This window comes from Micromonospora sp. LZ34 (assembly GCF_052981855.1).
The window spans coordinates 1-57,330 of sequence record NZ_JBRIQN010000030.1 but is presented as its reverse complement, the minus strand read 5'-3'; the positions used below and the strand labels follow the sequence as shown (position 1 = coordinate 57,330).

Here is a 57,330-nt window from a genome sequence, read left to right as displayed (position 1 = left end):
CAGGGCGTCGAGGGCGGCGGGGTAGGCGTGCGCGGGCGGGGTGGCGTAGCCGACGACCAGGCCGGGCGGGTGGGCCCCCGGGCGGTGCCGGTGACCGGCCAGGCCGCCCAGGGCCAGCCCGCGCCGCTCGGCTTCGGCGAGCAGTTCGGCCTCGCCCGGCCCGTCCGGCGGCAGGTGCAGCAGCGCGTGCAGGCCGGCGGAGATGCCGCCGAGGACGTACCGCCGGCCGGTCCCGTCGAGGCGTTCGAGCAGCAGGTCCCGGCGCCGGCGGTAGTGCCGGCGGACCGCCCGGATCTGCCGGTCGTAGCCGTGGCTGGTGATCAGGTCGGCGAGCGCCAGCTGCCCGATCGTCTCCGAGTGCAGGTCCAGGTGCCGCTTCGCCTCCACCACCGGCTCGACCAGCCGGGCCGGCAGCACCAGCCAGGCCAGCCGCAGCGCCGGGCCGAGGGTCTTGGCGGCGGTGCCGACGTACGCCACCTGCTCCGGCGCCGTGCCCTGCACCGCGCCGACCGGCTGCCGGTCGTAGCGGAACTCCCCGTCGTAGTCGTCCTCCACCACCAGCGCGTCCCGCTCCCGCGCCCAGCGGGTCAGCGCGTGCCGGCGCTCGGGCGCCAGGGTCACCCCGGTCGGGTACTGGTGGGCCGGGGTCACCACGGCGGCGGCCACGTCGGCCAGCTCACCGACGCCGAGCAGGTCGATCCGGGCGCCCCGGTCGTCCACCGGCAGCGGCAGCACGCTGCCGCCGTGCCGGCGGGCCACCTCCCGGTGGAAGGCGAGCCCGGGGTCCTCCATCGCCAGCACCGGTCGGCCCGCGTCGCGGAGCACGCCCACCAGCAGCGCCAGCGCCTGCACGTACCCGGTGGTGACGACGATCCGGTCGGGGTCGGCCAGCACGCCCCGGGCCCGGCCCAGGTAGCCGGCCAGCGCGGTGCGCAGCTCGATCCGCCCGCGCGGATCGCCGTAGCCGTAGGCGCTCGCCGGGGCGGCGGCCAGCGCCCGCCGGGTGGCGCGCAGCCAGGCGGTGACCGGGAAGGCGGCCACGTCGGGGCTGCCCGGGCGCAGGTCGTACCGGGGCGCGGCCGGGCCGGGCGGGGCGGCGGCCGGCGGGGGCGCGGCGCGCAGCAGCGGACTCACCTCGGTGCCGGCGCCCACCCGGGCCACCAGCCACCCCTCGGCGACCAGCTGGTCGTACGCCGCGCTGACCGTGCCCCGGGACAGGCCCAGCTCCGCGGCGAGCGTCCGGGTGGCGGGCAGCCGGGTCGACGGGGCCAGCCGACCGTCCCGGATCGCCTCGCGGAGCGCGCGTTCCAGCCCGGCCCGGCGGCCGGCCGTCGCGTCCAGCTCCAGGTGCAGGTCGACCCCGAAAGCGGCCCAGTCCATCGGCACGGAATTGGAGCTTAGGGCGGGCCGCCGGGAGGCCGACAATCGGCGGATGACCGCCACCCTGACGGGTCGGGCCGCGGCGCTGCGCGCGCTGCACCGGCCCGGTCACCCGCTGATCCTGCCCAACGCCTGGGACGCCGGCTCGGCCCGGGCCGTCGCCGCCGCCGGCTTCCCGGCCGTGGCCACCAGCAGCGCCGCCGTCGCCGAGTCGCTCGGCCACGCGGACGGCGAGACCACCCCGGTCGGCGAGATGGTCGACGCGGTCGCCCGGATCGCCCGCGCGGTCGACGTGCCGGTCACCGCCGACCTCGAGCGGGGGTACGGGCTGCGCCCCGCCGAACTGGTCGAGCGGCTGCTCGCCGCCGGGGCGGTCGGGCTCAACCTGGAGGACTCCGACCCGCGGACCGGCGCGCTGGTCGATCCCGGGGAGCAGGCCGACCTGCTGGCCGAGGTGCGGGCGGCGGCCGACACGGCGGGGGTGCCGGTGGTGCTCAACGCCCGGGTGGACGTCTTCCTGCGGCCCGGCGGGGACCCGGCCGCCTGGCTCGACGAGGCGGTCCGCCGGGGCCGGCGCTACCTCGCCGCCGGCGCGGACTGCGTCTACCCGATCCTGCTGGCCGACCCGGGGGAGCTGCGGAGCTTCGTCGACGGGGTGGCCGGGCCGGTGAACGTGCTCGCCCGTCCGGGCGGCCCCGCGCCGGCCGGGCTGGCCGCGCTCGGGGTGGCCCGGGTCAGCTACGGCTCCGGCCTGTACGCCGCCGCGCGCGCCTACACCGCCCGGTTGCTCGACGCGGTCGCGACCGGCGCACCGGCGCCCTGACGCGGGACCTGGCCGGCGGTCGCCGGTCGTGTCCGGTTGACCGCCGGGCCCCGGGCCGGGAAGGTGATCGGATGAGCGGGGCTGACGAGACGCGGGACGGGGTGGCGCTGACCAACCTGGACCAGGCGCTGTTCGACGGGGCCGACGCGACCAAGCGGGATCTGGTCGACTACCTCGACGCGGTCCGCGACCGGATCGTGCCGCAGCTGCGGGACCGGCCGCTGTCGGTGATCCGGGTGCGTCCCGGGCAGCCGCCATTCATGCAGAAGAACCTGCCGAAGTACACCCCGGAGTGGGTGCGCCGGGTGCCGGTCTGGGCCGAGGCGTCGCACCGCGAGGTGTCGTACGGGCTCTGCGACGACCGCCGCACCCTGCTCTGGTTCGCCAACCAGCGGGCGGTGGAGTACCACCCGACCCTGGCCACCGTCGCCGACCTGCACCGCCCGACCCACCTGGTGCTCGACCTCGACCCGCCCCAGGGGGACTCGTTCGCCCTCGCCGTGGCCGCCGCCCGGCTGGTCCGGCAGGCGCTGGCGGACGCCGGGCTCGCCGGCGCGGTCAAGACCAGCGGGGCCAAGGGCGTGCACGTCTTCGTACCGGTGGCGGCGGGGGCCACCGCGGTGGACATGGCCGCCGCGACCCGGGCGATCGCGGCCCGCGCCGAACGGCTCGATCCCGCGCTGGCCACCACCGCGTTCATCCGGGAGGACCGGGGCGGCAGGGTCTTCGTGGACTCCACCCGGGCCGGCGGGGCGACCGTGGTGGCCGCGTACAGCCCGCGGCTGCGGCCGGGGGTGCCGGTGTCGTTCCCGGTCGACTGGGCCGACCTGGGCGACGTCACCCCGGCCGACTTCACCATCCGTACCGCGCCCGGCCTGGTCGCCGACCGGGACCCGTGGGTCGAGCAGCTGCCCGCGCCGCAGCCGCTCCCGGCGGACCTGGTCGCCGAGGGGCACACCATCCCGGTCGCCCGGGTGCAGGCCATGCACGAGGGCAAGCGCCGGGCCCGCGCCCGCCGCGCCGCCGGCTGACGTACGCCCTATCCGCACACGAAGAAGCCCGGACCAGCTGGCCCGGGCTCTCGTGGTGTCTGGTGCCCCCGGCAGGATTCGAACCTGCGCCCCCGCCTCCGGAGGGCGGTGCTCTATCCCCTGAGCTACGGGGGCTCAGCGACTGGAGAAGACTAGCAAACGTCCCCACCGAACGCCGAATCGGTATCCGGGGTCGACCCCGTGTCGCGGCGCCCGGCCGTCGGCTCCGGACGCCACCGTCGGCGACGGCGCGCCGGTGGGCGGTGCGCCGCGGGTCAGGCGGCGACGGCGCGGCCGCAGCTGGGCAGCGGGTGCAGCACGATGCGCCGGGGCAGTCGGCGGGGCCACTCGTTGCGGGGCCACGAGCCGTCCACGATGAGGTGCACGGTGCGCTGCTCCTCGCCGCTGAGCCGGAGCACGAACTCGCGGGGGAGCGGCGGGTCGACCGTCGGTGTCGTGATCATGAAGCGGACCCGGCCGCGGGACGAGACGGCGGAGATCACGTCGGCCGCCGGCATGGTGCCGCGCAGCCGGACCCGGCCGATCCAGTAGACCTCGGCCAGGTGCTCCTGGGCCGCCCGGGTGATGGCCGGGTACTCGCTGCGGACCCAGCGCTCGACCGCGCCCACACAGAGCCCGCAGGCCCGCTCCCGGGGCTCCCGCGGACCCAACCCCCAGGCCCGCAGGTACGCCCCGACGGCGCCGGCGTCCAGCGACAGGTCGAACCGGCGCTGGATGAGCGTCTGGAGGCTCTGCCGCGTCCACAGCTCCTCGTCCAGGCCGAACTCGTCGGGGTGGACGCCCCGCAGCACGTCGATCAGTTCGAGTTCCTGTTCGCGGCTGAGCGATCCCGACTCGCTCTGCCGCTGTCCGCGACGGACGGCTGCCACCGCCCCGTCACCGCCGATGGTGTGGCGCCGGCACCAGCTGGTGACCGAACGCCGCGCGTCTCTGAGTGCAACCCCCACGTCCTGCGCAACGAGCCCGAATCGCAACTGGTCACGATATGTGCGGAGAAAACTCTCTTAGCAAAGCAACCGCCCACACAACTCAAACCTCAGAAATGGGATAAACACCCCAAAGATGCCTGGCTTCCCCGGTCTGTCGGCCCGGAAAAATGATCAAGAGGTCTGCGTCAGCCGGTAGGACCGGGTGGTGACGCAGACCTCTCGATCGACGCGGAGTGGAGCGGATCAGCCGCCGAGGCGCTTGAGGACGTTCTGGAGGTTGGTGAGGTCGGTCTGCTGGGTGTTCTTCATGGTCTGCGCGGTGCGGACGACGTCCGGCTCGTCGCTGGCGTCGAGCACCGCGTCGATCATGTGGATCCCGCCCAGGTGATGCTTGATCATCATTTGCAGGAAACGGACGTCCAGGTCCCGGCCCTGGGCGGCGCGCAAGGCCGCCATCTCCTCGGGCGTGGCCATTCCCGGCATCAGCCCGTTCTTCACCGACATCGCGCCGTCCGGCATCCAGGACATCGGCGGCTGCGAGCCGGTCGGGTCCAGCCCCCACGACCGCAGCCAGGCCTGCATCGCGCCGAGTTCGCCCTGCTGGCCGAGCGCGATGTCGCCACCGATGCTCCGGACCTCGGGATCGGTGCCGCGCTGGAAGGCGATCAGGCCCATCTCCACCGCCTGCGTGTGGTGGGTGCTCATGTCCCGGGCGAAGCCCGCCTCCACCGAGGCGTCCCCGGGCCGGGTCAGCCGGGGGGTCAGCAGGCCGCCGGCGTACCCGAGGAGCAGCCCGACCACGACGGCCAGGGCCAGCGCGACCGTGCCCCAGCGGCGCGCGGTGGACCGGCGCTCCGGCGGGGTCGGGTCGCCGAGGTCGACGCTCGTCGTGGTCGGTGCGCTCATCGTCTGCTCAGCCCTGCGTCCCCGCGTCGTCGCGCGGGGTGGTGCCGGTCGCGGTGATCCCCTGGTTGCACAGCGCCGTCGGCCCCTCGATCGAGGCGTTCACCCGCAGCGTCTTGATGAACTCGTCGATCCGCTTGTCGTCGGCGTTGTCGACCTTGAGCTGGTAGCCCCAGGCCTGCAGCGAGATCGGCTTGTCCAGCCCCTCGAACGGGCTGAGCATGGTCTTCTCCACGCCCTCGACCTTGCCGCGCAGCGTGGCCACCTGGTCGGCGGGCAGGTCCGGCCGGTAGGTGATCCAGACCGCGCCGTGCTCTAGGCTGTGCACCGCGTGCTCGCTGGCGATCGGGGCGTCGTAGACGTCGCCCATGCAGTTCTGCCAGGCCGCGTTGTGCGGGCCGGCCACCGGCGGGGAGATCTCGTACTTGATCGGGCCGGGCTGGTGGTTGCTCCCCTTGACGAGCTCCTTGTCCAGCTCGCGGTAGTTCACGATGCCGGAGATGTCGGCCGCCCGCTCTTCCCACGGCTTCGAGCCCTGGAACGCCGCCCAGGCGCCGTAGCCGATGATCGAGGCGGCGAGCACGCCCACGGCGACGAAGAGCGCGATCGGGCCCCAGGAGCGGCCCTGGCTGACCTTGACCGGGGTGACCGGCTTGCGGCCCTTGCCCCCGGCGCCCGGGCGGGGACCGGTCGACTTGCCGGACCCGGCCTTGCCGCCGGCCGGCTTGCCGGCAGCGGCCGGCCGGGCCGCCGGCTTCTTGCCGGTGCTGACCACGGTCGGACGGCGCTGCTCGCCGCCCGGGGTGCTGATGCTCATCGTGCCTCGTCAGGTCGGTCGGTCAGGGGAGCCGGCGGGTCGAATACACATGCTGGGTCGCCGCCGCGGGTGCCGAGTCTACCCCCGATAACATGGTTCGGTGACTCCCGCAGAACTCGCCGAGGTCGTCCTCTCCGCAGCCCACGCCGTCTTCACCGAGCGGGGCCTGGATCGCTCCGCCCTGCCGGAGCGGACGGCGGTGGAGCGACCCCGCAACCCCGAGCACGGCGACTACGCCTCGACGCTGGCGCTCCAGCTCAGCAAGAAGGTGGGCGTGCCGCCGCGGGAGCTCGCCACCGCGCTGGCCGAGCAGCTCGGCCGGTCCGCCGGGATCAAGTCGGTGGAGATCGCCGGCCCCGGCTTCCTCAACATCCGGCTCGACGCGGCCGCCGCCGGCCAGCTCGCCCGGGTGATCGTCGAGGCCGGCCGGGAGTACGGCCGCAGCGACCGGCTCGCCGGGCAGCGGATCAACCTCGAGTTCGTCTCGGCCAACCCGACCGGTCCGGTGCACATCGGCGGGGTCCGCTGGGCCGCGGTCGGCGACGCGCTGGGCCGGCTGCTGCGCGCCACCGGCGCCGAGGTGGGCACCGAGTACTACTTCAACGACGCCGGCTCGCAGATCGACCGGTTCGCCCGCTCGCTGGTCGCCGCCGCCCGGGGCGAGCCGACTCCGGAGGACGGTTACGCCGGGGCGTACCTCGGCGAGATCGCCGCGGAGGTGCAGGCCCGCCGGCCGGACGTGCTGACGCTGGACGACGCGGCGGCCCAGGAGGTCTTCCGGGTCGAGGGCGTGGCGCTGATGTTCGACGAGATCCGCTCGTCGCTGCGCGACTTCGGCGTCGAGTTCGACACCTACTTCAACGAGAAGGACCTGCACGACCGGGGCGAGCTGGATCTGGCGCTGAGCCGGCTGCGGCAGCAGGGCCACGTCTTCGAGGCCGAGGGCGCCACCTGGCTGCGCACCACCGAGTTCGGCGACGACAAGGACCGGGTGCTGCGCAAGTCCAACGGCGAGTGGACCTACTTCGCCGCCGACTGCGCCTACTACCTCGACAAGCGCGAGCGCGGCTTCGAGCGGGTGGTCATCATGCTCGGCGCCGACCACCACGGCTACATCGGCCGGATGAAGGCGATGGCCGCCTGCTTCGGCGACGACCCGGAGCGCAACCTGGAGATCCTCATCGGCCAGCTGGTCAACCTGGTCCGCGACGGCGCCCCGATGCGGATGAGCAAGCGGGCCGGCACCGTGGTCACCCTGGAGGACCTGGTCGACGCGATCGGGGTGGACGCCGCCCGGTACGCGCTGGCCCGCTACTCCAGCGACTCGCCGATCGACATCGACGTCGAGCTGTGGACCCGGGCCACCCGCGACAACCCGGTCTACTACGTGCAGTACGTGGCGGCCCGGACGGCCAGCGTCGGGCGCAACGCCGCCGAGGTCGGGCTCACCCGGGGCGACGCCGCCGCGTTCCGCCCCGACCTGCTCGACCACGAGAAGGAGAACGAGCTGCTCAAGGCGCTCGCCGAGTTCCCGGCCGTGGTGTCCACCGCGGCCGAGCTGCGCGAGCCGCACCGGGTGGCCCGCTACCTGGAGGACCTGGCCGGGGCCTACCACCGGTTCTACGACAACTGCCGGATCCTGCCGCGCGGCGACGAGGAGGTCGCCGACCTGCACCGGGCCCGGCTCTGGCTGAACGACGCCACCCGCGTGGTGATCGCCAACGGGCTGCTCCTGCTCGGCGTCTCCGCCCCTGAGAGGATGTGACATGCGCGCTCACGAAGCCGGTGCGCTGCACGGTGACATCGGCAGCCGGGGGCCGGCCTGGCTGCGTACCCCGGTCGACGTCAACGCCCTGGTGCCGCAGCTCTGGCCGCGCACCGTGGCGCGCGGCGCCGACGGCCAACTCACCGTCGCGGGCCTGCGCGTGCGCGACCTCGCCGCCGAGTTCGGCACCCCGGCGTACGTGCTCGACGAGGACGACCTGCGCTCGCGCTGCCGCGACTTCCGGGCCGCGTTTCCGGACGTCGACGTCTACTACGCCGGCAAGGCGTTCCTCTGCCGCGCCGTGGTGCGGATGATCGACGAGGAGGGCCTGCACCTGGACGTGTGCAGTGGTGGCGAGCTGGCCACCGCGCTGGCCGCCGGGATGGAGCCTGCGCGGATCGGCTTCCACGGCAACAACAAGTCGGTCGCCGAGCTGACCCGGGCGGTGGACGCAGGGGTGGGCCGGATCATCGTCGACTCGTTCACCGAGATCGACCGGCTCACCGCGCTGGCCCGCGAGCGCGGCGTCCGGCCGAAGGTGCTGGTCCGGGTCACCGTCGGCGTCGAGGCGCACACCCACGAGTTCATCGCCACCGCGCACGAGGACCAGAAGTTCGGCTTCTCGCTGGCCGGCGGGGCGGCCGCGGCCGCCGCCTTCAAGATCCTCGACGAGGACGTCCTGGAGCTGCGCGGCCTGCACTCGCACATCGGGTCGCAGATCTTCGACGCCAGCGGGTTCGAGGTCTCCGCCCGCCGGGTGCTCGCCCTGCAGGCGCAGATCCGCGACGCGCGCGGGGTGGAGCTGCCCGAGCTGGACCTCGGCGGCGGCTTCGGCATCGCGTACACCACCCAGGACGACCCGGCCGCCCCGCACGACCTGGCCAAGCGGCTGCGCAAGATCGTCGACGCGGAGTGCGCGGCCGAGCAGCTCGCCGTGCCCCGGCTCTCCATCGAGCCGGGCCGGGCCATCGTCGGGCCGGCCGTGTTCACCCTCTACGAGGTCGGCACGGTCAAGTCCGTGCCGGTAGGCACTGGTGGCGACGCAGCCGATGGGCGTCGTGCCTATGTCAGCGTCGACGGTGGGATGAGCGACAACATCCGTACCGCGCTCTACGACGCGTCCTACTCCGCCACCCTGGCCTCCCGGGCGTCGGCCGCCGAGCCGATGCTCGCCCGCGTGGTGGGAAAGCATTGTGAGTCCGGGGACATCGTGGTGAAGGATGAATTCCTGCCCGCCGACGTGCGGCCCGGAGATCTTGTCGCGGTGCCCGGCACCGGTGCCTACTGCCGGAGCATGGCCAGCAACTACAACCACGTGCCCCGCCCCCCGGTGGTCGCGGTGCGGGGCGGCCAGGCGCGCGTGATCGTCCGGCGGGAGACCGAAGAGGACCTGCTCGCATTGGATGTTGGATGACGTCACCTGTGCGCCTGGCGCTGCTCGGCTGCGGCACCGTCGGTAGCGAGGTGGTCCGGCTGCTGCACGAGCAGTCGGCCGACCTCGCCGCCCGGATCGGTGCCCCGATCGAGATCGCCGGTATCGCCGTCCGGCGGCTCGGCCGCGACCGCGGCGACCTGCCGGTCGATCCGGCGCTGTTCACCACCGACCCGCTCGGCCTGATCAAGCGGGACGACGTCGACGTGGTGGTCGAGGTGGTCGGCGGCATCGAGCCGGCCCGGGGCTGGCTGGTGGAGGCGCTGCGCGCCGGCAAGAGCGTGGTCACCGCCAACAAGGCGCTGCTCGCCGAGGACGGCGCGGCGCTGCACGACGCGGCCGCCGAGGGCGGCGGCGACCTCTACTACGAGGCGTCCGTGGCCGGGGCGATCCCGCTGCTGCGCCCGCTGCGCGAGTCGCTGCACGGCGACCGGATCAACCGGGTCACCGGCATCGTCAACGGCACCACCAACTTCATCCTCTCCGCCATGGACGCCACCGGCGCCGGCTTCGCCGAGGCGCTGGAGGAGGCGACCGAGCTGGGGTACGCCGAGGCCGACCCGACCGCCGACGTGGAGGGCTTCGACGCGGCGGCGAAGGCGGCCATCCTGGCCTCGCTGGCCTTCCACACCCGGGTGGGCGCCGCCGACGTGCACCGGGAGGGCATCACCGAGGTCACCGCCGCCGACGTGGCCAGCGCCAAGGCGATGGGCTGCACGATCAAGCTGCTCTGCATCGCGGCCCGGGGCGCGGACGCCGCCGGCCGGGAGACGGTCAGCGTGCGGGTGCACCCGGCGATGATCCCGCGGACCCACCCGCTGGCCGGCGTCGGCGACGCGTTCAACGCGGTCTTCGTCGAGGCCGAGGCGGCCGGGCAGCTGATGTTCTACGGCCGGGGCGCCGGCGGCGCGCCGACCGCCAGCGCGGTGCTCGGCGACGTGGTCGCGGTCGCCCGCAACCGGCTCGCCGGGGTCCGCGCGGCCAGCGAGAGCGCGTACGCCGACCTGTCGGTGCGGCCGATGGGGGAGGCGCTGACCCGCTACCACATCAGCCTGGACGTGGCCGACCGTCCCGGTGTGCTGGCCGCGGTGGCCGGGGTGTTCGCCCGGCACGACGTCTCGATCGCGACCGTCCGGCAGGGCTCGGCGGAGGCCGGCAGCTCCGGCGCCGCCGGCCGGGGCGACGACGCGGAACTGGTCATCGTGACCCACGTGGCGCCGGACGCCGCGCTCGCCGCCACCGTACGCGAGCTGCGCGGACTGGACATCGTCCGCACGGTGACCAGCGTGCTGCGGGTCGAGGGCGGGCTGTAACCGGTCCGGTCGGCGTGTGGGCTGGCGCTCTCGTCTCGCCAGGTGGTTAATGGCGGGTGTGCCGCGGCCGGCCCGGCGAGGCTGGTCCAGGCTGGAGGCGCCCCCGGCTGGGCGGGGCGGTAGAGGCGAGGAGAGCGACATGTGGCGGGGCCTGATCGACGCCTTCCGGGACCGGCTGCCGGTCACCGACGCCACCCCCGTCGTCACGCTGCACGAGGGGAACACCCCGCTGCTGCCCGCGCCGGTGCTCTCCGCCCGCCTCGGCTGCGACGTCCACCTCAAGGTGGAGGGGGCCAACCCGACCGGCTCCTTCAAGGACCGGGGCATGACGCTCGCGGTCTCCAAGGCGGTCGAGGCCGGCAACAAGGCGATCATCTGCGCCTCCACCGGCAACACCAGCGCCTCCGCCGCGGCGTACGCGGCCCGGGCCGGGCTGACCTGCGCGGTGCTGGTGCCGCAGGGCAAGATCGCGCTGGGCAAGCTGGCCCAGGCGCTGGTGCACGGCGCGAAGCTGCTCCAGGTCAACGGCAACTTCGACGACTGTCTGTCGCTGGCCGCCAAGCTCGCCCAGGACTACCCGGTCGCCCTGGTCAACTCGGTCAACATCGACCGGCTGCACGGCCAGAAGACCGCCGCGTTCGAGATCGTCGGGGCGCTCGGCGACGCCCCCGACATCCACTGCCTGCCGGTCGGCAACGCCGGCAACATCTCGGCCTACTGGATGGGCTACGCCGAGGAGCTCGCCGACGGCAACGCCACCCGCACCCCGAAGATGTACGGCTTCCAGGCCGCCGGGGCGGCGCCGATCGTGACCGGCGAGGTGGTCCGGGAGCCGTCCACCATCGCCACCGCCATCCGGATCGGCAACCCGGCCAGCTGGACCCGGGCCCTGGACGCCCGGGACTCCTCCGGCGGGTTGATCGAGGCGGTCACCGACCGGGAGATCCTGGCCGCGTACCGGCTGCTGGCCCGCGAGGTCGGGGTCTTCGTGGAGCTGGGCAGCGCGGCCAGCGTGGCCGGCCTGCTCCAGCAGGCCGCCGCCGGCCGGGTCCCGGCCGGCTCCACCGTGGTCTGCACGGTCACCGGGCACGGCCTGAAGGACCCGGAGTGGGCCATCTCCACCGCCCCGGCCCCGGTCACCATCGCCAACGACCCCCTCGCCGCCGCCCGCTCCCTCGACCTCGCCTGACCGCCCCGGCACCCGCTCCCGCGCCCCACGCGCTCCCGCGCCCCACGCGCGCTCCCGCGCCCCACGCGCGCTCCCGCGCCCCACGCGCGCTCCCGCGCCCCACGCGCGCTCCCGCGCCCCACGCGCGCTCCCGCGCCCCACGCGCGCTCCCGCGCCCCACGCGCGCTCCCGCGCCCCACGCGCGCTCCCGCGCCCCACCGTGCTGTGGGGCCCCAACACGCTCCGGCGTCGCACCACGCTCCCGCGCTTCCACTCCCGTGATCATGAAGTTCGCGTCGGGAATCCGCGTCGGGCTGACGTAAACCTCATGATCACCAAAGCGCCCGGCGGCCGGAGCGCCCGGCGGCCGGAGCGCCCGGCGGCCGGAGCGCGCGGCGGGCGCGGCGCTCCGGGGCCGGGGCGGCTCGCGGGCCGGGAGCGCTCGGGGCCTGGCGGGGCTGGTCGCGGGGGCGGGACGGGGTGGGTCCTGTGGGTGGGACGCGGAACGGGGGCGGGCGGGGCGGCGTCGACCGGGTCGGGCACACTCTGCGTACCTCATACGCTTTCTTCAGGAGTGAGCCGAGCCGATGTCGCTGCTCGCCAGATTCAGCCTCGCCAACCGAGGGCTGGTCGCCCTCATCGCGGTGGTGGCCACGGCGTTCGGAGCGTTCGCCGTACCGTCGCTCAAGCAGCAACTGCTGCCGTCGCTGGAGTTCCCGGCCGCGTTCGTCGTGGCCGCCTACCCCGGTGCCGGCCCGGAAGTCGTCGAGTCGCAGGTCACCGAGCCGATCGAGAACAGTCTCCAGGGCATCCCGGGGCTGGAGAAGGTCACCTCGACCTCCCGCGAGGGCTCCGCGACCATCCAGGTGCAGTACGAGTTCGGCACCGACCTGGACGACGTGGTCAACAAGATGCAGACCGCGCTGAGCCGGATCGACGCCCAGTTGCCGGAGAGCGTCGACCCGCAGGTCATCGCGGGCAGCACCGACGACCTGCCGGCCGTGGTGCTGGCCGCGTCGGGCGGCGACGACCAGCGTGTCCTGGTCGAGCGGCTGCGCGGCACGGTGGTGTCGGAGCTGGAGGCGATCGACGGGGTCCGGTCGGTCGACGTCACCGGCACCCGGGACGACGTCGTGGTGGTCACCCCCGACCCGGCGAAGCTGGCGGCGAGGAAGCTCCCGCCGACCGCGATCGGCGCCGCGCTGCAGACCAACGGCGTGACGGTCCCGGCCGGCACGGTGGTCGACGGCAGCAAGGCGCTGCCGGTCCAGGTCGGCACCCCGCTCGGCACGCTGGACGGCCTGCGCGGCATCGTGGTCGCCCCGGCCGCCGGCAGGGCGGCCCCGGTGCGGCTGGGCGACGTGGCCACCGTCTCCGAGCAGCTCGCCCCCGCCACCGCGATCACCCGGACCAACGGCAAGGACAGCCTCGGCATCGCGGTCACCGCGTCCCCGGACGGCAACGCCGTGGAAATCTCGCGCGAGATCCGAGACCGGCTCGCCGAGCTGCGGGACGACTCCGGCGCCGAGCTGACCATCGTCTTCGACCAGGCGCCGTTCGTCGAGAAGTCCATCGAGAGCCTGACCACCGAAGGCCTGCTCGGCCTGGTGATGGCGGTCGTGGTGATCCTGGTCTTCCTGCTGTCGGTGCGCTCCACCCTGGTCACCGCGGTCTCCATCCCGCTCTCCGTGGTGGTCGCGCTGATCGCCCTCTGGATCGGCGACTATTCGCTCAACCTGCTCACCCTCGGGGCGCTGACCATCGCCGTCGGCCGGGTGGTCGACGACTCGATCGTGGTGTTGGAGAACATCAAGCGGCATCTGGAGTACGGCGAGGAGAAGGTCCGCGCGATCCGCACCGCCGTCCGGGAGGTGGCCGGCGCGGTGACCGCGTCCACCCTCACCACGGTCGCCGTCTTCGCCCCGATCGCACTGGTCGGCGGCTTCGTCGGGCAGCTCTTCGCGCCGTTCGCGATCACCGTCACGGTGGCCCTGCTCGCCTCGCTGCTGGTCTCGCTGACCGTCATCCCGGTGCTCGCGTTCTGGTTCCTCAAGCCGCCGTCCGGTACGCCGGACGACGAGGCGGTGCGCCGGGCGGCGGAGCAGAAGGAGCTGCGCAGCCCGTTGCAGCGGGCGTACCTGCCGGTGATCGGGTTCGCCACCCGGAAGCGGGCGACCCGCTGGATCACCCTGGGGCTCGGCGTGCTGGTGCTGTTCGGCACGTTCGGCCTGTCCCGGCAGCTGGAGACCAACTTCCTGGACGACTCCGGCCAGGACACCCTGAGTATCACCCAGGAGCTGCCGGCGGGCACCGGCCTGGCCGGCACCGACGAGGCGGCCCGCCGGGTCGAGGCGGTGCTGGAGCGCACCGAGGGCGTCGAGACGTACACGGTCACCGCCGGCAGCGGGGACAACCCGTGGGCGGGCGGCGGCGGCAACAACGTCGCCACCTGGTCGCTGTCGCTCGGCGACGACACGGACGCCAAGGAGGTGCGCGGCGTCCTGCGCCGGGAGCTCGACGCCCTCGGCGAGGGGGCGGGCGAGTTCAGCTTCGGCGCCGGGCAGGGCGCGGCCGCCAACCAGATCGAGGTAATCGTCCAGGCCGGCGACCCGGAGACGTTGTCCCGGGCCGCCGCGGAGGCCGAGGCGGCGATGACCGGGATCTCCGGCGTGGAGGACGTGTCCACCAGTCTGGCCGACCGGGTGGAGCGGGTGGACGTGACCGTCGACCGGGTCGCCGCCGGCCGGGTCGGGCTCACCGAGGCGGCCGTCGGCCAGCTGGTGGCGCAGGCGTTCCGCGGCGCTCCGCTCGGCCAGGTGACGCTCGACGGCGGCCAGCGGGACGTGGTGCTGCGGCCGGCCGCCGTGCCGCCGACGACGGTGGAGCAGCTGCGCGCGCTGCCCGTGGGCCCGGTGAAGCTGGACGACATCGCCGACGTCACCGAGGCGGAGGGCCCGCAGCAGGTGACCAGGATCGGCGGCGAGCGCAGCGTCTCGGTGACCGGCACGGCCACCGGCTCCAACCTCGGCGCGACCAGCCAGGAGCTGCAGCGCCGGCTGGACGGCATCGACGTGCCGGGGGCGACGTTCACCGTCGGCGGCGTCAGCGCCGACCAGGAGGAGGCCTTCGCCGACCTCGGGCTGGCGGTGCTGGCGGCGATCGCGATCGTCTTCCTGATCATGGTGGCGACGTTCCGCAGCCTCACCCAGGCGCTGATCCTGCTGATCTCCATCCCGTTCGCCGCCACCGGCGCGATCGGGCTGCTGCTGGCCACCGGGACCCCGCTCGGCGTGCCGGCGCTGATCGGCGTGCTCATGCTGGTCGGCATCGTGGTGACCAACGCGATCGTGCTGCTGGACCTGATCAACCAGTACCGGGCCCAGGGTCTCGGGGTGCGCGAGGCGGTGGTCGAGGGCGGCCGGCGCCGGCTGCGGCCGATCCTGATGACCGCGGTGGCCACCATCTTCGCGCTGCTGCCGATGGCGTTCGGGCTCACCGGGGAGGGCGGCTTCATCTCCAAGCCGCTGGCGGTCGTGGTGATCGGCGGTCTGCTCAGCTCCACGCTGCTGACCCTGATCCTGGTGCCGACGCTCTACGCGATGGTGGAGCACACCAAGGAGTCGCTCCGGGCCCGGCGCCGGCGGCGTCGCGCCGGCGGGTCGGGTCCGGCGGAGCCGGCCGAGCCGGTCACCGGCGGGCAGCCCGCGGCGGAGCCGGTGCCGGTCCCCGCGGCCGCCCCGGCCGGTGACGGGGAGCCCGTCCAGCCGGCGCTCCGTCCCTCGGCCGCGCTGGTGGACGGCACCGACCAGTTCGAGGTGCTGCGGCTGCCGAAGAGCCGCAGGTCGCCGCTGCCGCCGACCGAGTAGGCCGGCACGTCCGCGAACGCCCCCGACGGTCCGCCCGTCGGGGGCGTTCGCTGTCCGCGCGACGACGGTTCGCAGCGGGCCGGCCGGGTAGGGTCCGGTCGTGGCGTCCACCCTCTCGGTCCTCACCCGGAACCGGAACTTCCGCAACCTCTTCCTGGCCGAGCTGGTGGTCTTCGGCGCCGACTGGTTCGTCATGGTGCCGCTGCTCGTGCTCCTGCCGAAGTTGACCGGCAGCGGGGTGTGGGGCGCGCTGGTGCTCGCGGTGGACACCGGGATCGTGGCGCTGCTGCTGCCGTACACCGGCACGGTGGCCGACCGGTTCGACCGCCGGAAGATCATGGTCGCGGCGAACGTCGCCGCCCTGCTCGGCGTGCTGCTGCTGCTCGGCGTCCGGAGCGCCGGCACCGCCTGGCTGGCCATGCTGGGCATCGGGGTGGTCGCGGTGGCCAAGGCGTTCTACTCCCCGGCGGCCCAGGCCGCCCTGCCCAACGTCCTCGAACCCGACGAGCTGGCCGCCGGCAACGCGGTCGCCGGCTCGGCCTGGGGCACGATGACCATCGTCGGCGCCTCGCTCGGCGGGGTGCTGAGCGGCGAGGTCGGGCCGTACGCCTGCTTCTGGGTCGCCGCGGTCGGCCTGGTGCTCGCGGCCGGCCTGGCCGCGTTCATCCGCCGGCCGTTGCAGGCGCCCCGGGAGAGCGGGTCGCCGACGCCGCAGACCTGGGCGGCGGTCGGCGAGGCGCTGCGCTACATCGGGCACCGGCCGCGGGTGCTGGCGCTGGTGACGGTGAAGTCGGCGGTGGGCCTGGGCAACGGCGTGCTGACGATCTTCCCGCTGCTGGCCGCGGTGTACGGGGCCGGCCCGGCGGGCGCCGGCCTGCTCTTCGCGGTACGCGGGGCGGGCGCGCTGGTCGGGCCGATCCTGATGCGCCGGGTGCTGACCAACCGGTCCTGGCTGCTGCCGGGGCTGGCCCTGTCGATGTCGCTGTACGGGCTGGCCTACCTGGGCACCTCGGTGGTCGACTGGTTCCCGCTGGTACTGGCCTTGGTCTTCGTCGCCCATTTCGCTGGCGGCAGCAACTGGGTGATGTCGAACTTCGCCCTGCAGGGCGAGGTGCCGGACCGGCTGCGCGGGCGGGTCTTCGCCACCGACATGATGCTGGCGACCCTGGCCATCTCGGTCAGCCAGCTGGTGGTGGCGGCCGTGGTGGACACCGTGGACGAGCGAGTGGTGCTGGCCGGCTGCGGCCTGGTCACGCTGGTCTACGCGGTGGGCTGGCGGATCGCCACCCGCCGGCTCTCGCTCTCCGACCCGGCCGCCGAGCCGGACCCGACCGCCGTGCGCCAGGGCTAGGCCGGTTTCCCAGGGTCCGGACGGTCATCCGTCCTGTCGGTGCCGGGCCATAGCATGAGCCCGTGCCGACGACATTCACCCCCGGGCCGGTCCGGGTCCGGGTTCCCGCCACCAGCGCCAACCTGGGGCCGGGGTTCGACGCGCTCGGGTTGGCCCTGGCCCTCTACGACGACGTGGCGGCCGAGGTCACCTCGGGGGGCGTGACGGTGAGCGTGGCCGGGCAGGGCGCCGGGGAGTTGCCGGCCGACGACCGGCACCTGGTGGTCCGCGCCATGCGGGCCGCCTTCGACGCCCTCGGCGGGCAGCCGCCGGGGCTGGCGGTCGAGTGCGTCAACCGCATCCCGCAGGCCCGCGGCCTCGGGTCCTCCTCGGCGGCGATCGTGGCCGGCGTGCTGCTGGCCCGGGCGTTGGTGGCCGACGGTGAGCAGCGGCTCGACGACGCCGGCGTGCTGCGGCTGGCGGCCGAGATCGAGGGCCACCCCGACAATGTGGCCCCCTGCCTGCTCGGCGGTTTCACCCTGGCGTGGACGGAGCCGTCCGGCGCCCGTGCGGTGTCGCTGCCGGTCGCCGAGGAGGTGCACCCCACCGTCTTCGTGCCCGCGGAGCGGGGCCTGACCGCCACCGCGCGGGCGGCGTTGCCGGCGACCGTGCCGCACCGCGACGCCGCGTTCAACGCCGGCCGGGCCGCCCTGCTGGTGCACGCGCTCAGCACCGATCCCACGCTGCTGCTGCCGGCCACCGTCGACCGGCTGCACCAGGAATACCGCGCGCCCGGCATGCCCGGCACGGCCGCCCTGGTGAACGCGCTGCGTGCGGCGGGTGTGGCGGCTGTGGTCAGTGGGGCGGGGCCGACTGTTCTGGCGCTGACCGAGCCGCCGGAGGGCTTCGCAGCGGGAACAGGATGGCAGGTTCAGCGGTTGATGACAGACGTGCGCGGCGCACAGGCCGCTCGGGGTAGACTTGGACACGCGGAGCGGGACCCTGTTGCCGCAGGTCGGAAGAGTTGATTACGCTCTAGACTTAGCACAGCCGCGAAGCATGCGATCTCCTGCGGGTCGGCGCACCCCCGAAGCTTTCGGCGGTAAGCCCGTCACCCCTGCCTAGGCCACGCCGCACCGCAGTCTCCACAGGTCGCCGCAGACGGCGAGACCTGCTCACCGATGCTGGTGAGTCGGGAAACCGACCGGCTGCTGTGTCACAGACTCCCGCGACGCGTCATGCGAGGCGGGTGCACCGAGGCCGCCCGGCCACCTTGTTTTTCGACTCCGGGCAGTCCCGGCCTATCGAGGGAAGGAATCCATTGAGCGACACCACCGACGTGACGTCGGATGTTTCCAACGTCGCTGGCGATGCCACCACCGCCGCTCCCGCCCGTCGTCGGCGCAGCGGCACCGGTCTGTCGGCGATGCTGCTGCCAGAGCTGCAGAGCCTGGCCGCGTCGCTCGGCATCTCCGGTACGGCTCGCATGCGTAAGGGCGAGCTGATCAGCGCGATCTCCGAGCGGCAGGGCGGCGCCGCCGCCGGCACCCCTCGACCGCGGGCCGAGGTCGCTGCCGCGGCCGCTCCCGCCCGCGAAGAGGTCCACGCCGAGGTCCGGGACACCGGCGAGCGGCCGGAGGCCGAGCGGCGCGCCGCCGAGCAGACCCCCGCGGAGCCGGCGGCCGCCGAGCCCGAGGGCCGGAGCCGGTCCCGGCGCAGCCGGGCCGCCGCCGAGGCGCGGGCCGAGGAGGCCACCGCCGAGACCGGTGAGCGGGCCGAGCGCGGCGAGGGCCGGGGCGGTCGCGACCGCGGCGAGCGCGCCGAGCGTGGCGGTGACCGTGCCGAGCGCGGCGAGCGTGCCGAGCGCGGCGGTGACCGTGCCGAGCGGGGCGAGCGGGGCGAGCGTGCCGAGCGCGGTGAGCGTGCCGAGCGCGGCGACCGCAACGAGCGGGGCGAGCGTGCCGAGCGGGGTGACCGCAACGAGCGCGGCGAGCGTGCCGAGCGCGGCGAGCGCAACGACCGGGGCGACCGGGGCCAGCGCGTCGAGCGCGACACCGACTCCGACGACGACGGCGAGGGCGGCGGCCGGCGTGGCCGGCGCAGCCGGTTCCGCGACCGTCGCCGGGGCCGTGGTGAGCGCGCCGAGGGCGGCGGCGAGGGCGGGCGCGAGCCGCAGGTCAGCGAGGACGACGTGCTCGTCCCGGTGGCCGGCATCATCGACGTGCTCGACAACTACGCCTTCGTGCGGACCACCGGCTACCTGGCCGGCCCGAACGACGTCTACGTCTCGATGTCCCAGATCAAGAAGTACGGTCTGCGGCGCGGTGACGCGATCACCGGTGCCGTGCGCGCGGCCCGGGACGGCGAGCAGCGGCGGGACAAGTACAACCCGCTGGTCCGGCTGGACACCATCAACGGGATGGAGCCCGACGAGGCCAAGCGCCGGCCGGAGTTCTACAAGCTGACCCCGCTGTACCCGCAGGATCGGCTGCGGCTGGAGACCGAGCCGCACATCCTCACCACGCGGGTGATCGACCTGGTCATGCCGATCGGCAAGGGCCAGCGGGCGCTCATCGTCTCGCCGCCGAAGGCCGGTAAGACGATGGTGCTGCAGGCGATCGCGAACGCGATCACCCACAACAACCCGGAGTGCCACCTGATGGTGGTGCTGGTCGACGAGCGGCCCGAAGAGGTCACCGACATGCAGCGGTCGGTGAAGGGCGAGGTCATCGCGGCGACGTTCGACCGTCCGCCGCAGGACCACACCACCGTGGCGGAGCTGGCGATCGAGCGGGCGAAGCGGCTGGTCGAGCTGGGCCACGACGTGGTCGTGCTGCTCGACTCGGTGACCCGGCTGGGTCGGTCGTACAACCTGGCGGCGCCGGCCAGCGGCCGGATCATGTCGGGTGGTATCGACTCCACCGCGCTCTACCCGCCGAAGCGCTTCCTCGGTGCGGCCCGCAACATCGAGAACGGCGGCTCGCTGACCATCCTCGCCACCGCGCTGGTGGAGACCGGGTCCATGGCGGACACGGTCATCTTCGAGGAGTTCAAGGGCACCGGTAACGCGGAGCTGAAGCTGGACCGGAAGATCGCCGACAAGCGGACCTTCCCGGCCATCGACATCCACCCGTCCGGTACGCGCAAGGAGGAGATCCTGCTCGCGCCGGAGGAGCTGGCCATCGTCCACAAGCTCCGCAAGGTGCTGCACTCGCTGGACTCGCAGGCGGCCCTGGACCTGCTGCTCGACAAGCTCAAGCAGACCCGGACCAACATCGAGTTCCTGATGCAGATCGCCAAGTCGACGCCGGGGGAGTGAACCTCCCCGGTTGACTGATGAAGGGGCACGGCCGTCCGGCCGTGCCCCTTCGTCGTGCCGTCGACGCGCCCGAGCCGGTGCGGCGGTGATGACGGCCGGAGCGGCCTTTGCTCTGCTTCAACCCACGCAGCGAAAGTCGGTGCCAACCGCTGCGTGGGTTGAAGCAGAGCAAAGGGGGTCCAACAGGCGTCGCCGTAGGCGGCGACGCGTGCGATCAGACGGCGGACCGCGAAGTTTTCCTTCGCTTCAGCCGGTAGGTATTGAAACTTCTATTCACGGTCCGGTTGACTGTCGTCCATGCGTACCCGCAGACGATCCGCCCGGCTCGCCGGCGTCCTGCTGTTGACGCCGCTGATCACCATGGCCGGCCCCGTGCCGGCGATTGCCGGGGCGCCGGCCGCCCCGGCCACCGACCACTTCGCCACCGCTGCCGAGGACGCGCCCCGCGCCTCCTCCCACCCTTCGAACTTCGTGACGCTGGCCGGCGACCCGGCCGCGAGCACGGCGGCCGCCGCGGCGCCGACCGGCGTCGAGCCGGCCGGCGGCCTGGAGACCGCGAAGACCACCCGCCCGGTCGCGCCGGGCCTGGAACTCACCTCCTTCGACCGGTACGACGCGGACGGCTGGCTGCGCGCCGACGCTCTCACCGCCGACCTGGCCGGTGGCGTCACCGTCGACTACGTCAACTCCGGCGTGGTCAGTCGCGCCGAGCCGCTGCGCGGGGCGGTGGACGCCTCCCGCGCGGTCGCCGCGGTCAACGGGGACTTCTTCGACATCAACAACTCCGGTGCCGCCCAGGGCGTCGGCATCCAGGGCGGCAAGCTGGTCCAGTCCGCGGTCAGCGGGCACCGCAACGCCGTGGCGATCACCAGCGAGGGGCTGGGCCGGGTGATCGAGGTGAACTTCGACGGCACCGCCACGCTACCCACCGGACCGGTGACGCTGACCCAGTTCAACAACATGGTCCAGACCAACGGCGTCGGCGTGTTCACCGCGCTCTGGGGGTCGTACACCCGGGAGCGCGCGGTCGCCGGAGCCGCTCGGGTCACCGAGGTCGCGGTGGTCGACGGCCGGGTGGCGAGCGTCAGCACGACCGCCGGCAGCGGGCCGATCCCGGCCGGCACCAGCGTGCTGCTCGGCCGCGAGGCCGGCGCCGACGCGCTCGCCGGGCTGCGCCCCGGCGACCCGGTGGACGTCGCCTACCAGCCGAAGCCCGCCGACGGCAGCACCCTGCACGCGGCGGTCGGCGGCGGCAACGTGCTGGTCCGCGACGGCGTGGTGCAGAGCATCGCGGACGCGTCGCTGGCGCCGCGGACCGCAGTCGGTTTCTCCGCCGACGGCCGCCGCATGATCATGCTCACCGTGGACGGCCGGCAGGTCGACAGCCGCGGCGTCACGCAGACCGAGATGGGCCGGATGATGGCCGAACTCGGCGCGCACCACGCGCTGAACCTCGACGGCGGCGGCTCGTCCACCCTGCTCGCCCGGGAGCCCGGCGCGGCCGCCGTGCAGGTCGAGAACAGCCCCTCGGACGGCGCCGAGCGCGCCGTGCCCAACGGCCTCGCCCTCTACGCGCCGCAGGGCAGTGGCCGGCTCACCGGCTACTGGCTGGAGACCGCCAGCGACCCGACCAGCGCGCCGGGCGTCTCCCCGGTGCGCGGCGGCCGCCCCGACCGGGTCTTCCCCGGCCTCACCCGGCGGCTCACCGCCGCCGGTCACGACGAGACGTACGGCCCGGCGGCCGGCGCGCCGAAGTGGCGGGCCAATCCGGCGGTGCACGGCATCGTCGACACCGACGGCCGCTTCCGGGCCGGCCTGCCCGGACGCACCACGGTCACCGCCTGGCGCGACGAGGCCAGCGGCACCCTCGACCTGACTGTGCTCGGGCCGCTGGCCCGGCTCGACTCAACCGTGGAGCGGGTCGGGCTGACCGGCTCGGGTGGCACCGCGCTGTTCGGGGTGGTCGGCTACGACGCCGAAGGCAACACCGCCCCGATCGAGCCCGCCGACCTGCGCCTCGAGTACGACCGCGAGCTGCTGAAGATCACCCCGACCGCGGACGGCAACCTCTCCGTCGCCGCGCTGCGTGACACCGGCTCCGCCCTGGTCACCGTCCACGTCGGCCGGAGCAGCACGGTCGTGCCGGTCACCGTCGGGCTGACCGACGTGCCGGTGGCCACCTTCGACGACGCGGCGTCCTGGCGGTTCAGCCAGGCCCGGGCCAGCGGCGCCGTCGCCCCGGCGCCCGGCCACACCGGCACCGGCCTGCGGATGACGTACGACTTCAGCCAGTCCACCGGCACCCGGGCCGCGTACGCGGACCCGCCGGCCTGGATCCCGGTGGCCGGCCAGCCGCAGGCGTTCGGCATGTGGATCCACGGCAACGGCACCGGCGAGTGGCCGAGCCTGCACCTGCACGACGCGCAGGACACCCAGCACGTGCTGCGCGGCCCGTACATCACCTGGACCGGCTGGCGGTACGTCGAGTTCACCGTGCCGGCCGGGGTGCAGTACCCGGTGCGGATCCGCCGGTTCTACGTGGCGGAGACGAACGCCGCCGCGCAGTACAAGAGCGAGGTCGTCATCGACGACATGGTGGCCAAGGTGCCGCCGACGGTCGACGTGCCGGCCGAGGCGCCGCGTACCGACCGGGTGGTGCTGCGCGACGGCACCGTGGACGGCGCGCCGTGGCGGTTCGCGGTGATGTCCGACGCGCAGTTCGTGGCCGCCGACCCGGACAGCGACCTGGTCGCCCAGGCCCGCCGTACGCTGCGCGAGGTCAAGGCGGCCCGGCCGGACTTCCTGGTGATCAACGGCGACTTCGTGGACACCGCCTACCCGGCGGACTTCGCGCTGGCGAAGCGGGTGCTGGACGAGGAGCTCGGCGGGGAACTGCCGTACTACTACGTGCCGGGCAACCACGAGATCATGGGCGCCCCGATCAGCAACTTCCGGGCCGTCTTCGGCGACACCGAGCGGGCCTTCGACCACAAGGGCACCCGGTTCGTCACGTTGAACTCGTCGACCGGGTCGCTGCGGGGCGGTGGCTTCGACCAGGTGCGGATGCTGCGCGAGGCGCTGGACTCGGCCGCCGGCGACCCGGCCGTCGGCTCGGTGGTCGTGCTGCACCACCACCCGCCGCGCGACCCGAGCCCGGCCAAGGCCAGCCAGCTCGGCGACCGGAAGGAGGCGGCGCTGCTGGAGCAGTGGCTGGCCGACTTCCAGCACCGCACCGGCAAGGGGGCGCTCTTCGTCGGCGGGCACGTCGGCACCTTCCACGCCGACCGGGTCGACGGGGTGCCGTACGTGATCAACGGCAACTCGGGGAAGAACCCGTCCACCCCGGCCGACCAGGGCGGGTTCACCGGCTGGACGGAGTTCGGGGTGGACCCGGTGAGCCTGGAGGAGGCGGACCGGGCCCGCCGTGACCCGCTCGCCGAGGGGCCGCGCTGGGTGGCCGCCGAGACGCACGCGCACGTCGACCAGCTCGCGCTGGCGGCGCCGGCGAGCGTCGCGGTCGGCACCCCGGCGACCGTCACCGCCACGCTCGCCCAGCCCGGCGGGCGTACGGTGCCGGTGGCCGCGCCGGTGAGCGCGGACTGGTCCGCCTCGCCGAACCTGCACGTCGGCTCGGCCGCCGGGCTGAGGCCCTGGCACGTGGCCCGCTTCGACCCGGCCACCGGGCGGCTCACCGCGCTGCGCCCGGGCCAGGTCATCCTTTCCGTCGAGGTCAACGGCGAACGGGCCCGGGCGAGCATCGCCCTGACCGCGGCGACGGCGGCGGAGGCGCCCGCCGCCTGACCGCGCCGGTGGGCTCCCCGCGGACCGCGGGGAGCCCACCGGGTCAGAAGTCGCCCTCGGCCACCTGGAAGACGGTCAGGCCGAGGGCGCGCCACATCCGCACCACCTGCTGGCGGTCGTCGAAGACGCCGACCACCCGGTAGCGGTCCTTGACCTCGCGTTCGTAGATCTCCCGCTTGACGACCGAGTCCTTCCGCGAGTCGCCGACGGCCCGCAGGTGCAGGTCCAGGTACGGCACCCGGACGTGCCGGTCCAGCCAGGCCTCGGTGTCGGCCCGGGCCGAGGCGTCCCGGCCGGAGCAGAAGACCACCCCGTAGCCGGCGGCGTGCATGGCCCGCACCGCCGCGATCACCGCCGGGTTCGGTTCGTCCTCGCCCACCCGGGTCATGTCGTACGGGCTGCGCGAGACGTTCTGCGCCACCGTGCCGTCGATGTCCACCAGCACGATCTCCGGCGCTTCGAGCGACGGCTCGTGCACCCGGGCCGGTCGTCCGGTACGGGCCTGCGGCACCGGCAGCGGCAGGGTGCGCCCCGCCAGGTAGCGCTCGTGCAGCCGGCGGATCCACTCCTCGCCGACCCGGTCCGCCTCCGGCCGGGCCGCGTCCCGGCGCAGGCACTCGTCCAGCGGCACGTCGGTGAAGTCGTGCACCTCGAACTCGGCCCCGAACCGGGCGGCCAGGTCGGCCAGCTCCCGCAGCGTGCGGGAGCGCAGGTTGGTGTCGTCCACGCAGACGTCGGCCCGGGCCCGCAGCAGCGCCTCCACCTGGGCCCGCTGCACGACGGTGACCTGCGCCTCGGCCCACTGGGTGAAGAGCCGCTCGCCGTGCAGCATCCGGCGCAGGTCGTCCCGGTTCACCCGGACCACGGAGGGTTGCAGGGTGCGGGCGAAGGTGGTCTTGCCGGAGGCGGGCAGTCCCCGGGTCGCGATCAGGCGGGCCATCACTCACTCCGTGTCTGCTCGAACGGGCGGTCCGGGAGCGCACGCCGGCCCGGCTGCCGGCCGTGCGCGCCCGCGCGGCCACCGGACGTTGCGTACCCCGGGCGGGGCACGGGCGCGGCCGGCGGCGTGTGGGTGAATGCCCCGGCAGGCGGCGGGAATGCGGACGGGGAGGCGTGCGTTGTCGATGCCGGACCCGCTGTGCGGCCCGATTGCCGGGTCGGCGTACGCCCATGGCACACTGGTCAATCGGCCACCGGTTCCGGTTCACGCCCGAGCCCGTCGCAGGGTGCGGCGGGCGGCGACGGCGACCCGGCGACCACCGACGAGAGGACCGAGGCGACATGAAGCCCAACATCCACCCGGAGTACGTGACCACCGACGTCACCTGCTCCTGCGGCAACACCTTCACGACCCGCAGCACCGCCAAGGGCGGCTCGATCCACGTCGAGACCTGCAGCGCCTGCCACCCGTTCTACACCGGCAAGCAGCGCGTGCTCGACACCGCCGGTCGGGTCGCGAAGTTCCAGCAGAAGTACGCCAAGGTTCAGGCCAAGAAGGGCAAGTAACTTCTCGTTCGGCGCCCGCGTCCGGTTTCGTGCCGGACGCGGGCGTCGTCCGTATGTCCCCCGGTCCGCCGTGTCGAAGGAGCAACCCCAGCATGAGCAGCGAGCGTCTGGCCGCCCTCCTCGACGAGTACGCCGAGCTGGAGAAGCGGCTGGCCGACCCGGCCATCCACGCCGACCAGGGCACCGCCCGCCGGGTCGGTCGGCGCTACGCCGAACTGGTGCCGCTGCACAAGGCCGCCGGCGAGCTGGAGCAGGCCCGGGCCGACCTGGCCGCCGCCCGCGAGCTGGCCGCCGAGGATCCCGCCTTCGCGACCGAGGCCGAGTCCATCGCGGCGTCCCTGCCGGCGCTGGAGGAGCGCCTCGCCGAGCTGCTGATCCCGCGTGACCCGCACGACGCCAAGGACGTGATCGTCGAGATCAAGGCCGGCGAGGGCGGCGAGGAGTCCGCGCTCTTCGCCGGTGACCTGCTGCGGATGTACACCCGGTACGCCGAGCGGCGCGGCTGGCTGACCGAGGTGATCGACGCCCAGGACTCCGACCTCGGCGGGGTGAAGGACGTCTCGCTGGCGATCAAGACCAAGGGCGTGCCCGAGGGCGGCAACGGGGTCTGGTCGCGGCTGAAGTGGGAGGGCGGCGTGCACCGGGTGCAGCGCGTCCCGGTCACCGAGTCGCAGGGCCGGATCCACACCAGCGCGGCCGGCGTGCTGGTGCTGCCGGAGGCCGAGGACGTCGACGTCACCATCGACCCGAACGAGCTGCGGATCGACGTGTTCCGCTCGTCCGGCCCGGGCGGGCAGTCGGTGAACACCACCGACTCGGCGGTGCGGATCACCCACCTGCCGAGCGGGATCGTGGTCTCCTGCCAGAACGAGAAGTCCCAGCTGCAGAACCGCGAGCAGGCGATGCGGATCCTGCGCGCCCGGCTGCTGGCGGCGGCCCAGGAGCAGGCCGACGCGGCCGCCTCGGACGCCCGCAAGGCCCAGGTGCGCACCGTGGACCGCTCGGAGCGGATCCGCACCTACAACTTCCCGCAGAACCGGATCACCGACCACCGGATCGGCTACACCGCGTACAACCTCGACCTGGCCCTCGCCGGCGACCTGGACGGCGTGCTGGACGCCCTGACCGAGGCGGACCGCGCCGCCCGCCTGGCCGGCGACACCGAACTCACCCGCCGCTGACCGCTCCCGCCCGCCCGGCTCAGGAGGCGCGGGGGCGGGTCTTGGCCCGGAGCATCTCCCGGTCGGCGAGCTCGAAGGCGGTGCTCAGCGCGTCGCGCAGCCCGGCGCCCGAGCCGGAGACCTCGGCGAACCCGATGCTCACCCCGACCGGGGTGCCCGGCACCAGCGACTCCCAGTCCTCGGTGCGCACGGCGGCCTCGATCCGGCGGGCCACCTCGGCGGCCTCGGTCATCCCGGTGCCGGGCAGCACCACCACGAACTCGTCGCCGCCGTAGCGCGCCACGAAGTCGCCCCGGCGCATCACCCGGTTGATCACCCCGGCGACGCGTTGCAGCACCAGGTCGCCGGAGTGGTGCCCGTGCCGGGTGTTGACGGCCTTGAAGCCGTCCAGGTCGCAGACCCCGATCACCACCTGCTCGCCGCGGGCGACCACGGCCGCGATGTAGCGCTCCAGGCGGCGACGGTTGGGCAGCCCGGTCAGCGGGTCGGTCAGCGCCTCGCCCTCGTAGCGAGCCGCCTCGCGGCGCATCTCCTCGTGGTCGATCCGGGCGGCGATGCCGTCGATGTAGACGTCCCGGAGCCGGTCGTTGCGCTGTGCGGCGAGCCGGAACGCCAGCCGGTCGGCCCGGTGCGCCGCCGCGTGGTCGCCGGCCCGGGACAGGGCGATGCTGCGCAGCCGGGCCGGCTCGGCCGCGCCGAGCGTCTCGCTGGAGACCCGGACCGTCTCCAGCCGGCTGACCGCCTCGATCGGCCGCCCTTCGGCGATGGCCAGGCAGACCTGGCCGAGCTCGCGCATGTCGCGGGCGCGGGCGCTGTCCCCGCCGTGGCCGAGCAGCCGGGCCGGCGCGGCGTCGCCGCCCACCTCCAGCCGGTCGCCCAGCGACGCCTGCCGGGCGGCGGCGTAGCCGTACGCGGCGAGGCTGCTCGGGCGCAGCCGCCCGGCCCGCCCGCTGCGGACGAACCGGCCGAGGTCGGCGGCGACGTCGCGGAGCACCCGCAGGCAACCGTCGCTGTCACCGTTGTGGTCCAGCGCCACCGCGTTGCGCAGCCGGATGCCCGGCGCGGCGAAGGTCTCCTCGGGGATCCCGGCACCCTGCCCGAGCTGCCGGGCCCGCTCGATGGCGCCGAGGGCGTAGCCGTGGAAGCTGAGATAGGAGTAGGCCATCGCCAGGTCGTGCCAGCCCCAGGCGGTGTCCCGGTCGGGATCCTCCACCGCGCCCAGCGCCCGGGCGGCCTTGACCAGGTGGGTGACGCAGCGGTCCAGCGCGCCCTGGTGGTGGGCGGCGAGCGCGGCCAGCGCGTTCAGATGCCCGTGCAGGTAGGGCTCGGCGAGGTCGCGGACGGCACCGGAGGCCTCCTCGATGGCCCGGGTGAACTCCGCGGTGCGACCGAGATTGATCAGCGCGGAGAGCCGCTGCACGAGCGCGTCGGCGCGGGCGTACGGGTCGCTGGTGGTGCGGATGACCCTGTCGACCACGGTGTACGCCTCGGCGGACCGGCTCGCCTCCTGCAACGCCCGGGACTGCCTCAGGGCGTCAACCTGGTCTGTGACCCGGTCGAGCCAGCCCACCCGCGACCTCCTGTCGGTGTGCGCCCGCACGCACCCGCTCGTGATGTGAACCGCGACGCTTCATGATTATGTCGTGACCACCGTGCCGCAACACCCGTCCGAAGGGACGAACCGGGAGCGTCCGTCCGTGGCGGTGGCCCGGGCGGCCCGCGTCCTGACCGACGCCGGCGTCGAGGCTGCCCGGGCCGAGGCCGAGCTGCTGGCCGCGTACGTGCTGGACGTGCCGCGCGGCCGGCTGGCCCTGGCGGACGGATTCACCCCGGCCGAGCGGGAGCGGTACTCCGCGCTGGTCGCCCGCCGGGCGGACCGGGAGCCGTTGCAGCACCTCACCGGCCGGGCCGCCTTCCGGCACCTGGAGCTGGCCGTCGGCCCGGGAGTGTTCGTGCCCCGCCCGGAGACCGAGCTGCTCGCCGGCTGGGGCGTCGAGCAGGGCGGACGGATGACCGACCCGCTGGTGGTGGACCTGTGCAGCGGCTCCGGCGCGATCGCGCTGTCGGTCGCCCAGGAGCTGCCGTCGGCCCGGGTGCTGGCGGTGGAGAGTTCGCCGGCGGCGCTGCCCTGGCTGCGCCGCAACGCCGCCGAGCGGGCCTCGGCGGGGGACCGGCCGATCGAGGTGGTCGAGGCGGACGTCACCGCGCCGGACCTGCTGGCCGAACTGGCCGGCCGGGTGGACGTGCTGCTCTGCAACCCGCCGTACGTGCCGGCGGCGGTGGCCGTGCCGCCCGAGGTGGCCCGGCACGATCCGGCGACCGCGGTCTTCGGCGGGCCGGACGGGCTGGCGGTGATCCGCCCGGTGGTGGCCCGGGCGGCGGTGCTGCTGCGGCCCGGCGGGGCGCTCGGCGTCGAGCACGATGACACGCACGGCCGGGTGGTGCCGGAACTGCTCGCCGCCGACGGCCGGTACGCCGCCGTAGCCGACCATCCGGACCTGACCGGCCGGCCCCGGTTCGCCACCGCGTCCCGCCGGGCGGACGGTCAGCACCGGTTCACCGGCGCGGCGTGGCAGACTGGCTCCTCGTGATGCTCTACGACTGCCGGTCGCCCGCCGACCGGGACCGCGGCATCGCTGCGGCCATCGAGGCGGTCAAGAACGGCGAACTGGTTGTCCTGCCGACGGACACGGTCTATGGGATCGGCGCGGACGCGTTCACCCCGTACGCGGTCAAGGCGCTGCTCGACGCCAAGGGCCGGGGCCGGCAGATGCCGCCCCCGGTGCTGATCGGCTCCCGGCAGACCCTCGACGGGCTGGTCTTCTCGCTGCCCCGGGCGGCCCGGGACCTGGTCGAGGCGTTCTGGCCGGGTGCGCTGACCATCGTGGTCGAGCACTCGCCGAGCCTGCAGTGGGATCTCGGGGACAAGACCGGCACGGTGGCGGTGCGGATGCCGTTGCACCCGGTGGCCCTGGAGGTGCTGCGGGAGACCGGCCCGATGGCGGTCTCGTCGGCGAACAAGACCGGCCAGCCGGCCGCGGTAACCGCCGAGGAGGCGCGCGACCAGCTCGGCTACTCGGTGCGCGCGTACCTGGAGGCCGGGCCGTGCCCGGACCCGGTGCCGAGCACGATCGTGGACCTCACCGGCGAGGTGCCGCAGGTCCTGCGGCTGGGTGCCATCCCGCTGGAGAAGCTCCGCGACGTGGTGCCGGACATCGTCGAGAGCCAGGTGGCCTGAGTGCCCCCGTTCACCGTGCTGCACGTCTGCATGGGCAACATCTGCCGGTCGCCGATGGCCGAGCGGCTGCTCGCCCTCGCCGTTCGGGAGCGGCTGTCCCGGCGCGGGCTGGACCCGGCCGGCGCGGAGGACCTGCTGCACAGCCACAGCGCCGGCACCGGCGGCTGGCACGCGGGCGAGGAGATGAACCCGCCGGCGGCCCGCCAGGTGACCACCCGTGGCGGCAGCGTCGACGGGTTCGCCGCCCGCAAGCTCCGCTCGGACCACATCGACGCGGCCGACCTGGTCCTCACCGCCACCGCCGACCAGCAGGAGTACGTGGTGGCGCTGCGCCCGGACGCCGCCGCGCGCACCTTCGTGCTGGGGGAGTTCGGCCGGCTGCTGGCCGCGGTGGACGCCGCCGCGCTGCCGCCGGCCGAGGCCACCGGCGAGGCGGTGTACGCCCGCGGCGTGGCCCTGGTGGCGGCGGCCGACGCGGCCCGCCAGGGCACCACCGCGCTGCCCACGGACGACCTGGACGACCCGTGGGGCCGGGGCGACCAGTGCTTCAGCCGGGTCGCCGACGAGATCGAGGAGACCGTGCACCCGCTGGCGGCGGTGCTGGTGCCCTGAGCCGGCCGGTCGGAGGCCCCGTCGGCATCGCCCGGGCGGCTCCCGGCGTGTCCGGCGGCGCGCGCCGTGTCCGCCTCGCGAATTTCCTGCGGGTTTGCCGAAACCCGAGGGTGAAACGGGCGTTTCGGGTCATTCTGAACGGGTCCTAGCGCGATCCGGCTCCTGCGGGGAGAGCTGATGACCCGGGCCCATCTGCACCGACTGCTGACCGTCCTGACCGCCGGCGTGCTGGCCGGACTGGCGCTGGCGGCGGCGGCCCTGCCGGCCGCGCTGGTGTTCGGGATCGGGTTCTCGGCGCTCGCCGCGCCGTACGCGGAGCTGCCGAACACGCTGCGCACCCCGCCCACCGCCCAGCGGTCGAACCTGTACGCCAACGACGGCACCACCCTGATCACCTCCTTCTACCAGGAGGACCGGGTGGACGTGCCGCTGGCCGAGGTGGCCCCGGTGATGCGCCAGGCGATCGTCGCCGCCGAGGACGAACGGTTCCACGAGCACAGCGGGGTCGACCTGCGCGGCGTGGTCCGGGCCTTCACCGTCAACCAGGGGGCCGGCGAGACCCGGCAGGGCGCCTCCACGCTGACCATGCAGTACGTCCGGAACGTGCTGAGCAGCGATCCCCGGCTCAGCGAGGCGCAGCGCGCCGCGGCCACCGAGGTGTCCACCGCGCGCAAGATCCAGGAGATGCGGTACGCGCTGGCGCTGGAGCGGGAGCTGACCAAGGACGAGATCCTCGCCCGCTACCTGAACATCGCGTACTTCGGCGCGGGGGCGTACGGGGTGGCGGCCGCCAGCAAGCGCTACTTCTCCAAGGCGCCGGCCGACCTCACCCTCGGCGAGGCGGCCCTGCTGGCCGGACTGGTCCGCTCGCCGCACAGCGACGACCCGATCAACGGGGACGCGGACAGCGCGCTGCGTCGCCGGGCGTACGTGCTGGACCGGCTGGTGGAGTCGGGGCAGGTGCCGCCCGCCGAGGCCGCCCGGGCCGCGGCCGAGCCGCTGAAGCTGCGCCCCAGCGAGACGCCGAACGACTGCACGGCGGTGCCCGAGGGGCACAACGACTGGGGCTTCTTCTGCGACTGGTTCACCCGGTGGTGGAACGCCCAGCCGGCGTTCGGCGCGAGCGTGGACGAGCGGCAGCGCACCCTGCGCCGGGGCGGGTTCTCGATCGTCTCCTCGCTCGACCCGGCCGTGCAACGCGCCACCGTCGAGCAGGTGCGCCGGATCTACCGGGTGGACGACCGCCGGGCGATGCCGACCGCCGTCATGCAGCCGGGGACCGGCCGGGTCCTCGCCATGGCGGTGAACCGCACCTACAGCGTGGACGCCAACCCGTCCGGGCAGAAGAACCACCCGAACACGGTCAACCAGCTGGTCGCCGGCGGCGGATCGATCGAGGGCTACCAGGCCGGCTCGACCTTCAAGCTCTTCGCCATGCTGGCCGCCCTGGAGTCCGGGCTGCCGCTGCGGACCGAGTTCGACTCGCCGGACCGGTTCGTCACCCGCTACCCGGTCTCCGGCGAGGCGAGCTGCGACGGCTACTGGTGCCCGGAGAACTCCAGCTCGTCGGTGGCGGGCCGGCACGACATGTGGACCGCCTTCGGCGAGTCGGTGAACACCTACTTCGCCTGGCTGACCGAGCGGGTCGGCGCGGACCGGGTGGTGGAGATGGCCGAGCGGCTCGGCATCGTGCTGCGTGCCGAGGACGACGCCGGGCTCGCCCGCCACGGCGCCCGCAACTGGGGGCCGTTCACCCTCGGCGTGGCCGCGACCACCCCGCTCGACCTGGCCGGCGCGTACGCCACGGTGGCGGCCGAGGGGACCTGGTGCGCACCACTGCCGGTCACCTCGATCACCGACGCCGCCGGCCGCCCGATCGACGCGGCCCGGCCGGACTGCCGCCAGGTGCTCGACACCGACGTGGCCCGCGCGGCGGCGGACGCGGCCCGCTGCCCGGTCGGCGACCAGTCCATGTACAAGCGCTGCGACGGTGGCACCGCCAGCCGGCTGCGGGAGCGGGTGGGCCGGCCGGTGGCCGGCAAGACAGGCAGCTCCGAGCGGTACGCGACGGAGACCGTGGTGGCCTTCACCCCGCAGTTGGCGGTGGCCGCGATCGCCACCAACCCGGACGACCCCCGGGACGCGGTGGGCCGGGCGGTGCAGGACCGGATGGTGGTGGCGGTGGGCGAGCTGATCTCGTTCGCCCTGCGCGACCAGCCGGTGCGGGACTTCGTACCGCCGAGCGAGGTGACCGCCTTCCAGGTCACCGGGGCGCGGACCGGGAACTGACCGCACCGGTCAGCTGCTCGGCGCCCCGGGCGATGTTGCGGGCCATCCCGCCGAAGACCACCGCGTGGAACGGGGCCACCCCGCCCCAGTACGCGTGCCCGGCCAGGCCGTGCGGCAGGAACACGGCCCGCTGGTGGTAGCGGCTGTGCCCGTCGTCGGCCGGCAGCACCCGCATCTCCAGCCAGGCCCGGCCGGGCAGCCGCATCTCAGCGCGCAGCCGCAGCAGCTCGCCCGGGACGATCTCCTCCACCCGCCAGAAGTCCAGCGCCTCGCCGACCTGGAGCCGGTGCGGGTCGCGCCGGCCCCGGCGCAGCCCGACCCCGCCGACCAGCCGGTCCAGCCAGCCCCGGAGCGACCAGGCGAGCGGGAAGGAGTACCAGCCGTGCTCCCCGCCGACCCCCTCGATCACCCGCCAGAGCGCCTCCGGCGGCGCGGCCACCGCCCGTTCCCGCACGTCGGTGTACGTCGTGCCGCCGGACCACTTCGGGTCGCTGGGCAGCGGTTCGGCCGGCGCGTCCGGGCCGCTCGCGTTCGACCAGCGGGTCTCCACTGCGGCGTCGCGGACCTTGACCAGCGCCAGCTGCACCGCCCGGTCGAAGCCGGTCAGCCCCTCCGGCGGATCCGGGACGTACCGGGCGATGTCGTGCTCGCGCGCGACGGCCTCCTGCACCAGGCTCTCCACCAGCGGCCGGGCGATCGCGTTCGGCACCGGGGTGATCAGCCCGACCCAGAGCGAGGAGAGCGACGGGGTCAGCGGCCGGACCGGCAGGACGAGCCGCCGGGGCAGCCGGGCCACCCGGGCGTAGCGCTGCATCATGTCCTGGAAGGTGAGCACGTCCGGCCCGCCGATGTCGAAGGCCCGGTTGACCTCCGGCGGCAGGTCCGCGCAGCCGGCCAGGTAGCGCAGCACGTCGCGGACCGCGATCGGCTGGATCCGGTTGCGCACCCAGCGCGGGGTGACCATCACCGGCAGCCGCTCGGTCAGGTGGCGCAGCATCTCGAACGACGCCGACCCCGAGCCGATGATCACCGCGGCCCGCAGCACCGCGGTCGGCACCCCGCTGTCCAGCAGGATCCGCCCCACCTCGGCGCGGGAGCGCAGGTGCGCCGAGGGGACCGAGCGGTCGGCCGGCTCCGGGCCGCCCAGGTAGACGATCCGGCGTACCCCCGCGGCCCGGGCCGCCGTGGCGAAGTTCTCCGCGGCCTCCCGGTCGGCCGCCTCGAAACCGGCCTGGCCGAGCGAGTGCACCAGGTAGTACGCGACGTCCACGCCGGCGAACGCGGCCGGCAGCGTCTCCGGCTTGCGCAGGTCGCCCTCGGCGATCTCGACCCGGCTCGCCCACGGCACGTCCCGCAGCCGGCCGGCCTTGCGGGCCAGGCAGCGTACGGCGTGCCCGTCGGTCAGCAACCGGGGCGCGAGGCGCCCACCGATGTAACCCGTCGCTCCGGTGACCAGGCATCTCACGGCTTCCAGTCTGCGGCCCAATAGACTCTGGCGCTGTGGACACCGCGAGGAGCACCTTCTGGGGGCCGGATTTCGACCAGCTCCGGGCCACCGACCCGGAGATCGCCGGGGTGGTGCTCGGTGAGCTGGACCGGCTCCGTGCCGGCCTCCAGTTGATCGCCAGCGAGAACCTCACCTCGCCGGCCGTGCTGGCCGCGCTCGGCTCGACGCTCACCAACAAGTACGCCGAGGGCTACCCGGGCCGGCGCTACTACGGCGGCTGCGCCGAGGTGGACCGGGCCGAGGAGATCGGCATCGCCCGGGCCAAGGACCTCTTCGGCGCGGAGCACGCCAACCTCCAGCCGCACTCCGGGGCGAGCGCCAACCTGGCCGCGTACGCGGCGCTGGTGCAGCCGGGCGACACGGTGCTCGCCATGGACCTGCCGCACGGCGGGCACCTGACCCACGGCAGCCGGGTGAACTTCTCCGGCAAGTGGTTCGCCACCGTCGGGTACACCGTCCGGCGGGACACCGAGCTGATCGACTACGACGAGGTACGCGACCTCGCCCTGGCGCACCGGCCCAAGATGATCATCTGCGGGGCGACCGCCTACCCGCGGCTGATCGACTTCGCCCGGTTCCGCGAGATCGCCGACGAGGTCGGCGCGTACCTCATGGTGGACGCCGCGCACTTCATCGGCCTGGTCGCCGGCCGGGCCATCCCGTCCCCGGTGCCGTACGCCGACGTGGTCTGCTGCACCACGCACAAGGTGCTGCGCGGGCCGCGCGGCGGCATGATCCTGTGCCGGGAGTCGCTGGCCCAGCGGATCGACAAGGCGGTCTTCCCGTTCACCCAGGGCGGCCCGCTGATGCACGCCGTCGCGGCCAAGGCCGTCGCGCTGCGCGAGGCCGCGCAGCCCGGGTTCCAGGCGTACGCGGCCCAGGTGGTGGCCAACGCCCAGGCGCTGGCCGGCGGACTGGCCGCCGAGGACATGCGCCCGGTCTCCGGGGGCACCGACACCCACCTCGCCCTGATCGACCTGACCGAGGTGGGGGTGACCGGCGCGGACGCCGAGGCGCGCTGCGACGCGGCCGGCATCACGCTGAACAAGAACGCCATCCCGTACGACCCGCAGAAGCCGATGGTGGCCTCCGGCATCCGGGTCGGCACGCCCAGCGTCACCACCCAGGGCATGCGGGAGGGGGAGATGCGCCGGATCGCCGGGCTGATCGCGCGGGCGGTGCGCACCGACCCGGCCGCCCCGGGCGGGGCCGACGCGCTGGCCGGGATCGCGTCCGAGGTGACCGAGCTGGTCACCGCCTTCCCGGCGTACCCCCGTGGCTGAGCCCGGGGTGCGGGAGCCGGCGCCGACCGCGCCGGCCGACCGGCGGTGGCGGTTGCGCCACCTGCCGGTGCTGCTGGCCGCGAGTGCCGCGCTGGCCGCGCTGGCCGCGCTGGTCGGCGCGGTCACCGGCGGCACCCCGGCGGCGCTCGGCGCGGCGGCCGGGGTGGGCGTCACGGTGGCCAGCTACACGCTGACCACCGTGGTGCTGGCCTGGGCCGACTCGGTGAACCCGCAGCTCGTGCTCCCCTTCGGACTCGGTCTCTACGCGGCCAAGTTCACCCTCCTGGGGGTGGTGATGGTGGCCGTGGCGTCCACCGGCTGGCCCGGCCTGATCCCGCTCTGCCTGGGCATCGCCGCCGCGGTGGTGGTCTGGACCGGCGTGCACATCTGGTGGCTCACCGCCGTGCACGTACGCGGGGCGCGCTGACCGCGGGAATCCCACACCTCGGGCGGCGCGGAAATGTGTCCGCCATCGGTCATTTTCAGGCCGCTCGAAGGGGAGTAGCGTGCCCACAGATGCGCCTGCCCGCCCAAGGCCCACACAACCACGGTTGTGCGGGGGGTGAGGCACAGCCTCGTCTTCCCGACTGATATCGTTCGCCCCGTCATGGCTGGTGACCAAACCCCCCGACCCAGCGGCGACCGGGACGATGTTCCGTCCGGCGCCGGCCAGGGTTGGACCGCGCTCAGCTACCTGATCGCGGGCATGCTCGTGTGGGGCTTCATCGGCTGGCTGGTCGACCAGTGGCTCGACTCCGGGGGCGTCGCCACCGGGATCGGCGTCGTGCTCGGCATGGCCGGGGGGATCGTCCTGGTCATCCGCAAGCTCGGCACGCCTACTTAGGAAGGGACGCGGTGTTCGGACAGGCGAACGTCCTGGCACAGGGCGAGGCAGCATTCCCACCCAGCGTGGAGGACTTCTACCTGCCCAGCATCCTCCCCTGGGGTGCGGAGAACTCCTACTGGTTCACCAAGATCACGGCGATGGTCTGGCTGGCCGTCGGCGTCCTGATCATCTTCTTCCTGGCCAGCTACCGGAAGCCGCAGCTGGTGCCGACGAAGAAGCAGTGGTTCGCCGAGTCGATCTACGGCTTCGTGCGGAACAACATCGCGGTCGACATGATCGGACACGCGGGGGTGCGGTTCGCGCCGTACTTCACCACGCTGTTCTGCTTCATCCTGCTGACCAACCTCTTCGCGATCGTGCCGCTGTTCCAGATCTCGCCGAACTCGCACATCGCCTTCCCGGCGTTCCTCGCCGTGATCAGCTACGTGCTCTTCATCTACGCGGGCATCCGGCACCACGGCGCCGGCAAGTTCTTCAAGAACTCCCTCATCCCGCCGGCGCCCTGGTACATCCTGCCGCTGCTGATCCCGATCGAGTTCTTCTCGACCTTCCTCGTCCGGCCGTTCTCGCTGGCCGTCCGTCTCTTCGCGAACATGTTCGCCGGCCACATGCTCCTGCTGGTCTTCACGCTCGGCGGCTTCGCGATGCTCAACGCCAACGCCTGGCTGGCGCCGGTCTCGGTGCTGTCCTGGGCGATGACCATCGCGCTCACCTTCCTCGAGTTCCTGGTGATCGTCCTGCAGGCCTACGTCTTCACCGTGCTCACGGCCAGCTACGTGCAGGGCGCGCTCGCCGAGGAACACTGAGCACTTCGCACCAACCGTTGTCGTCCCGCGTGACCGTCACGCGTGATAACCAGGAGGAACCCACTAATGGACATCTACGCCGCGGTAGAGGGCAGCACCGCCGCCATCGGCTACGGTCTCGCGGCCATCGGCCCGGGCATCGGTGTCGGCCTGGTCTTCGCCGCCTACATCCAGTCGACGGCCCGCCAGCCGGAGTCGTCCCGGATGACCCTGCCGTACGTCTGGATCGGCTTCGCCGTCATCGAGGCGCTCGCGCTGCTGGGCATCGCCTTCGGCTTCATCTGGCAGGGCCAGCTCTAATCCCGCCCCTCGACCGGGAGGTCACCCATGTTCCTGCTCGCCGCTGAGGGTGGTGAGTCGACCCACAACCCGATCGTGCCGATCTGGCAGGAGATCGTGGTGGGCACGATCGCCTTCGCCCTGCTCTGCGTCGTGCTGATGAAGTTCGTCTTCCCCCGCATGGAGCAGACGTTCCAGGCGCGGGTCGACGCGATCGAGGGCGGCATCAAGCGCGCCGAGGCCGCCCAGGCCGAGGCCAACCAGCTCCTCGAGCAGTACCGCGCGCAGCTCGCCGAGGCGCGCACCGACGCCGCCAAGATCCGGGACGACGCCCGGGCCGACGCCGAGGGCATCCGGCAGGACATCCTCGCCAAGGCGCGGGAGGAGTCCGACCGGATCATCGCGGCCGGCAAGGAGCAGCTCGCCGCCGAACGGGCCACCATCGTGCGCGAGCTGCGCACCGAGGTCGGCACGATCGCCGTCGACCTGGCCAGCAAGATCGTCGGTGAGTCGCTCGCCGACGAGGCGCGTCGCAAGGGCACCGTGGACCGGTTCCTGAGCGGTCTCGAGAGCGCGGGGGCCCGCTGATGCAGGCCGCCAGCCGGGAGTCGTACCAGGCCGCGGCGGAGCACCTGGAGACGTACGTCCGCGGCGCGGAGCCGCTGGCGGTGGCCAACGCCGCCGCCGGCGTCCTCTCCGTCGCCACCCTGCTGCGGCGCGAGCCGCGGCTGCGCCGGGCGCTCGCCGAGCCGGCCCGGTCCGGCGCGGACCGTGCCGGCCTGCTCGGCGACATGCTGCGCGGCAAGATCGACGCGGAGGCGCTGGACCTGCTCGCCACGCTGGTCGCCGGCCGGTGGTCGGCGCCGTCGGAACTGCTCGACGGCGCCGAGCGGCTCGGCGTGGAGGCGCTGCTCGCCAGCGCCGACTCCGCCGGCGACCTCGGGGAGGTCGAGGACGAGCTGTTCCGCTTCGGTCAGGTGGTCGCCGGTCAGTCGGCGCTCTCCAACGCGCTGGCCGACCCGGTTGCTCCGATCGAGCGGCGGGCCGCCCTGGTCCGCGAACTGCTCGCCGACAAGGCCCACCCGGTCACCGTCCGCCTCGTCGAGGTGGCGCTGAGCGGGTTCGGGGGACGCTCCTTCTCCGGGGCGCTCACCCGGCTGGTCGAACTCGCCGCCGACCGGCGGGACCGGCAGGTGGCGTACGTGACCGTCGCGGCCCCGTTGAGTGACGAGGAGGAGCGCCGACTGGGCGCCAGCCTCTCCGCGATATACGGTCGGGAGGTATCCGTCAAGCAGACGGTGAACCCCGAAGTTCTCGGTGGCGTGAGCGTGCGGGTCGGCTCCGACCTGTACGACGGCACCGTCCTGCGCCGCCTCAACGAGAGCCGCAACGCGCTCGCGAAGCGCTGACCGGCACTGCCGCCCAGCGCCCTGAATAGACGCCATTCGGACCGGTCGGTACTAGGTATCCCGGGCCCCTGATACTTAAGGAAGCAGAGGATGGCCGAGCTGACCATCTCGACGGAGGAGATCCGCGGCGCCCTGGAGCGCTACGTCTCCTCCTACACGTCCGACGTCTCCCGCGAGGAGGTCGGCACCGTCGCCGACACCGGCGACGGCATCGCCCACGTCGAGGGCCTGCCCTCGACCAAGACCAACGAGCTGCTGGAGTTCGAGGACGGCACGCTGGGTGTGGCGCTGAACCTCGACGTCCGGGACATCGGTGTCGTCGTTCTCGGTGACTCCGCCAAGCTGGAGGAGGGGCAGCGGGTCAAGCGCACCGACCGGGTGCTCTCCGTACCGGTCGGCGACGCCTTCCTCGGCCGCGTGGTCAACGCGCTCGGCCAGCCGATCGACGGCCTCGGCGACATCGCCGACGAGGGCTACCGCGAGCTGGAGCTGCAGGCTCCGAACGTGATGGCCCGGCAGTCGGTCTTCGAGCCGCTGCAGACCGGCATCAAGGCCATCGACGCGATGACCCCGATCGGCCGTGGCCAGCGGCAGTTGATCATCGGTGACCGGAAGACCGGCAAGACCACGGTCGCCCTGGACGCCATCCTCAACCAGCGGGAGAACTGGCGCTCCGGCGACCCGAAGAAGCAGGTCCGCTGCATCTACGTCGCCATCGGCCAGAAGGCCTCCACGATCGCTTCGATCAAGGGCCAGCTGGAAGAGGCGGGCGCGATGGAGTACACCACCATCGTGGCCTCCCCGGCGTCGGACCCGGCCGGCTTCAAGTACATCGCCCCCTACACCGGCTCGTCCATCGGGCAGCACTGGATGTACGGCGGCAAGCACGTCCTGATCGTCTTCGACGACCTGAGCAAGCAGGCCGAGGCGTACCGCGCCGTGTCGCTGCTGCTGCGCCGCCCGCCGGGCCGCGAGGCCTACCCGGGTGACGTCTTCTACCTGCACTCCCGGCTGCTGGAGCGCTGCGCCAAGCTCTCCGACGAGCTGGGCGGCGGGTCGATGACCGGGCTGCCGATCATCGAGACGAAGGCCAACGACATCTCGGCCTTCATCCCGACCAACGTCATCTCGATCACCGACGGCCAGATCTTCCTCGAGACCGACCTGTTCAACCAGGGCGTCCGGCCGGCCATCAACGTCGGCACCTCGGTCTCCCGGGTCGGTGGCGCCGCTCAGGTCAAGCCGATGAAGAAGGTCGCCGGCTCGCTGCGGCTCAACCTGGCCCAGTACCGCGAGCTGGAGGCGTTCGCCGCCTTCGCCTCGGACCTGGACAAGGCCTCCCGGGCCCAGCTGGAGCGCGGGTCCCGCCTGGTCGAGCTGCTCAAGCAGCCGAACTACTCGCCGTACCCGGTGCAGGATCAGGTCGTCTCGGTCTGGGCCGGCACCGAGGGCAAGCTGGACGACATCCCGGTGGGCGAGGTCCGGCGGTTCGAGTCGGAGTTCCTGCAGTACCTGCGGCACAAGCACGAGGGCGTCCTCGCGGCCATCGCCGACAACAAGTGGGACGACGACATCATCGGCTCGCTGGACGCCGCCATCACGGAGTTCAAGCAGGTCTTCCTCGGCAAGCAGGACGAGCGCCGGATCAACGAGGCGCCGGCCGCCCCGCTGGAGGGCGAGGAGACCCGTGAGACGGTGACCCGCTTCCGCGACGGCACGACCGACCGCCCGGTCGAGAACCAGTAAGGGCTGAGCATGGCGGCCCAGGTTCGCGTTCTTCGTCAACGGATCCGCTCGGCGAAGTCGATGAAGAAGATCACCAAGGCGATGGAGCTCGTGGCGACGAGCCGGATCGCCAAGGCCCAGGCCCGGGTGGAGGCGTCCCTGCCGTACGCCCAGGCCATCACCAACGTGCTCACGGCGCTGGCGTCCAACGCACGGATCGACCACCCGCTGCTCACCCCGCGGCCGCGGGTGCGGCGGGCCGGCGTCCTGCTGGTCACCAGTGACCGGGGACTGGCCGGCGGCTACAGCACCAACGCGATCAAGACCGCCGAGTCGCTGATCGCCCGGCTGAAGGCCGACGGCAAGGAGCCGGTGCTCTACGTCATCGGGCGCAAGGGCGTCACGTTCTACCGGTTCCGCAACCGGCCGATCGAGGCGAACTGGACCGGCTTCAGCGAGCAGCCGTCCTTCGCCGACGCCCGCGAGGTGGGCGAGACGCTGATCAAGGCGTTCTCGGCGGGCGCGGACGACGTCGACGGCGGCACCGGGCCGGACGGGGTGCTCGGGATCGACGAGTTGCACATCGTCTACACCGAGTTCAAGTCCCTGATGACCCAGACCCCGGTCGCCAAGATCATCGGCCCGATGCAGGTCGAGGACCGCCCGCGGTCCGAGGGCCTGCTCCCGGCGTACGAGTTCGAGCCGGAGGCGGATGCGCTGCTCGACGCGCTGCTGCCGAGGTACATCAACACGCGGATCTACGCGGCGTTGATCGAGTCGGCGGCGAGCGAGTCGGCGGCCCGGCGGCGGGCGATGAAGAGCGCCACCGACAACGCCGAAGAGATGATCGAGAAGTACACGCGTGAGATGAACACGGCCCGCCAGGCCGGGATCACCCAGGAGATCAGCGAGATCGTCGGCGGCGCGAACGCGCTGGCCGCGTCGGGAAGTGAAGTGTGATGACTGCCCCAGTAGAGACCAAGACGGCCACCGGTCGGGTGGTCCGGGTCATCGGCCCGGTCGTCGACGCCGAGTTCCCGCGCGACGCCATGCCGGCCCTGTTCAACGCCCTGCACGTGGACGTGATCCTGTCCGGCGGTGAGAAGACGCTGACCCTGGAGGTCGCCCAGCACCTGGGTGACAACATGATCCGCGCGATCTCGATGCAGCCGACCGACGGCCTGGTCCGCGGCGCGGAGGTGCGCGACTCCGGCTCGCCGATCACCGTGCCGGTGGGCGACGCGGTCAAGGGTCACGTGTTCAACGCGATCGGCGAGTGCCTCAACCTCACCGAGGGCGAGACCATCCAGGCCGACGACCGGTGGGGCATCCACCGCAAGGCCCCGGCCTTCGCCGACCTGGAGCCGAAGACCGAGATGCTGGAGACCGGCATCAAGGTCATCGACCTGCTCGCCCCGTACGTCAAGGGCGGCAAGATCGGCCTGTTCGGCGGCGCCGGCGTGGGCAAGACGGTGCTCATCCAGGAGATGATCACCCGCGTGGCCCGCAACTTCGGTGGTACGTCGGTCTTCGCCGGCGTGGGGGAGCGGACCCGTGAGGGCAACGACCTCATCGCCGAGATGACCGAGTCCGGCGTCATCGACAAGACCGCGCTGGTCTACGGCCAGATGGACGAGCCGCCGGGCACCCGGCTCCGGGTCGCCCTCTCCGCGCTGACCATGGCGGAGTACTTCCGGGACGTGAAGAAGCAGGAGGTGCTGCTCTTCATCGACAACATCTTCCGCTTCACCCAGGCCGGCTCCGAGGTCTCCACCCTGCTCGGCCGGATGCCGAGCGCGGTGGGCTACCAGCCGACCCTGGCCGACGAGATGGGCGAGCTCCAGGAGCGGATCACCTCCGTCCGGGGCCAGGCCATCACCTCGATGCAGGCGATCTACGTGCCGGCGGACGACTACACCGACCCCGCCCCGGCCACCACGTTCGCCCACCTCGACGCGACCACCAACCTGGAGCGGTCGATCTCCGACAAGGGCATCTACCCGGCCGTGGACCCGCTGGCGTCCTCGTCCCGGATCCTCGCCCCGGAGTTCGTCGGCCAGGAGCACTTCCAGGTCGCCACCGAGGTGAAGCGGATCCTGCAGCGCTACAAGGACCTGCAGGACATCATCGCCATCCTCGGCATCGAGGAGCTCTCGGAGGAGGACAAGGTCACGGTCGGCCGGGCCCGCCGGATCGAGCGCTTCCTCTCGCAGAACACCTACGCGGCCGAGCAGTTCACCGGCGTGCCGGGCTCGACGGTCCCGATCAAGGAGACCATCGAGGCGTTCCGCAAGATCAGCGAGGGTGAGTACGACCACTTCCCCGAGCAGGCCTTCTTCATGTGCGGTGGTCTGGAGGACCTGGAGCGCAAGGCGAAGGAACTGATGGCGGAGGGCTGAGCCGCTCCGAACGTCACACAAAAGGTCGCCCCGGCAATGCCGGGGCGACCTTTTGTTCATCTTCACGCCCTACCATCGCCGCTGGCCGGTTTCGCGCGGTCGGCGATCACGCCGTGTGCGAGGTACCGTCGATCCGCGCGCTCAACCCCCGATGAGCGCTGGTCCTTGCAACCATTCGGCTGCGCGCGCCCGTCTCCTGATCGTGGGCGTGACGAACGGAGATACTCGTGGGTAAGGCCGGCAAGGTCGGCAAGCGGCCGTCCATGTGGTCGGGCGTGCCCCGGTGGGCCCGGGTCAGCACGGTGTTCGGCGCCGTGCTGATGCTGCTCAGCGGGGCGGTCCTGGTCGGCATGGAGGCACTGATGGCCCGCTACGAAGGTGCGGTGGGCAAGGCCGACCTCTTCGGCGACCAGGCCGCCGGCGCGAAGGAGCGCAAGAGCGACATCAAGGGCCCGCTGAACATCCTGCTGGTCGGCATCGACCCCCGCAACCCGGAGACGCCGCCGCTGGCCGACTCGATCATGGTGCTGCACGTGCCCGCCTCGATGGACCGGGCCTACCTTTTTTCGCTGCCGCGCGACCTCCTCGTGGAGATCCCGGAGTTCATCAAGGCCGACTTCAACGGCGGCACCGACAAGCTCAACGCGGCTATGTCGTACGGCAGCCGGGTGCCGGGGAAGAACCCCGACGCCGCCCGCGGCTTCGAGCTGCTCGCGGAGACCGTGCAGGACGTGACCGGGATCAAGCGCTTCGACGCCGGCGCGATCATCAACTTCACCGGCTTCCAGAAGATCGTCGACGCGATGGGTGGCGTCGACATGTACATCGAGCGCGAGGTGCGCTCGGAGCACCGGAAGCCGGACGGCACGCACCGCGAGGGCAACCCGAACGGCGAGGGCTACATCGGGCCGCAGGCGGAATACAAGAAGGGCAACCAGCACCTCAAGGGCTGGCAGGCGCTGGACTACGTCCGCCAGCGCTACCCGAAGAACGGCGTCCCGGACGGCGACTACGGCCGGCAGCGCCACCAGCAGCAGTTCGTCAAGGCCATGGTGGGCCAGGCGTTCAGCGCCGACGTGGTGACCAACCCGCTCAAGCTGGACAAGGTGCTCCGGGCCGCCGGGCAGTCGCTGATCTTCAGCGGCCGCGGCCACAGCGTCGTGGACTTCGGGCTTGCGCTCAAGAACATCCGCCCGGACACGATCCAGATGGTCAAGCTGCCCGGCGGCGGGGTGATGGAGAACGGCAAGTACCGCGGCGAGCGCTTCAAGCCCGAGGTGGACGACTTCTTCACCGCCCTGCACAACGAGCAGTTGGACGCGTTCCTGCTCGAGCACCCGGACTTCCAGAACAAGACCAAGTAGGCGTGGCGTAGCTCTCGCCACCCGCCTCGGCGGCGCCTCGGCGGCGGGACTAGACTTTCGGCAATCCGCCGCCGCAGCAAGGAGACAGCGTGGCACAGCAGCTTCACGTCGAGCTCGTAGCCGTCGAGGAGAAGGTCTGGTCCGGCGAGGCCGAGATGGTCGTCGCCCGGACGACCGAGGGTGAGCTGGGTGTGCTGCCGGGGCACGCGCCGCTGCTCGGCCAGCTCGCCGAGCCGGGCCAGGTACGCATCAAGCTCGCCGGCGGCGAGCAGGTTGCCTACGAGGTGGCCAGCGGCTTCCTGTCGGTCAGCGCCGAGGGCGTGACCGTCCTGGCCGAGAGCGCCACCCCGGTCTCCGCCGCGCAGAGCCGCTGACCGCACCGCCGATGGAGATCGTCGAAGGGATCGGAATCGGCTTCGCCGTCATCCTCGGCGCGCTGTTGATCCTCTTCGTCCGGCGAGCCCTGGTCACCCGTAGCGGTGGCATCATCCGGCTCAGCGTCCGGGTCTCCACCATGCTCGACGGCCGCGGCTGGTCGCCCGGCTTCGGGCGGTTCGTCGGCGACGAGCTCCGCTGGTACCGGATGTTCAGCTTCGCGCTGCGACCCAAGCGGGTGCTCTCCCGCAAGGGGCTCGCGGTGGAGCGGCGCCGGCTCCCCGAGGGGCAGGAGCGTCTCTCCATGCCCGCCGACTGGGTCATCCTCCGGTGCACCAGTCACCACGCTCCGGTCGAGATCGCCATGGCGCGATCCACGGTCACCGGATTCCTCTCCTGGCTCGAGGCCGCCCCGCCCGGGGCGGTCTCGCCACGTCTGGCCTCCCAGGACTGGCCCGCGGCCTGAGGCCGCCCGGCCTCCGTGTTTCCGGGGAGCCCACTCCGCTCCGGGCGGTCAGGCTTGATCCCTCCGCGGGGCGGGCTCCCCGGAAACACCTCACCTTGCCAGGCGCGTCCTCAGGTGCCTTCTATCTCGCACCGTCACCGGTCGGCGGCCGCGACCAGTTCGACCTCGTACCCCTGGTTGTCGGTGAGGTAGCCGGCGTAGGTCTGCGGGCCGCCGGCGTGCGGGTGCCGGTCCGGGAAGAGCAGCGTCCAGCCGTACGCCGGCGCGACCGCCACCAGCCGGTCCACGGCGGCCGGCGGGCCGGCGTGGAAGGCCAGGTGGTTGAGGCCGGGGGCGAGCCGGTCGTGCCGCCGCCCGGAGAGCGCGGGGGACTCCTCCAGGACCAGGTAGGTCGAGCCGAGCCGCCAGGAGCGGCCGGCCGGCCACTCCTGGAACGGCGTCCAGCCCAGCTCACCGAGGAGCCAACCCCAGCTGTGGCGGGCGGCGGCCAGGTCGGGCACCCAGACCTCGACGTGGTGCAACGTGCCCACGCCGGGCGTCGGCGGTCGCGCGGTCAGCGGTCACCGCCGGGAACCCATAGCACATCTCCGTCCGGATTTGCCGTTCTTGCCAGGATAAAGAGCAAATCGGAGAGCCGGTTGAGATACTTTGCCGGAAGAGGGCTGGTCCGGTCGGGGTCGTGGCCGACCAGGGCCCACGCCGCACGCTCGGCGCGTCGGGCGGTCGTCCGCGCCACGTGCAGCAGCGCCGCGCCCGCGGTGCCGCCGGGGAGGATGAAGGAGTCCAGCTTGCGCAGGCGTGCGTTGTACTCGTCGCACCAGCCCTCGAGGCGCTCCACGTACTCCTCGGTCACCCGCAGCGGCGGGTACTTCGGGTCCGGCTCGACCGGGGTGGCCAGGTCGGCGCCCACGTCGAACAGGTCGTTCTGGATGGACCCGAGCACCGTCCGCAGCTCCTCGTCGAGCTGGCCGAGGGCCAGCGCGACGCCGATCGCCGCGTTGCACTCGTCGACGTCCGCGTACGCGGCGATCCGGGGATCGGTCTTCGGCACCTGCTCGTTGTTGCTCAGCCTGGTCATGCCGGCGTCGCCGGCCTTGGTGTAGATGCGCGTGAGGTGGACGGCCATGACGCACAGCCTACGGATACCGGACCTGACGATCCCGGCGCGGCCGGACACCGCCGCCGGGTGGCCGGCCGGGTTCGGCCCCGGCGGCGCGGGCGCCCCGGCGGTCAACGACGTCGACGTGATCCGGGTGCCCGGTGACGCCCGGCTGGCCGGCACGGTGCACGTGGTGGGCGCCAAGAACTCGGCGCTGAAGCTGATGGCGGCGGCCCTGCTCGCGCCCGGCCCCAGCGTGATCACCAACGTGCCCCGGATCACCGACATCGCGATCATGGGGGAGGTGCTCCGCCGGCTCGGCTGCGCGGTGAGCTTCGACGCCGACGACCCGGTCGACCCGATGGTCGCCCGGGGCGGGGTGGCCCGCTCCCGGTCGGTCACCATCGACGTGCCCGAGCAGCCGGGCGCGGAGGCCGACTACGACCTGGTCCGCCGGCTGCGCGCGTCGATCTGCGTGCTCGGTCCGCTGCTCGCCCGGCGCGGGTACGTGCGGGTCGCCCACCCGGGCGGCGACGCGATCGGCTCCCGCGGCCTGGACATGCACATCTCCGGGCTGACCCGGATGGGCGCCGAGATCTCCGGCGAACACGGCTTCGTGATCGCCGCCGCGCCGCACGGCCTGCACGGGGCCGACATCGTGCTGGACTTCCCCAGCGTCGGGGCGACGGAGAACCTGGTGATGGCGGCGGTGCTGGCCCGCGGGGCGAGCGTGATCGACAACGCCGCGCGGGAACCGGAGATCGTCGACATCTGCACCATGCTCAACCAGATGGGCGCGCGGATCACCGGGGCCGGCACCTCGACCCTGCACATCGAGGGCGTGCCCGACCTGCGGCCGGTGCGGCACGCCACGGTGGGGGACCGGATCGTCGCCGGCACCTGGGCCTTCGGCGCGGCGATGACCCGGGGTGACGTGACGGTGACCGGGGTGGACCCGACGTTCCTGGAGGTCGCGCTGGACAAGCTGGTGTCCGCCGGCGGCCTGGTGGAGACGCGGTCGGGCGCCTTCCGGATCCGGATGGACGACCGGCCCATCGCGGTGGACGTGGTGACCCTGCCCTATCCCGGCTTCGCCACCGACCTGCTGCCGATGGCGATCGGGCTGGCGGCGGTCAGCGACGGCGCCTCGCTGATCACCGAGAACATCTTCGACGGGCGGTTCATGTTCGCCAACGAGATGATGCGGCTCGGCGCGGACATCAAGACCGACGGGCACCATGCCGTGGTCCGTGGCCGGGAGCGGCTCTCCGGCGCCCCGGTTCGCGCCACCGACATCCGGGCCGGCGCCGGGCTGATCATCGCCGGGCTCTGCGCCGACGGGGTCACCGAGGTCTCCCATGTGCACCACGTGGATCGCGGCTACCCGGACTTCGTGGCCGACCTGCGGGCGCTCGGCGTCGAGGTGGAGCGGGGCACCGCCCCGGAGGAGCCGGCGGTCGCCATCTGAGGGCCTTAGCAGTCGTTCAGGCTCGCCGACTAGGGTGCTGACAGACACTCATTCAGGCGAGGGAGTAAGCAGATGGCGGGTCGACTCGCGGTCGTCGGGGCCGGGCTGATGGGCTCGGGAATCGCCCAGGTGGCGGCGCAGGCGGGCTGGCAGGTGACGCTGCGGGACCTGGACGACGCGGCCACCCGGCGCGGGCTGGACGGCATCCGGAAGTCGCTGGAGAAGTTCGCCGAGAAGGGCAAGATCGAGGCGTCCGACGTCGAGGCGGCGCTCGGCCGGATCACCCCGACCACCGACCTGGAGGCGGTCGCGGACGCCGACATCGTGGTCGAGGCGGTCTTCGAGCGGCTGGACGTCAAGCACGAGGTGTTCCGGGCGCTGGACAAGATCTGCAAGTCGGACGCGGTGCTGGCCACCAACACCTCGGCCATCCCGGTGACCCAGATCGCCGCGGTCACCGAGCGCCCCGAGGCCGTGGTCGGTACGCACTTCTTCTCGCCGGTGCCGATGATGAAGCTCTGCGAGCTGGTCCGCGGCTACAAGACCAGCGACGAGACGCTGGCCACCGTGAAGGCGTTCGCCGAGGAGATCGGCAAGACGGTGGTCGTGGTGAACCGGGACATCGCCGGCTTCGTCACCACCCGGCTGATCGCCGCGCTGGTGGTCGAGGCGGTCAAGCTGGTCGAGTCCGGCGTGGTCTCGGCGGAGGACCTGGACACCGCGTGCCGGCTCGGCTTCGGTCACGCCATGGGCCCGCTGGCCACCACCGACCTGACCGGCGTGGACGTGCTGCTGCACGCCTCGAAGAACATCTACACCGACACCGCCGACGAGAAGTTCTTCCCGCCGGAGCTGCTCCAGCGCATGGTCACCGCCGGCGACCTGGGCCGCAAGACCGGCAAGGGCTTCTACACGTACTGACGGGCACCCGGGTGCGGTGGCGTTCGCCGGCCGCTCAGCGGACCGCTCCCGCCGGCGCGGGGGCGGTCCGCCGCAGCCCGGCAGTGAGCGCGAGCGTGGCCGCCAGCGACGCCCCGGCCAGCAGCCCGACGGCCGAGTTCGCCGGGACCAGGTCCGCGACCGTGCCGGCGAGCGCGGCGCACACCGCCTGCCCGGCCAGCATGCCGTTGTGGTGCAGGCCGAGCACCTGACCGCGGGCCTCGGCTGGCGAGTGGGCGATCAGCCGCTCCTGCAACGGCAGCCCGGCGGCGAAGCCGACCGAGGCGATCAGCGCGACGACCATGGCCAGTGGTAGCGGCGGCGACAGCAGGAAGACCAGATAGGGGACGGCGAGCAGCAACCGCAGTCCGGGAATCCACCGTTCCCGGCGGGCTCCGGTCAGGAACCGCCCCACCACCACGTCCCCGGTCAGCATGCCGAGGGCGGCGGCGGCGAACAGGAAGCCGGCGCGATCACCGGCGTACGGGACGAAGAGCGCCTCGCACCCGACGATCAGACCGCCGGGTACCCACAGGTTCAAGAAGAGCGACCGGCGGCCCGGGTCCGCCCAGAGTTCCCTGTTCACCCGCGCGGTGCGCGCGATCGAAGTCCGCTCGGTGACCCGGACCGGGCGTTCGGAGAGCCCGAACCAGCCCACCGCAGCGGCCACCGCCCGCAGAACCGCGGCGAGCAGGAACACCTGGTACGGGCTCAGCCAGACGAGCAGGGCGCCGGCCAGCCCGAATCCGGCGATCTGCATCACCCCGACGCTCGTGTTCATGGTGGCCCGGGCCAGTACGTAGGCATTGGCCGGCAGGATGTCGGTGAGCAGCGCCCACCTGGCCCCGCCGGTGATCGAGCCGACGTACGCGCTGACGAAGATGATCGTGAAGCGGGCCCACAGCGGCAGCCCGGGCACGGCCTGCACCGCCGCTCCGACGGTGACCAGCACCGCGGCGAGGGTCAGCGCCCGGCGGGGCGGCAGGCTGTCCGCGGCCGACAGCAACGTCAGGCTGCCGAGCACGCCGGCCAGCGGTGCGCCGAACATACTCAGCGCGGTGAGCAGCGCCGAGCCGGTCGACGCGTAGGTCAACGCGCCCAGCGCCAGCGCTGACGTGGTGTGCGCTGCGATCCCGGCGCAGTTGGCCAGGAACAGGTTGCGGAACTCACGGGCCGCGAACAGGTCTGCGTACGTTCTCACGGGCACGATCGTGTGGGGCGCCCGGTGGATCTCGTAGAGTTACGTCTGGAGGCGAAACGTGGGCGTCTGGCAGGTGCCATCGGATCTGCTCGCGCGCAGCCGCTTCACGGTCTCGCCGATGGTCGACACGGTGGCCGCGCTGCGCGCGCTGTACGACCCGCGCAGTCCCTGGCAGCGGGCCTGGCGAGGGCCCCACATCGAGGCGTTCCGGCGGATGCTGGCCGCCCGGCCCGTGGCCCGGGCGCTGCTGCCCGCGTCGTTCAACCCCCGCTGGACCGCGGACTTCCTCACCATCGCGCCCGCCTCGCCGGAACCGACGTTCCCGGCGGAGCTGGCGGCCGTGGGGCGGTTGTCCGACGAGCGGATCCGGGCCGACCTGCGGGCCACCCGCCCGGAGCCGCTCGCCGCCGAGTTGCTGGCGGACGGTCTCACCGGGCAGGTGGTGGAGCTGCTCGACTGGGTCTGGACGCACACCGTCGAGCCGGAGTGGCCGGAGCGGGAACGCCGGCTCCGGGCGGACATCGTGGCCCGCACCGCCGCGTTGAGCGCGGGCGGCTGGGCCGGGGTCTTCGCCGACCTCAACCACAACATGCGCTGGCTGGGCGACGGTCGTCTCCAGGTCAACGACTACTCGGAGCCGTCGCTGTCGCTGGACGAGGCCGAGCAGTTGGTCTTCCTCCCGGCGCACTGCCGTCGCGGCTGGGTGGTCTGGGACAAGCCGACCCGGTTCGGGATGGTGTATCCGGCGCGCGGGATCCTGGTCGATCCCACCTCACCGGCACCCGACGGGCTCGCCCGGCTGATCGGCGCGAACCGGGCCAACATCCTCGCCAGGCTGGACGCGCCGCTGAGCACCTCGCAGCTCGTGGTGGTGACCGGGCTGTCCCTCGGGACGGTGAGCGACCACCTGCGGGTGCTGCTGGACGCGGGCGCCGTCAGCAAGCGGCGGTCCGGGCGCGAGGTGCTCTACTGGCGTACGCCGCTCGGCGTCGCGCTCGCCGCCGGCGGGTGAGCGGGGTCGCCCGGCCGGTGGCGCCGGGGCCGCCCCGCCGGGGTCAGCCGTCGCGCTTGGTGGTCCAGCGGAAGGTGGTCAGGCAGAGCACCAGGCCGATCACGCACCACGCGGCGAGCACCAGGGCGACCCGGCCCAGCTCGAACGAGCCGGCCGGCTCCTGCCCGCCGAAGCTCTCCGGCAGGAAGACCGACCGCAGCCCCTGGCACATCCACTTCAGCGGGAAGAGCGCCGCCACCTGCTGCATCCAGGACGGCAGCTCGGTGAAGACGAAGAACACCCCGGAGATGAACTGGAGCACCAGGGCGACCGGGGTGACCACCGCCGAGCCGCTGCGCGCGGTGCGGGCCAGCGACGAGATGGCGATGCCGCAGAGGGTGCAGGCGGTCACGCCGAGCACCGAGACCCAGCCGAAGGTGAGCCACTGCGTGGCGGTGCCGGGCAGGTCCAGGTCGAACAGCGCCACCGAGACGGCCAGCAGCAGCACGGTCTCGGCGACGCCGATGGCGACCACCATCAGCACCTTCCCGGCGAACCACACCCACTTCGGCATCGGCGTGCCCCGGTAGCGCTTGAGCACTCCCCGGTCACGCTCGATCGGGATCCAGATGCCGAGGTTCTGGAAGCTCACCGTCATCAGGCCGGTGGCGATCATGCCGGTGATGAAGTACTGGGTGTAGCTGACCCCGGGGGCGATCTCGTCGTTGAAGATCGCCGCGAAGATCAGGATCATGATGACCGGGAAGCCCATCGTGAACACGACGGACTCCCGGCTGCGCAGGAACTGGGTGATCTCCAGCCGGCCCTGCCGCGCGGCGAGGGCCACCGGGCCCCGCCGCCGGACGCCCGCGGCGGCCGGCGCGGCCGGCTTCATGGTGGCGGTCATGAGTGTCCGATCATGGTCAGGTAGATGTCCTCCAGGGTCGGCCGGGTCACCGTGAGGCCGGGCACCTCGCCGCCGTAGCGCGCGGCCAACTCCGCCACCAGCGCCGTCGGCGTCGCGCTCTCGACGCTCTCCAGCGTCCCCTTCGGCGTACGCCAGGAGACCGTCGCCAGCGCCTCCTGCCGGTTGCCGAGCCGGTTCGGCGCGGCGACCTCGACCAGCCGGCCGTCCGCGATCACCCCGACCCGGTCGGCCAGCGCCTCGGCCTCGTCCAGGTAGTGGGTGGTGAGCACGATGGTGGTGCCGGCCGCGGCCAGGTCCCGGATCAGCTCCCAGAACTCCCGCCGCGCCTCTGGGTCGAAACCGGTGGTCGGCTCGTCGAGGAAGAGCAGCTCGGGCCGGCCGACGATGCCGAGCGCCACGTCGAGCCGGCGCTTCTGCCCACCGGAGAGGGTGTGCGTCCGGGCCTTCGCCTTGCCGGCCAGGCCGACCCGCTCGACGACCTTGTCCGGGTCGTCGGCGTCGGCGTAGAAGCCGGCGAAGTGGCGCACCACCTCGCCGACGGTCAGCTCGTCGAACTCGCCGGTGCCCTGGAGCACGATGCCCACCCGGGAGCGCCAGTCCGCGGCCGGCTGGGCCGGGTCGCTGCCGAGCACCGACACCTCGCCCGCGTCGCGCCGCCGGAAACCCTCCAGGATCTCCACGGTGGTGGTCTTGCCCGCGCCGTTCGGGCCGAGCAGGGCGAACACCTCGCCCCGGTGCACGTCGAGGTCGACGCCCGCCACCGCGACGGTGTCCCCGTACGCCTTGCGCAGCCCCCGGACGGAGATCGCGAGCTCGTCATCCATGCCGTCAAGTGTGCGACCTGGCGGTGGGCCCGGCCCGGCCGGGGTGTGGTGGTCCGCGCCATGTCGGGCCCTTGCCACCCCGACGTCCGCTCCATGGAGCTGTGTGGTTTTCCACAGCCCAGGTGACTGAACGGTAACTTAGACTCCGGCCATGGACGAGAAGGCTTCCCCCGGCCGGCTGCCCGAGCGCGACCGCCCCTGGGTGATGCGCACGTACGCCGGGCACTCCTCGGCCACCGCGACCAACGCCCTCTTCCGTCGCAACCTGGCCAAGGGGCAGACCGGCCTGTCGGTCGCCTTCGATCTGCCCACGCAGACCGGTTACGACCCCGACCACGAACTGGCCGCCGGCGAAGTCGGCCGGGTCGGCGTGCCGGTCGCCCACCTCGGCGACATGCGGGCCCTCTTCGACGGCATCCCGCTGGCCGAGATGAACACCTCGATGACCATCAACGCGCCGGCGATGTGGCTGCTCGCCCTCTACGGCACGGTCGGCGCGGAGCAGGGCGCCGAGCTGGCCCGCTGCGCCGGCACGACGCAGAACGACATCATCAAGGAGTACCTGTCCCGGGGGACGTACATCTTCCCGCCCGCGGCGTCGCTGCGGCTCACCGCCGACGTCATCGCGTACACGCTGGCCGAGATGCCGCGCTGGAACCCGGTCAACATCTGCTCGTACCACCTGCAGGAGGCCGGCGCGACGCCGGTGCAGGAGGTCGGCTTCGCGCTGGCCACCGCGGTCGCCGTGCTGGACGCGGTGCGCGACTCCGGTCAGGTGCCCGCCGAACGGATGGGCGACGTGGTGCAGCGGATCTCGTTCTTCGTCAACGCCGGGGTGCGCTTCGTCGAGGAGATCGCCAAGATGCGCGCCTTCGGCGCGCTCTGGGACGAGATCACCCGGGACCGGTACGGCGTCGCCGCGGAGAAGCAGCGCCGGTTCCGCTACGGCGTGCAGGTCAACTCGCTCGGCCTGACCGAGGCGCAGCCGGAGAACAACATCCAGCGCATCGTGCTGGAGATGCTCGGCGTCACTCTCTCCCGGGACGCCCGGGCCCGGGCCGTGCAGCTGCCCGCCTGGAACGAGGCGCTCGGCCTGCCCCGGCCGTGGGACCAGCAGTGGTCGCTGCGCATGCAGCAGGTCCTGGCGTACGAGTCGGACCTGCTCGAATACCCGGACCTGTTCGCCGGCTCGCACGTGATGACCGCGCTGGTCGACGAGATCGTCACCGGCGCCCGGGTCGAGCTGGAGAAGGTGCTGGAGATGGGCGGCGTGGTCGCCGCCGTGGAGACCGGCTACCTGAAGAGCGCCCTGGTCGCCTCGCTGGCCGAGCGGCGTCGCCGGATGGAGGCCGGCACCGACGTGGTGGTCGGCGTCAACCGGTTCACCGAGACCGAGCCGTCGCCGCTGACCGCGGCCGGGGCCGAGGCGATCGAGCAGGTGGACCCGGCGGTGGAGAAGTCCGCCGCGGCCGCCGTACGCGAGTGGCGGGCCAACCGGGACGCCGCCGCCGTCGACGCGGCCCTGGCCCGGCTGCGCGCGGACGCCGCGACCAGCGCGAACCTGATGCCGGCGACGCTGGAGTGCGTGCGGGCCGGGGTGACCACCGGCGAGTGGGCCGGCGCGCTGCGGCAGGTCTTCGGCGAGTACCGGGCGCCGACCGGGCTGGCCGGCGGCGCCGGGGCGGGCGCGGACGTCGGGCTGGCCGCGGTGCGCGAACGGGTCACCGCCACCGCCCGCGAGCTGGGCAGCGCCCGGCTGCGGCTGCTGGTCGGCAAGCCCGGCCTGGACGGGCACTCCAACGGCGCCGAGCAGATCGCGGTACGCGCCCGGGACGCCGGCTTCGAGGTGGTCTACCAGGGCATCCGGCTGACCGCCGGGCAGATCGTCGCGGCCGCCGTCGAGGAGGACGTGGACCTGGTCGGGCTCTCGGTGCTCTCCGGCTCGCACCTGGCCGCGGTGCCGGCGGTGCTGGACGGGCTGCGCGCCGCCGGCCGGCCGGACCTGCCCGTGGTGGTCGGCGGCATCATCCCCACGGCCGACGCGGAGCAGTTGCGCGCCGCCGGGGTGGCCCGGGTCTTCACGCCGAAGGACTTCGCCCTCACCGGCATCATCGACGAGTTGGTGACCGTGGTGCGGGAGGCCAACGGCCTGCGCTGAGACCCCCGCCGTCACCGACCACCGGGGCGGTGGCGGCGGGTCAGCGCTCTTTCCCGCCGATGTCGTGCGGTGGGGTCAGCGCTGGTCGTAGGTGATGCAGTCGGCCATGTCGTTGTCCGGGCCGACCTTGATCGCCGGCGCGTGGCACTCCAACTGGTCGTTGTGCCGGCAGTCGGCGCGCTGGCAGGCACCGACCTGCGCGATGAGGCCGTCCACGCCGGCCCGGACGGCGGGCATCTCGATGAACGTGCGGCAGTGCGCGTGGTCCATGCTGCCGATCGTGATGGCGAACGCGTGGCAGTCGCCGGTGTGGTTGTAGCCGCAGGCCACGACCACGCACTCCTGGACCCGGGGCATCTCCATCGCTGCGGTCATGCCGACCTCCTCTAGTCTTGCCTGAATCCTAGGCATTTGCCGGCATTCGTGATCTGGTTTCAGCTCTGCCCGAGCACCTCCGAGAGCGGGGCCGGCTCCAGGCCACGCTCGGCCAGCCCGGCCAGGATGTGCGGCAGGGCCTCGTCGGTCATCGGCGCGTTCGCCTCCGTCACGTGCAGGATGATCACGGAACCTGGGCGGACCCCGTCCAGCGCCGCCCGCACCACCGGTCGCCAGGACTTCGCGAACGGGTCGCCGCTCACCACGTCGCCGTCCACCACGGTCAGCCCCAGTGGCGCCAGCGCGGTCAGGGCGGCCCGGTCGTGGCACAGGCCCGGGAAGCGGAAGTAGCGGGTCTGCCTCCCGCCGTACGCGGCCACCAGATCGAAGGTCCGGGCCACGTCGGTGGTCATCTCCCGGGCGGGGATCCGGGGCAGTCCGTAGCAGTCCGGCGTGAAGGCCAGATGCCCGTACGTGTGGTTGGCCAACTCGAAGCGCGGGTTCGCGGCGAGCCGTCGGGTCACCGCCGGGTACTGCTCGACCCACTGGCCGGTCAGGAAGAAGGTGGCCGGCACGTGCTCCCGCTCCAGCAGGTCGATGATCTTCAGGTTCGCGTACGACCGCACGGCCCCGCTGCGCAACTGGCGCCGCATCGCGTCGGTCATGTCCGCGTCGAAGGTCAGCGCCACCTTGTTCCCGGTACGCGGCCCGTGGTCGACGACGGGTGGCCGGGTCCCGGGCGGCGTCGCCCCCGGGACGGTCGCGCCGGGCGCCGCTGTGTCCGGTTCCGGCGCTGCCGGAGTCGGCGAGGCGGCCGCTGCCGGGGACTGCGCAGACGGCCCGGCTGACGGGATCCGGACGATGCCGGCGCTGGCGGGCGCGCGGAGCTGACTCGGGGCGACCAGCAGGGCCGCCGCCGCGACGACGGCGGCGAGGGTCACGAGGAGCGGGACGCGGAAGATCTTCACGGGCACCGGGAGATGATCTCAGTGCCGGCGCGGTACGTGGGGGCGCACCGAAACCGGCGGACCCAGCCGAAATCAACCGCAACCAGCACACCAACGCCGCATGACGAAGCCGCCGGGCCAAACCACAGGACCGCACAGACCCATTCGGCCGCGACGGCGGACAGCGGTCGGTGGCGGTTTGGGGTGTGGCCCGCCGTGCCCGGCTCCGGGCGGTCAGGCTTGATCCCTGCGCCGGGCACGGCGGGCCACACCCGCGTCGTGGTCCCGGGCCCGTCCGATCCCGCAGGTCCGTCCCGCTTGGGTCCACCTGCGCCGGATCGCCGGCTGTCGGGCGAGATCCACTCGATGTGCGGCAACGTGCGGTGTCCGCCGTAACCGGACACCGCGACCTACCGCACGTGGAGTCGATCTCGACCCGGCATACCGCCCATCGAGGGCCGATCAGGTGGCGGCGGTGGCCCTCGTGGGCCGGCGCAGCCGCACCCGCCCTACTCCCGTCGGCGGGTGGGGCGTGTCGTCATGGGTCGGCATGCCGACCTGGCGGGCGTGATACCTGAGAGGCATTTTGATGACTCTGAGGTATCGCGCCCGTTCCGCTATGGCCCCTGCGTGCCGGGGTCGATGCCGTCGGACGAGCCCCTGCGCGGTAATCGGGCACGATGCCCAGAACCGGTGCGATCTCGTGGCGTCGTGCGCCCGAGTGGGGTGGCTGTCCGGTTTGTGGGTGTGACCGGCGCATCTGGGTGGTGGAATCGGGGCCGGGTCGGGGGCGTTGCATCATGCGGACGATCGAGCAAGCGCCCACGCCGCGTGATCGGGTGCGGGGCCGGGCCGCGGAATGATGGCGGCCGGCCGGTCGTTACATCCCCCGGACGATCGCAGCAACGAACCCCGTCGGCCGAGCCGGTGAGGGTCCGGGCCCCGGAATGATGGCGGGCCGCCGGTCGTTACACACAGTCCCGGCGCGGCAAGGGCATCCCCCGCCCGCGAGCGTGTGCCGGATCTTTTCCCCCAAGTCTTTGAGCGCCGGACGGTGCTTGCGTCTCCATGCCCACCCCCCTGGGCTGGTGGCGCCAACCCCCAAGGAGCTTTCATCGTGAACACGATTCTGCGTAAGAGCGTGCTGGGTGTTGCTGGTCTGGCGTTTGCCGGTGGTGTGTTCGCCGGTCCGGCTACCGCGCAGGCTGCTCCGGTC

At 73.2% G+C, this 57,330-nt stretch carries 48 protein-coding genes and 1 tRNA gene (1 of these 49 only partly in view); 34 read left to right on the top strand and 15 right to left on the bottom strand.

Annotated elements, in window-relative coordinates; genetic code table 11:
• Positions 1–1,380, bottom strand: partial view of a MocR-like pyridoxine biosynthesis transcription factor PdxR gene (pdxR, locus tag ACVCAH_RS26355; protein ID WP_447138933.1) — the 5' portion only. The gene continues 33 nt to the left of window position 1, outside the view; 1,380 of the gene's 1,413 nt are visible here — the first part of the coding sequence; its start codon is at positions 1,378–1,380; the stop codon falls past the left edge of the window.
• Positions 1,381–1,432: 52 nt separating this feature from the next.
• On the opposite strand from pdxR, the gene ACVCAH_RS26350 reads away from it, so the two are divergent.
• On the top strand, positions 1,433–2,203 hold the full coding sequence (locus ACVCAH_RS26350; protein ID WP_447138896.1) for an isocitrate lyase/PEP mutase family protein: 771 nt from the start codon (positions 1,433–1,435) through the stop codon (positions 2,201–2,203).
• A gap of 71 nt (positions 2,204–2,274) precedes the next feature.
• The gene (locus ACVCAH_RS26345; protein ID WP_447138895.1) at positions 2,275–3,234 is read left to right on the top strand and encodes a DNA polymerase domain-containing protein; all 960 of its coding nucleotides are present in this window, start codon (positions 2,275–2,277) and stop codon (positions 3,232–3,234) included.
• A 60-nt stretch (positions 3,235–3,294) separates the two neighbouring features.
• Here ACVCAH_RS26345 and ACVCAH_RS26340 read toward each other — a convergent pair.
• The 4 genes from ACVCAH_RS26340 to ACVCAH_RS26325 all read right to left on the bottom strand — a co-directional run bounded on the left by ACVCAH_RS26340 (position 3,295) and on the right by ACVCAH_RS26325 (position 5,904).
• Positions 3,295–3,369, bottom strand: a tRNA-Arg gene (locus ACVCAH_RS26340).
• A gap of 140 nt (positions 3,370–3,509) precedes the next feature.
• On the bottom strand, positions 3,510–4,202 hold the full coding sequence (locus ACVCAH_RS26335; RefSeq protein WP_447138932.1) for a winged helix-turn-helix domain-containing protein: 693 nt from the start codon (positions 4,200–4,202) through the stop codon (positions 3,510–3,512).
• A gap of 225 nt (positions 4,203–4,427) precedes the next feature.
• The gene (locus ACVCAH_RS26330; protein ID WP_447138894.1) at positions 4,428–5,090 is read right to left on the bottom strand and encodes a DUF305 domain-containing protein; all 663 of its coding nucleotides are present in this window, start codon (positions 5,088–5,090) and stop codon (positions 4,428–4,430) included.
• Between the two features lie 7 nt (positions 5,091–5,097).
• Positions 5,098–5,904: a DUF3105 domain-containing protein gene (locus ACVCAH_RS26325; protein WP_447138893.1), complete on the bottom strand. Its 807-nt coding sequence runs from the start codon at positions 5,902–5,904 to the stop codon at positions 5,098–5,100.
• A 100-nt stretch (positions 5,905–6,004) separates the two neighbouring features.
• Between ACVCAH_RS26325 and argS the strand changes: the two genes are divergently transcribed.
• From argS to ACVCAH_RS26280, 9 genes are all read left to right on the top strand, one after another.
• Positions 6,005–7,669: an arginine--tRNA ligase gene (argS, locus tag ACVCAH_RS26320; RefSeq protein WP_447138892.1), complete on the top strand. Its 1,665-nt coding sequence runs from the start codon at positions 6,005–6,007 to the stop codon at positions 7,667–7,669.
• Between the two features lies 1 nt (position 7,670).
• Positions 7,671–9,083 carry a diaminopimelate decarboxylase gene (lysA, locus tag ACVCAH_RS26315; protein WP_447138891.1) on the top strand — a complete coding sequence of 471 codons (1,413 nt, stop codon included), beginning with the start codon at positions 7,671–7,673 and terminating at the stop codon, positions 9,081–9,083.
• An 8-nt stretch (positions 9,084–9,091) separates the two neighbouring features.
• Positions 9,092–10,414 carry a homoserine dehydrogenase gene (locus ACVCAH_RS26310; protein ID WP_447138931.1) on the top strand — a complete coding sequence of 441 codons (1,323 nt, stop codon included), beginning with the start codon at positions 9,092–9,094 and terminating at the stop codon, positions 10,412–10,414.
• 139 nt (positions 10,415–10,553) lie between these two features.
• Positions 10,554–11,603, top strand: coding sequence for a threonine synthase (gene thrC / locus ACVCAH_RS26305; RefSeq protein WP_447138890.1), 1,050 nt, complete (start codon positions 10,554–10,556; stop codon positions 11,601–11,603).
• Positions 11,604–12,169: 566 nt separating this feature from the next.
• A complete protein-coding gene (locus ACVCAH_RS26300) occupies positions 12,170–15,448 on the top strand; it encodes an efflux RND transporter permease subunit (RefSeq protein WP_447138889.1) in 3,279 nt (1,092 codons plus the stop codon).
• 100 nt (positions 15,449–15,548) lie between these two features.
• Positions 15,549–16,799, top strand: a complete 1,251-nt coding sequence (locus ACVCAH_RS26295) for an MFS transporter (RefSeq protein WP_447138888.1) — start codon at positions 15,549–15,551, stop codon at positions 16,797–16,799.
• A gap of 62 nt (positions 16,800–16,861) precedes the next feature.
• Positions 16,862–17,806 carry a homoserine kinase gene (gene thrB / locus ACVCAH_RS26290; protein WP_447138887.1) on the top strand — a complete coding sequence of 315 codons (945 nt, stop codon included), beginning with the start codon at positions 16,862–16,864 and terminating at the stop codon, positions 17,804–17,806.
• Positions 17,807–18,099: 293 nt separating this feature from the next.
• The gene (gene rho / locus ACVCAH_RS26285; RefSeq protein WP_447138886.1) at positions 18,100–20,097 is read left to right on the top strand and encodes a transcription termination factor Rho; all 1,998 of its coding nucleotides are present in this window, start codon (positions 18,100–18,102) and stop codon (positions 20,095–20,097) included.
• A gap of 297 nt (positions 20,098–20,394) precedes the next feature.
• Positions 20,395–23,898, top strand: coding sequence for a phosphodiester glycosidase family protein (locus ACVCAH_RS26280; RefSeq protein ID WP_447138885.1), 3,504 nt, complete (start codon positions 20,395–20,397; stop codon positions 23,896–23,898).
• A gap of 43 nt (positions 23,899–23,941) precedes the next feature.
• Here ACVCAH_RS26280 and ACVCAH_RS26275 read toward each other — a convergent pair whose 3' ends face one another.
• Positions 23,942–24,838 carry a phosphatase domain-containing protein gene (locus tag ACVCAH_RS26275; protein ID WP_447138884.1) on the bottom strand — a complete coding sequence of 299 codons (897 nt, stop codon included), beginning with the start codon at positions 24,836–24,838 and terminating at the stop codon, positions 23,942–23,944.
• A 341-nt stretch (positions 24,839–25,179) separates the two neighbouring features.
• Between ACVCAH_RS26275 and rpmE the strand changes: the two genes are divergently transcribed.
• Both rpmE and prfA read left to right on the top strand, forming a co-directional pair.
• Positions 25,180–25,404, top strand: a complete 225-nt coding sequence (gene rpmE / locus ACVCAH_RS26270; protein ID WP_109900196.1) for a 50S ribosomal protein L31 — start codon at positions 25,180–25,182, stop codon at positions 25,402–25,404.
• Between the two features lie 92 nt (positions 25,405–25,496).
• Positions 25,497–26,585 (top strand): peptide chain release factor 1, encoded by a 1,089-nt coding sequence (prfA, locus tag ACVCAH_RS26265; protein ID WP_447138883.1) that lies wholly within the window; start codon positions 25,497–25,499, stop codon positions 26,583–26,585.
• Positions 26,586–26,604: 19 nt separating this feature from the next.
• Here prfA and ACVCAH_RS26260 read toward each other — a convergent pair whose 3' ends face one another.
• On the bottom strand, positions 26,605–28,155 hold the full coding sequence (locus tag ACVCAH_RS26260; protein WP_447138882.1) for a diguanylate cyclase domain-containing protein: 1,551 nt from the start codon (positions 28,153–28,155) through the stop codon (positions 26,605–26,607).
• An 82-nt stretch (positions 28,156–28,237) separates the two neighbouring features.
• On the opposite strand from ACVCAH_RS26260, the gene prmC reads away from it, so the two are divergent.
• The 4 genes from prmC to ACVCAH_RS26240 all read left to right on the top strand — a co-directional run bounded on the left by prmC (position 28,238) and on the right by ACVCAH_RS26240 (position 32,724).
• Positions 28,238–29,176: a peptide chain release factor N(5)-glutamine methyltransferase gene (prmC, locus tag ACVCAH_RS26255; RefSeq protein WP_447138930.1), complete on the top strand. Its 939-nt coding sequence runs from the start codon at positions 28,238–28,240 to the stop codon at positions 29,174–29,176.
• Positions 29,176–29,823 carry an L-threonylcarbamoyladenylate synthase gene (locus tag ACVCAH_RS26250; protein WP_447138929.1) on the top strand — a complete coding sequence of 216 codons (648 nt, stop codon included), beginning with the start codon at positions 29,176–29,178 and terminating at the stop codon, positions 29,821–29,823. Before prmC ends, ACVCAH_RS26250 begins: the two co-directional genes overlap by 1 nt.
• On the top strand, positions 29,824–30,435 hold the full coding sequence (locus ACVCAH_RS26245) for an arsenate reductase/protein-tyrosine-phosphatase family protein (RefSeq protein ID WP_447138881.1): 612 nt from the start codon (positions 29,824–29,826) through the stop codon (positions 30,433–30,435).
• Between the two features lie 177 nt (positions 30,436–30,612).
• Positions 30,613–32,724 carry a transglycosylase domain-containing protein gene (locus ACVCAH_RS26240; protein WP_447138880.1) on the top strand — a complete coding sequence of 704 codons (2,112 nt, stop codon included), beginning with the start codon at positions 30,613–30,615 and terminating at the stop codon, positions 32,722–32,724.
• Here the strand turns inward: ACVCAH_RS26240 and ACVCAH_RS26235 are convergent.
• Positions 32,699–34,189, bottom strand: coding sequence for an SDR family oxidoreductase (locus ACVCAH_RS26235; RefSeq protein ID WP_447138879.1), 1,491 nt, complete (start codon positions 34,187–34,189; stop codon positions 32,699–32,701). The two genes, ACVCAH_RS26240 and ACVCAH_RS26235, sit on opposite strands and share 26 nt — an antisense overlap.
• A 35-nt stretch (positions 34,190–34,224) precedes the next feature.
• On the opposite strand from ACVCAH_RS26235, the gene ACVCAH_RS26230 reads away from it, so the two are divergent.
• The 13 genes from ACVCAH_RS26230 (at position 34,225) to ACVCAH_RS26170 (ending at position 45,184) form a co-directional block, all read left to right on the top strand.
• Positions 34,225–35,514 (top strand): serine hydroxymethyltransferase, encoded by a 1,290-nt coding sequence (locus ACVCAH_RS26230; RefSeq protein WP_447138878.1) that lies wholly within the window; start codon positions 34,225–34,227, stop codon positions 35,512–35,514.
• Positions 35,507–35,941: a hypothetical protein gene (locus ACVCAH_RS26225; RefSeq protein WP_447138877.1), complete on the top strand. Its 435-nt coding sequence runs from the start codon at positions 35,507–35,509 to the stop codon at positions 35,939–35,941. The genes ACVCAH_RS26230 and ACVCAH_RS26225 overlap by 8 nt, the downstream gene beginning before the upstream one ends.
• A gap of 180 nt (positions 35,942–36,121) precedes the next feature.
• Entirely contained in the window at positions 36,122–36,358 is a 237-nt protein-coding gene (locus ACVCAH_RS26220) for an AtpZ/AtpI family protein (RefSeq protein ID WP_447138876.1), read from the top strand.
• An 11-nt stretch (positions 36,359–36,369) separates the two neighbouring features.
• The gene (gene atpB, locus ACVCAH_RS26215) at positions 36,370–37,167 is read left to right on the top strand and encodes a F0F1 ATP synthase subunit A (protein ID WP_447138875.1); all 798 of its coding nucleotides are present in this window, start codon (positions 36,370–36,372) and stop codon (positions 37,165–37,167) included.
• A 66-nt stretch (positions 37,168–37,233) separates the two neighbouring features.
• A complete protein-coding gene (locus ACVCAH_RS26210; RefSeq protein ID WP_043966050.1) occupies positions 37,234–37,467 on the top strand; it encodes an ATP synthase F0 subunit C in 234 nt (77 codons plus the stop codon).
• 27 nt (positions 37,468–37,494) lie between these two features.
• Complete coding sequence (locus tag ACVCAH_RS26205) at positions 37,495–38,034, top strand: F0F1 ATP synthase subunit B (RefSeq protein WP_447138874.1); 540 nt, start codon at positions 37,495–37,497, stop codon at positions 38,032–38,034.
• Positions 38,034–38,855: a F0F1 ATP synthase subunit delta gene (locus ACVCAH_RS26200; protein WP_447138873.1), complete on the top strand. Its 822-nt coding sequence runs from the start codon at positions 38,034–38,036 to the stop codon at positions 38,853–38,855. The genes ACVCAH_RS26205 and ACVCAH_RS26200 overlap by 1 nt, the downstream gene beginning before the upstream one ends.
• Before the next feature lie 90 nt (positions 38,856–38,945).
• Positions 38,946–40,601 carry a F0F1 ATP synthase subunit alpha gene (atpA, locus tag ACVCAH_RS26195; RefSeq protein ID WP_447138872.1) on the top strand — a complete coding sequence of 552 codons (1,656 nt, stop codon included), beginning with the start codon at positions 38,946–38,948 and terminating at the stop codon, positions 40,599–40,601.
• 9 nt (positions 40,602–40,610) lie between these two features.
• Positions 40,611–41,540: a F0F1 ATP synthase subunit gamma gene (locus tag ACVCAH_RS26190; protein WP_447138871.1), complete on the top strand. Its 930-nt coding sequence runs from the start codon at positions 40,611–40,613 to the stop codon at positions 41,538–41,540.
• Positions 41,540–42,979, top strand: coding sequence for a F0F1 ATP synthase subunit beta (gene atpD, locus ACVCAH_RS26185; protein ID WP_447138870.1), 1,440 nt, complete (start codon positions 41,540–41,542; stop codon positions 42,977–42,979). Before ACVCAH_RS26190 ends, atpD begins: the two co-directional genes overlap by 1 nt.
• Positions 42,980–43,200: 221 nt before the next feature.
• Positions 43,201–44,343 carry an LCP family protein gene (locus ACVCAH_RS26180; RefSeq protein WP_447138928.1) on the top strand — a complete coding sequence of 381 codons (1,143 nt, stop codon included), beginning with the start codon at positions 43,201–43,203 and terminating at the stop codon, positions 44,341–44,343.
• 89 nt (positions 44,344–44,432) lie between these two features.
• Complete coding sequence (locus ACVCAH_RS26175; protein WP_447138869.1) at positions 44,433–44,717, top strand: F0F1 ATP synthase subunit epsilon; 285 nt, start codon at positions 44,433–44,435, stop codon at positions 44,715–44,717.
• Between the two features lie 11 nt (positions 44,718–44,728).
• Entirely contained in the window at positions 44,729–45,184 is a 456-nt protein-coding gene (locus ACVCAH_RS26170) for a DUF2550 domain-containing protein (RefSeq protein ID WP_447138868.1), read from the top strand.
• 134 nt (positions 45,185–45,318) lie between these two features.
• On the opposite strand, the gene ACVCAH_RS26165 is transcribed toward ACVCAH_RS26170, so the two are convergent.
• Both ACVCAH_RS26165 and ACVCAH_RS26160 read right to left on the bottom strand, forming a co-directional pair.
• Positions 45,319–45,714: a VOC family protein gene (locus ACVCAH_RS26165; RefSeq protein WP_447138867.1), complete on the bottom strand. Its 396-nt coding sequence runs from the start codon at positions 45,712–45,714 to the stop codon at positions 45,319–45,321.
• 23 nt (positions 45,715–45,737) lie between these two features.
• Positions 45,738–46,310, bottom strand: coding sequence for a cob(I)yrinic acid a,c-diamide adenosyltransferase (locus ACVCAH_RS26160; RefSeq protein WP_447138866.1), 573 nt, complete (start codon positions 46,308–46,310; stop codon positions 45,738–45,740).
• Here ACVCAH_RS26160 and murA point away from each other — a divergent pair.
• Together murA and ACVCAH_RS26150 are read left to right on the top strand one after the other, a co-directional pair.
• Positions 46,309–47,751, top strand: a complete 1,443-nt coding sequence (gene murA, locus ACVCAH_RS26155) for a UDP-N-acetylglucosamine 1-carboxyvinyltransferase (RefSeq protein WP_447138865.1) — start codon at positions 46,309–46,311, stop codon at positions 47,749–47,751. The two genes, ACVCAH_RS26160 and murA, sit on opposite strands and share 2 nt — an antisense overlap.
• 72 nt (positions 47,752–47,823) lie before the next feature.
• On the top strand, positions 47,824–48,672 hold the full coding sequence (locus ACVCAH_RS26150; RefSeq protein ID WP_447138864.1) for a 3-hydroxyacyl-CoA dehydrogenase family protein: 849 nt from the start codon (positions 47,824–47,826) through the stop codon (positions 48,670–48,672).
• Between the two features lie 34 nt (positions 48,673–48,706).
• On the opposite strand, the gene ACVCAH_RS26145 is transcribed toward ACVCAH_RS26150, so the two are convergent.
• Positions 48,707–49,891, bottom strand: a complete 1,185-nt coding sequence (locus ACVCAH_RS26145; protein ID WP_447138863.1) for an MFS transporter — start codon at positions 49,889–49,891, stop codon at positions 48,707–48,709.
• Positions 49,892–49,949: 58 nt separating this feature from the next.
• Here ACVCAH_RS26145 and ACVCAH_RS26140 point away from each other — a divergent pair, with 58 nt between their 5' ends.
• Positions 49,950–50,903: an ArsR/SmtB family transcription factor gene (locus tag ACVCAH_RS26140; RefSeq protein WP_447138862.1), complete on the top strand. Its 954-nt coding sequence runs from the start codon at positions 49,950–49,952 to the stop codon at positions 50,901–50,903.
• 43 nt (positions 50,904–50,946) lie between these two features.
• On the opposite strand, the gene ACVCAH_RS26135 is transcribed toward ACVCAH_RS26140, so the two are convergent.
• Together ACVCAH_RS26135 and ACVCAH_RS26130 are read right to left on the bottom strand one after the other, a co-directional pair.
• Positions 50,947–51,789, bottom strand: a complete 843-nt coding sequence (locus tag ACVCAH_RS26135) for an ABC transporter permease (protein WP_447138861.1) — start codon at positions 51,787–51,789, stop codon at positions 50,947–50,949.
• A complete protein-coding gene (locus ACVCAH_RS26130) occupies positions 51,786–52,634 on the bottom strand; it encodes an ABC transporter ATP-binding protein (protein ID WP_447138860.1) in 849 nt (282 codons plus the stop codon). The genes ACVCAH_RS26135 and ACVCAH_RS26130 overlap by 4 nt, the downstream gene beginning before the upstream one ends.
• A gap of 151 nt (positions 52,635–52,785) precedes the next feature.
• Between ACVCAH_RS26130 and ACVCAH_RS26125 the strand changes: the two genes are divergently transcribed.
• On the top strand, positions 52,786–54,792 hold the full coding sequence (locus ACVCAH_RS26125; protein WP_447138859.1) for a protein meaA: 2,007 nt from the start codon (positions 52,786–52,788) through the stop codon (positions 54,790–54,792).
• Positions 54,793–54,867: 75 nt separating this feature from the next.
• Here ACVCAH_RS26125 and ACVCAH_RS26120 read toward each other — a convergent pair whose 3' ends face one another.
• Together ACVCAH_RS26120 and ACVCAH_RS26115 are read right to left on the bottom strand one after the other, a co-directional pair.
• Positions 54,868–55,167 (bottom strand): DUF1540 domain-containing protein, encoded by a 300-nt coding sequence (locus tag ACVCAH_RS26120; RefSeq protein ID WP_447138858.1) that lies wholly within the window; start codon positions 55,165–55,167, stop codon positions 54,868–54,870.
• Between the two features lie 59 nt (positions 55,168–55,226).
• Positions 55,227–56,141 carry a polysaccharide deacetylase family protein gene (locus ACVCAH_RS26115; protein WP_447138857.1) on the bottom strand — a complete coding sequence of 305 codons (915 nt, stop codon included), beginning with the start codon at positions 56,139–56,141 and terminating at the stop codon, positions 55,227–55,229.
• Positions 56,142–57,330: the final 1,189 nt, after the last annotated feature.

What these genes read in the sequence shown, in the direction of transcription:
- murA (WP_447138865.1), top strand. Translation starts at nt 46,309, where the DNA reads ATGACGCACAGCCTACGGATACCGGACCTGACGATCCCGGCGCGGCCG.
- ACVCAH_RS26345 (WP_447138895.1), top strand. Translation starts at nt 2,275, where the DNA reads ATGAGCGGGGCTGACGAGACGCGGGACGGGGTGGCGCTGACCAACCTG.
- ACVCAH_RS26330 (WP_447138894.1), bottom strand. Translation starts at nt 5,090, where the DNA reads ATGAGCGCACCGACCACGACGAGCGTCGACCTCGGCGACCCGACCCCG.
- ACVCAH_RS26275 (WP_447138884.1), bottom strand. Translation starts at nt 24,838, where the DNA reads ATGGCCCGCCTGATCGCGACCCGGGGACTGCCCGCCTCCGGCAAGACC.
- ACVCAH_RS26350 (WP_447138896.1), top strand. Translation starts at nt 1,433, where the DNA reads ATGACCGCCACCCTGACGGGTCGGGCCGCGGCGCTGCGCGCGCTGCAC.
- atpA (WP_447138872.1), top strand. Translation starts at nt 38,946, where the DNA reads ATGGCCGAGCTGACCATCTCGACGGAGGAGATCCGCGGCGCCCTGGAG.
- ACVCAH_RS26150 (WP_447138864.1), top strand. Translation starts at nt 47,824, where the DNA reads ATGGCGGGTCGACTCGCGGTCGTCGGGGCCGGGCTGATGGGCTCGGGA.
- ACVCAH_RS26170 (WP_447138868.1), top strand. Translation starts at nt 44,729, where the DNA reads ATGGAGATCGTCGAAGGGATCGGAATCGGCTTCGCCGTCATCCTCGGC.
- ACVCAH_RS26190 (WP_447138871.1), top strand. Translation starts at nt 40,611, where the DNA reads ATGGCGGCCCAGGTTCGCGTTCTTCGTCAACGGATCCGCTCGGCGAAG.
- prfA (WP_447138883.1), top strand. Translation starts at nt 25,497, where the DNA reads ATGAGCAGCGAGCGTCTGGCCGCCCTCCTCGACGAGTACGCCGAGCTG.
- ACVCAH_RS26160 (WP_447138866.1), bottom strand. Translation starts at nt 46,310, where the DNA reads ATGGCCGTCCACCTCACGCGCATCTACACCAAGGCCGGCGACGCCGGC.
- atpD (WP_447138870.1), top strand. Translation starts at nt 41,540, where the DNA reads ATGACTGCCCCAGTAGAGACCAAGACGGCCACCGGTCGGGTGGTCCGG.
- ACVCAH_RS26210 (WP_043966050.1), top strand. Translation starts at nt 37,234, where the DNA reads ATGGACATCTACGCCGCGGTAGAGGGCAGCACCGCCGCCATCGGCTAC.
- ACVCAH_RS26280 (WP_447138885.1), top strand. Translation starts at nt 20,395, where the DNA reads ATGCGTACCCGCAGACGATCCGCCCGGCTCGCCGGCGTCCTGCTGTTG.
- ACVCAH_RS26125 (WP_447138859.1), top strand. Translation starts at nt 52,786, where the DNA reads ATGGACGAGAAGGCTTCCCCCGGCCGGCTGCCCGAGCGCGACCGCCCC.
- ACVCAH_RS26130 (WP_447138860.1), bottom strand. Translation starts at nt 52,634, where the DNA reads ATGGATGACGAGCTCGCGATCTCCGTCCGGGGGCTGCGCAAGGCGTAC.
- ACVCAH_RS26300 (WP_447138889.1), top strand. Translation starts at nt 12,170, where the DNA reads ATGTCGCTGCTCGCCAGATTCAGCCTCGCCAACCGAGGGCTGGTCGCC.
- ACVCAH_RS26250 (WP_447138929.1), top strand. Translation starts at nt 29,176, where the DNA reads ATGCTCTACGACTGCCGGTCGCCCGCCGACCGGGACCGCGGCATCGCT.
- ACVCAH_RS26205 (WP_447138874.1), top strand. Translation starts at nt 37,495, where the DNA reads ATGTTCCTGCTCGCCGCTGAGGGTGGTGAGTCGACCCACAACCCGATC.
- ACVCAH_RS26325 (WP_447138893.1), bottom strand. Translation starts at nt 5,904, where the DNA reads ATGAGCATCAGCACCCCGGGCGGCGAGCAGCGCCGTCCGACCGTGGTC.
- ACVCAH_RS26240 (WP_447138880.1), top strand. Translation starts at nt 30,613, where the DNA reads ATGACCCGGGCCCATCTGCACCGACTGCTGACCGTCCTGACCGCCGGC.
- lysA (WP_447138891.1), top strand. Translation starts at nt 7,671, where the DNA reads ATGCGCGCTCACGAAGCCGGTGCGCTGCACGGTGACATCGGCAGCCGG.
- ACVCAH_RS26120 (WP_447138858.1), bottom strand. Translation starts at nt 55,167, where the DNA reads ATGACCGCAGCGATGGAGATGCCCCGGGTCCAGGAGTGCGTGGTCGTG.
- ACVCAH_RS26200 (WP_447138873.1), top strand. Translation starts at nt 38,034, where the DNA reads ATGCAGGCCGCCAGCCGGGAGTCGTACCAGGCCGCGGCGGAGCACCTG.
- ACVCAH_RS26135 (WP_447138861.1), bottom strand. Translation starts at nt 51,789, where the DNA reads ATGACCGCCACCATGAAGCCGGCCGCGCCGGCCGCCGCGGGCGTCCGG.
- ACVCAH_RS26220 (WP_447138876.1), top strand. Translation starts at nt 36,122, where the DNA reads ATGGCTGGTGACCAAACCCCCCGACCCAGCGGCGACCGGGACGATGTT.
- thrC (WP_447138890.1), top strand. Translation starts at nt 10,554, where the DNA reads ATGTGGCGGGGCCTGATCGACGCCTTCCGGGACCGGCTGCCGGTCACC.
- rpmE (WP_109900196.1), top strand. Translation starts at nt 25,180, where the DNA reads ATGAAGCCCAACATCCACCCGGAGTACGTGACCACCGACGTCACCTGC.